The organism is Nocardiopsis alba DSM 43377 (assembly GCF_000341225.1).
Taxonomy (GTDB): Bacteria; Actinomycetota; Actinomycetes; order Streptosporangiales; family Streptosporangiaceae; genus Nocardiopsis; species Nocardiopsis alba.
Window position 1 is genome coordinate 1 of record NZ_ANAC01000027.1, and the last position, 57671, is coordinate 57671.

Here is a 57671-nt window from a genome sequence, read left to right on the forward strand (position 1 = left end):
GAAGCGACTCTGCGAGTTTACATGCTCCGAGCACTGCTCGAACCAGGCTTGATCGAAGAGGTGAGACCGGCCCGCCCGCGGAAGATTCCGCGTTCGTCTCGCTCGGTCTTCACCAACTGTACCCCCGGGTGGGAGTGCTCGTGACGGGTTCGGAGAAACTCTCCGGTGTCGTGGCTTACACGTCCACCGAGCGCCCCGTGACCCGCCCCGAACGTCCCCTCGTCAGAGCTTCTCGATCGGGGCGTACTTGACCAGGAAGTCCTTCTCCCCGATGTCGGCGCCGAAGTCGATGCGCGCCTTGGTCTTGTCCCCGGCCCCGTCGACCAGCTGGACCCGCCCCATACCGAAGGAGTCGTGGTTCACCAGATCGCCGACGCTGAGCGTGGGGGCCTCCTTGGCCGCCTTCTTACGGCCTCCCCCGAAGGTCCCGCCGAAACCGCCACCTCCTCGACCGCCACCGATCCCGCGCGAGGGCGGGGCCGCCAGGGACGATTCGGCGCGCCGCCAGTCGACGAGTTCCGAGGGGATCTCGTCCAGGAAGCGGGAGGCCGGGTTGTAGGAGGGGGTCCCCCAGGCGCTGCGCACGGCGGCCCGACTGACGTAGAGCCTCTCCTGCGCACGGGTGATCCCCACGTAGGCCAGGCGCCGCTCCTCCTCCAACTGGGTCTTGTCCCCCAGGGTCCGGGTGTGCGGGAAGACGCCGTCCTCCATACCGGTGAGGAAGACGACCGGGAACTCCAGACCCTTGGCGGCGTGCAGGGTCATCAACGTGACCACGCCGCCCTCGTCGTCCTCGTCGGGGATCTGGTCGGTGTCGGCGACGAGGGAGACCCGCTCCAGGAAGTCGACGAGTGTGGGCTCGCCCGGGTCGATCCCCTGGTTCTCGGCACCTTCGAGGGCGGCCTCGTCCTCGATGAGCGCGGCGAAGGTGTTCTCGAACTCCCGGGCCACGTCGACGAACTCCTCCAGGTTCTCCACCCGGCTCTCGTCCTGGAGGTCCTTGGACTCGGTGAGCTCGGACAGGTACCCGGTCTTGCCGAGCACCGCCTCGACGATCTCGGCCGGTGTGCTCCCCGGAACGCCCTCGGAGAGCTCGTCGAGCAGCGCGGTGAAGTTGCGGACGGCGTTGGCCGAACGGGTCGCGATCCCCGGGGCCTCGTCCACCCGGCGCAGCGCCTGGGCGAACGTGATCCGTTCCCGGGCGGCGAACAGCTCGATGGACTCCTCGGCCCTGGCCCCGATCCCCCGCTTGGGGACGTTGAGGATGCGGCGCAGACTGACCGTGTCCTCGGGGTTGGCGAGCACCCTCAGGTAGGCGAGGATGTCGCGGATCTCCTTGCGCTCGTAGAAGCGCACTCCGCCGACGATCTTGTACGGCAGTCCCGTCCGGACGAAGACGTCCTCGAACACACGCGACTGGGCGTTGGTCCGGTAGAACACCGCGACCTGCCCGGGGCGAACGACGCCCTCGTCGTTGAGCCTGTCGATCTCCCCGACCACGAACGCCGCCTCGTCGTGTTCGTTGTCGGCGACGTAACCGGTGATCCTGGGGCCTTCGCCCTGTTCCGACCACAGGTTCTTGGCGGGTCGGCCCTCGTTGCGATCGATGACCGTGTTCGCGGCCGAGAGGATGTTCTGGGTGGAGCGGTAGTTCTGCTCCAACAGGATGGTGCGCGCGTCGGGGAAGTCGCGCTCGAACTCCAGGATGTTGCGAATGGTGGCGCCGCGGAAGGCGTAGATCGACTGGTCCGCGTCACCCACCACGCACAGTTCGGCGGGCGGGACCACGCCGGTATCGGAGCCCTCGGCGGCACCGACCAGTTCGCGGACGAACACGTACTGGGCGTGGTTGGTGTCCTGGTACTCGTCGACCATGACGTGCCGGAAACGGCGCCGATAATACTCGGCGACGTCCGGGTACATCTGGAAGAGGTTGACCGCGACCATGATGAGGTCGTCGAAGTCCATGGCGCCGGACTCGTGGAGACGGCGCTGGTAGAGCCGGTAGGCCTCGGCGAGCTTCTTCTCCTGTTCGGTCTGCGCCTGTTCGGCGAAGGTGTCGTAGTCGATGAGCTCGTTCTTGAGGTTGGACACCTGGAAGCCGAAGGACTTGGGCGGGAACCTCTTGGGGTCCAGGTCCATCTCCTTGCACACCAACTGCATGAGCCGCGCGGAGTCGGCGGAGTCGTAGATGGTGAACCCGCTCGGGTATCCGAGTCGGTGCGCCTCCCTGCGCAGGATGCGCACGCACGCCGAGTGGAAGGTCATCGTCCACATGGTGTTGGCGGCGCGGGTGCCGAGGAGCGCCTGGATGCGTTCCTTCATCTCGGCGGCGGCCTTGTTGGTGAAGGTGATCGCGAGGATCTCCCCTGGACGCACCCCGCGTTCGGCCATGAGATAGGCGACGCGATGGGTGAGGACACGGGTCTTTCCAGAACCGGCGCCCGCCACGATCAGGAGGGGGGAACCCGCGTGCGTCACGGCTTCGCGCTGGGGACCGTTCAGACCTTCGAGAAGTTGCTCTTGGGAGGACACGTCTACCAGGTTACGACCGACCGACGACGTCGCCGGCCACGCCCGGTGTCCGGGGCGGCTTAGTCTGGTTTTCCACCAGGTGAGCCTTTCGCCCACCTGACGCATGTCCTGATCGGGGGAGATTGGTCTTGGCAGACCGGGAGACCATACGCGTGTTCGTCGACTGCGACCCGGGGATCGACGACGCCGTCGCGCTCGCGTACCTGGCCGCACGTCCCGAGGTGGAGATCCTCGGAGTCGGCGCGGTGTTCGGCAACAACACCGTGGAGGTGACCGCGAGCAACGCGCTGCGGCTGTTGGACCTGTACGGTCGCCCGGGCGTCCCGGTCGCGGTCGGCGCGGAGCGTCCGCTGGTGCAGCCCCCTCGTCTGGCCGAACACGTCCATGGCGGTAACGGCCTGGGCGATGTGGAGCTGCCCGAACCGGCGCGTGAGCCGGTGGCGGAGTCCGCGGCGGAGTTGCTCGTGCGTCTGGCCCGGGAGAACCCGGGCGAGCTGGACGTGCTGGCGGTCGGTCCGCTCACCAACCTGGCGATCGCGCTGTCCTTGGAGCCGCGCCTGCCGCGTCTGGTCCGTCGCCTGGTGGTGATGGGCGGCGCCGTCGAGACGGCGGGGAACGTGACCTCGCACGCCGAGGCCAACATCGTCAACGACCCCGAGGCGGCCGAGGCCGTGTTCGCCGCCGGGTTCGACCTCGATCTGGTGGCGCTGGACATCACGATGCGCACGGTGGCCACCGGCGAGTGGCTGGACCGGCTCAAGGAGGTGCCCGGCGATCGCGCCCGGCACACCTCGGCCTTCCTGGACTTCTACGCCGACTTCTACAAGGGGATCTTCGGTGTGCGTCAGTGCGCCATGCACGACCCCTTGGCCGCGGCGGTGCTGGTCGACCCCCACCTGGTCACCGAGGCCTTCGACGCCCCGATCCGGGTGGAGCTGGCCGGGTCGCTGACCCGGGGCATGACCGTGGCGGACCGTCGTCCTCGCCCGAGCGCCGACGAGCGCCGCGCGACGCGGGTGGTCGTCTCGGTGTCCGAGGAGGAGTTCCTGAAGCGGATGCTCGACGCGCTGCGCTGAGCCCCGCCTCTCACGGCCGTCCGCCGCCGGGTTCAGACCAGGCGGCGGGCGGTGGCCCAGCGGCTCAGCTCATGCCGGTTGGAGAGCTGGAGTTTGCGCAGTACCGAGGAGACGTGCGTCTCGACCGTCTTGACCGAGATGAACAGCTCCTTGGCGACCTCCTTGTAGGCGTACCCGCGGGCGATGTGCCGCAGGACCTCGCGCTCGCGCTGGGTGAGGCGGTCCAGCTCGGGGTCGACCGGGGGCGCGTCGGTCGCCGAGAAGGCGTCGAGCACGAAGCCCGCCAGCCGCGGTGAGAACACCGCGTCCCCGTCGGCGACACGGACGATGGCGTCGGCCAGTTCCCTACCGGAGATGGTCTTGGTGACGTAGCCGCGGGCACCGCCGCGCACCACGCCGATGACGTCCTCGGCCGCGTCGGAGACCGACAGGGCCAGGAAGCGGATCCCGGGGTTCTTGGCGAGGACGCGCCGGAGCACCTCCACCCCTCCGCCACCGGGCAGGTGGACGTCGAGGAGAACGAGGTCGGGGCGGGTCTCGTTGATCACGTGCACGGCGCTGTCGACGTCGCCGGCCTCACCGATGACCTCGACGGCGTCACCGAGCTCGCCGCGTACACCGCTGCGGAACAGACGGTGGTCGTCCACGATCACGACGCGGGGAATCGCGTCTCCGTCACTGAAGGTCGTGCTCTCTTCTCCCACACGAACGACCTTACCCCCGTGCCGGTCCCATCACAGTTCCGGGATGCGGGGCATGGTGAGCTGAACCTCGGTGCCCTCCCCCGGAGCGGTGCGGATGCGCGCGGAGCCTCCGTGGCGTTCCATTCGACCGATGATGGAGCCGCGCACCCCCATGCGGTCCTCCGGGATGGCCTCGAGATCGAACCCTTCCCCCCGGTCGCGGACGAAGACGAGGACCTCGCGTTCCTCCACCTCTCCGAAGACGGAGATACCGGAGCCTCCCGCGTACTTGGACGCGTTGACCATCGCCTCTCGGGCGGCCCTGAGCAGGGCGCCGAGACCGTCGTCCATGGGGCAGTCGCCCACGCAGACCACCTCGATGGGGACGCCGTGCTCCTCCTCGACCTCGGCGGCGACGCGTTCGAGGGCGGGAGAGACGGTGGTCTCCGCGTCGGCGGGACGTTGGTAGAGCCAGCTGCGCAGGGCGCGTTCCTGGACGCGGGCCAGGCGTTGGACCTCTCGGGGGTCCTCCGCCCGCCGTTGGATGAGGGTGAGGGTGTGCAGCACGGAGTCGTGGATGTGCGCGGCGAGTTCGGCGCGTTCGGCGTTGCGGATGCGCTCTCGGCGCTCGGCGTCGCGTTCGCGGACGAGGCCGATGATCCAGGGCGCGGCGACCAGGGAGATGCCCGCGAGCAGGGTGAGCGCGAAGCTGAGACCGGCACGGGCGTCCTGGAGCTGCTGTTGGAAGACCATGAAGCCGATGACGCCGATGACGATGAGCAGGACGCCCGTGCCGGTGCGCATGAGGCCTTTGGGGCCGGCGCGGCTGACGGTGCTGGCCATCCATTCGTCGCGTTCGGCCGGGTTGGCCTGCTGCCACAGGATCGTGGCGCCCAGGGCGCCGAAGATGATGAACCAGAGCAGTGGGTCGAAGACCCCGCCGAAGATCATGAAGAGCACGCCGAAGGCGGCGGCGAGACCGACGTAGGCGATGATCTGGGAGATGTCCCGGCCCTTGCGCCGGTGTTCCTCGGAGCCTTCGGGCCGGTCCTCGACCTCTTCTCGGGGCAGGGCGAAGTACAGGGCCGCGTACACGGCCAGCCCTATGCCTCCGACGGTCAACGCCATGAGGGCGAGCCGCACCACGACCGGGTCGATGCCCAGGTGGCGGGCCACGCCGGCGGCGACCCCTCCGAGGAGGCGGCCCTCGACCGCCCGGGTCAGCCGCGGGGTCTCCGCGGCCGTCGTCTCCACCGCCCGCTCACCGCCTTCGTCCGATCGCTCCGTAAGGACGCGCCCGCGTGACGCGGCGCCTCCGGTTACCTGCCCTCTCCAAGCATGCCCTGTGGTCGACGCGCCGACATCGGGGACGCACCCCTGGTCCGCGGCGCACGCCGGTCAGGGTGTGCTCAGGGTCGTCCCGGATTCCCTCTGGGACGTATCAGGGGCGACGATGGTTCCATGAGGAAGGTGCGGTGAGCGACGATGACCGACGGTGAGGCCCAGAGTCCTCCGGCCGAGGCCGGGGACGCCGTCGATCCTCCGGAGACCGGCCCCGGTCTGCGGCGCGACGACGACCGGCGGGTGATCGCCGGTGTGTGCGCCGGTCTGGGCGCCTACACGGGGGTCGACCCGGTCCTGTGGCGGACGGGTTTCGCCTTGACCGCCTTCGCCGGTGGCACGGGCCTGTTGTTGTACGTCGCGGCGTGGATGTTGATGCGCGACCCCCAGGGCGGACCGGCCACGTTCGAGCAGATGTTGGACCGGGCCATCCCGTCCAGGGCCGTCCCCCGCCTGTTGGCCGTGGGGTTGATGGGCGCGACCGCGCTGAGTCTGGTGGGCGGTTTCGGCTGGGCGACGTTGGTGTTGGCGATTCCACTGGTGTTGGGCCTGCTGACCGCGCGTGCGCGGGGCATGGAGCTGCGTTCGGTCCTGTCGGGGCTCCGCGCGGACCTGGCCAGACGGGATCCGCCGCCGACCGGACCGGTACCGCAGCCGAGCGCGGCCTACTACAACCCGGCTCAGCCGTGGGCCTCCGCTCCGCACGGACCGGTGGATCTGGCCGTGGTCTCGGAGCGCACCTCACGGGACGCCGAATCCGACGACGACCTCGACGACCCCGCGGATGACGAGGAGGGCGCTCCCGAAGGGCGTGATGACGGGAAGGGCGGCGAGGGCTGCTTCGAGAGACGGAGCCGTCCTTCCCCCCTGGCCTCGCACGCGCTGTGGACCGTGGTGACCATGGCGGTCGCGCTGGTCGTGGCCGCCCCCCATCTGGGGTCGGTGTTCCACGGGGCGGGGAGTACGGACCTGCTGTTCGGTCCGGTGTACGGCCTCTACTTCATGGCGGCGGCGGTCGCGGTGGTCGGCGTGTTCTCGCTGATCGGCACGTGGGCGGGCAACACGCGCGGACTGTTGTTCCTGGGGACGCTCGCCGTCCTGGGCGCGGTCCTGGTGGGAACGTTCGATCTTCCTCGGGCGAAGGTGGGCGAGGCGGTCTGGGAGCCGGAGACGGTCGCCCACGTCGAGGAGGAACCGATGCGTCTGAACCTGGGCCGGGGGGTCCTGGACCTGAGCCGACTCGGTTCCTCACTGGAGGCGGGACAGAGCGTGGACGTGGCGGCCCGGGTGGACCACGGCGTGCTGGTCGTGGTGCTCCCCGAGGACGCGCGGGTCGACCTGACCGCGGGCGCCGGCTGGGGCATGATCGACCCGACCGGCGCGGGGGCGGACGAGATGTACGGGGCCGACCTGACCTACGAGGAGGTCTTCGACCCGCCGGAAGGCGGCGCGAAGGACGAACCGAACGGGCCCGAGACGGGAACCGAGGAGGAACCCGAGACGAGCGGGACTGACGAGACGCCCGTGATCAATGTGAACGCGGAGACCGCGGGTGGAGTAGTGGAGGTTCGATATGGCCAAGCGCGGGATTGACGTCGGCTCGCTGATCGCCGGGGTGATGTTCCTCGGTCTGGCGGTCGTGCTCGTCGTCCGGGGCGGCGGCTCCTGGGACTTCGACCTCCTGTGGCTGATCCCGGTGCTCTTCACCGGTCTCATCCTGGTGGGGGTCGCGAGGGCCCTCCTGAGGTCGAGGGCGCGATCCTCCGAGGGGACCCGGGCTCCGGATCGGAGCGAGCGGGCCGCCCCCGAGGACTGATCCGCTACTCGGGACGCTGTTCGGCGATGGCGGCGAACCCCTCGATGCCCAGGGACTCCCCGCGCGCCTTCGGGTCCACGCCGGCGGCGCGCAGGGCCTCCTCCGCGGCCGGGGCCGAGCCGGCCCAACCCGCGAGGGCCGCGCGCAGGGTCTTGCGGCGCTGCGCGAAGGCGGCGTCGATGACCTGGAACACCTCCCGCCGGGAGGCCTTGGTGGTCGGAGCGGGTCGGCGGATCAGCTCCACCAGGCCGGAGTCGACGTTGGGGGCGGGCCAGAACACGTTGCGTCCCACGGCTCCGGCCCGGCGCGCGGAGGCGTACCAGGCGACCTTGGCGGAGGGCACCCCGTAGATCCGGCCGCCGGGGGTGGCGGTGATCCGGTCGGCGACCTCGGCCTGCACCATCACCAGGACCCGTTCGAGCCCGGGCAGGAGTTCGAGCAGGTGCAGCAGGACGGGGACCGACACGTTGTAGGGCAGGTTGGCCACCAGTGCGGTCGGCTCGGGGCCGGGGAGTTCGGTGACGCGCATGGCGTCGCCGGGGACGACGGTGAGCCGGTCGGCGAGTTCGGGCGCGTGCGCGGCGACGGTCCCCGGCAGGGCCTCGGCCAGAGCGGGGTCGATCTCGATCGCGGTGACCCTGCGCACGTGCGGGAGCAGGGCGAGGGTGAGCGAGCCGAGTCCCGGACCCACCTCGACGACCACGTCGTCCTCGCCGACGTTCGCGACGCGAACGATGCGGCGGACGGTCCCGTGGTCGATGACGAAGTTCTGGCCCAGGGTCTTGGTGGGCCGGATGCCGAACCGTTCGGCCAGCGCCCGCACGTCGGCGGGGGTGAGCAGGCGGGAACGGTCGTCGGGGTCGGGTGCGGATGTCTGTGTCACCCACACATCTTGCCGGCAGCCGCCCACCCGCTCGTCCCTGTGTCAGTCGAAGAGGTGGATCCCGCAGTGGGGCCACTGGCTCCGCCAGTCTCCGCCCACGCTGTCGTAGAGCAGTTGGGCGCGCATGGTCTGTTCCTCCGGGCTCGCGTCGGAGGGCAGCCCGCTACCGCCGACCGAGGCCCAGGTCCGCGGACTGAACTGGTAGAGGCCGTAGTAGCCGCCCGCCGAGTTGACGGCGGCGGGGTCCCCTCCGGATTCGCAGGCGGCGAGCCCGGCCCAGTCGAGCCCGGCCGCCTCTCCACCGACCTCGGGGAGGTCCGCGGTCGCCTCCTCGACCTTGGTGCCGATCTCCACCAGCCCCGCCACCGGTTCGGTGAGGATCTCCTCGGAGAGTGCGTGTTCGACCTCCTCCCCCTCACGCAGGACGGTCGCCGTGGTGACCTCCTTGAGGCCGTCCTCGGGTTCGGTGACGACCTCGCGTTCCCCTTCGGGCAGGTCGGGGTTCTCCCGTTCCACGATCTCGGCCTCGATGACCACCTCCTCCGTCTCGGGTTCGCCGATCACGGGCAGGACGTGGACGACCATGTCGGGCTCGGCGGGTTCGTCGAGGTCGGGGGTGACGACGTCGTGCTCGCCCGGTTCCACCCCGGCGGCCTCCAGGACGTCGGCGACGGTCTCTCCGGTGGTGCGCGTCTCGGAGCGGATCGTGTCGTACACGACGACCATGCGGGGCGCTCGGCCGGCGGTGACGGTCAATCCATCGGAGGGGATGGCGGTGTCGTGGGCCTGGGAGAGTTCGACGCCCTCGGGGTCCAGACCGATCTGGCGGAGCCCCTCTCCGAGGGTCGCGGCGTTGACCCGATGTTCCAGGCGGCGACCGTCGAGTTCGACGGTGAGGTCGCGCGGCGAGCGGACGATGACGTGGTCTCCGCCACCGATCGGGGTGTCCGGGGAGGGGGCGACGATGTCATGGTCGTCGAGGGTGATCCCCGCGGAGTCGAGGACGTCCTGGACCGTGCCGCCGAAGGTGTGGACGGTGCTCCGCTCCCCGTTGGCGTCGAGGGTGACGCTCTTGTCCATGGCCAGGGCGGTGCCGCCGCAGGCCAGGGCGAGGGCCCCGGCGACGGAGGCGGCGATCAGGAGGAGGGGCGGGGAGGAGCGTGTACGCCTGCGTCCCTTGGCGCGACGTCCACCTCGTCCCTTTTTCCTTCCGGGGTTTTCGGACATGACCTTCTCACTCTTCTCCGGCACGGGAAAGGCAGGGGTTCTGTCACCGTTCCGGGGGCCGTCCGGGCGAATGCCGGCTTTGTCCCCCGCGATCGGGATCGCCGTTCGACCGTCCCTCGAGAGCAGGGTGCGACGTCCTCTTACGTGGGGTTTCCGCGCAGGAGGACGAGGGGCGCGAAGGCGAGTAGGACGACATTAACATCGGGGCGAGTTCTCCTTTTGCTATTAGCCGAAAATCGAACCACGCGGCGCTCTGTTAAGCCATATCGCCCCTTTTCTTCTTTTCGGCTCCACCCGTCGTGTCCAGGACGCGCTCCGCGACGGATCTGGCGTCCGCGCCGCTCGGGCTGCACAATGAACCGAACCCCGTTCTAGTCAGCTCGCGTTCGAAAGGCACCCATGGGACCCCTCAACGGAATCCGCGTCGTCGAGTTCACGGGCCTCGGCCCCGCACCCATGACGGGCATGCTCCTCGCCGACCTGGGGGCCGACGTCGTCCGGATCGACCGCCCTCAGGCCGCCGAGGCCATGCGCTCCGGCGCCCCCGGCCCGCACATGTGCGAGGGCCGGGCCGTGGTCGGGATCGACCTCAAGTCGGAGGAGGGACGGGAGACCGCCCGCGACCTGATCGGCCGGGCCGACGTCCTCCTGGAGGGCTTCCGTCCCGGTGTCATGGAACGGCTCGGACTGGGCCCCGACGACTGCCACGAGATCAACCCCCGCCTCGTGTACGCGCGGGTCACCGGCTGGGGGCAGGACGGCCCCCTGGCCCACACCGCGGGCCACGACATGAACTACGTGTCCGTGAACGGGGCCCTGCACTCCATCGGACGCGCCGACGGCCCCCCGATCCCCCCGATCAACCTCCTCGGCGACTTCGGCGGAGGCACCATGTTCACGATCACCGGGATCCTCGCCGCCCTCGTGGAACGGCAGACCTCCGGACGCGGCCAAGTGGTCGACGCGGCCATGGTGGACGGGGTCTCCCTGTTGATGTCGATGGTGCACGAGGACCGTTCGCGCGGCGCGTGGAGCGACGAGCGAGGCACCAACTACCTCGACACCGGTGCCCCCTGGTACGACGTCTACGAATGCGCGGACGGACGGCACCTCTCCGTCGGGTGCATCGAACCGAAGTTCTACCGGGCCTTCCTGGAAGGGGTCGGGCTGGCCGAGGAGGATCTCCCCGAGCAGTGGGACACCGAGAACTGGCCCGCGCTCCGGGAACGCTTCGCGAAGGTCCTGCGCACACGCACCCGGGACGAGTGGGGGCGGATCTTCGAGGGGACCGACGCCTGCGTGATGCCGATCCTGTCCATGGAGGAGGCCCCCGACCATCCGCACGTGCGCGCCCGCGGCTCACTCGTGCGCGAGAAGGGGCGGATCATGGCCGGACCCGCGCCCCGGTTCGATCGGACCCCCGGAGGGGTCACCCGGGGCGGACCGCTCCCCGACATCGACGAGGTTCTGCGCGATTGGGGCGTCACGGACTGAGCGGACGCCCGGAATCGCCGTTGTCATCGTTTTCCCACGACGAGCCGCGCAGGTCACTAGGGTGAGCGCGACCAGAGGGTGATTCGTGCGATCGGGGGGCCGCCATGTCACCGAGTCCTGTGCTCGGCACGCGTTGGGGAGGACGACTGTGCGCGCTCCTTCTGGCCGCGGCGGTCCTCGCGGGCGCGGCGCCCGCCGCGGCCGCCGAGGGTCCGACGCCGAGAGCGCCGAAGGGACGGGAGGCCCCGGTCGTCCTGGTGGGGATCCCGGGGCTGCTCTGGGAGGACGTCACCCCCGAGCACACGCCCACCCTGTGGGAAATGGCCGGGGACGGGGCGATCGGCAACGTATCGATCCGCACCGCCACCTCCCGGACCTGTCCCACCGACGGCTGGCTCTCGGTGTCGGCCGGCCAGCGCGCCCTGTCCGAGCGGGAACGATTCACCGTGTGCGAACCGGCCCCCGCGCCCGTGAGCGACGGCTCGGGCGCCTCCGTTCCGGGATACGACTCCTACATCGAGCAGAACCTGGCCTCCCCCTTCTCCGCGCCCGTGGGCATGCTCGGCCAGACCGTGCGCGACGAGGGCGGGCTCACCTTGGCGGCCGGCCCCGGGGCGGCCCTGGGCGCGGCCGACACCTCGGGACGTGTCGACCACTACCTGCCCTCGGCACGGGAGCTCACCCGTGAACGTCTGGAAGGGGTGTCCCTGGCCGTCGTGGAGCTGCCCGAGCTCACCCGCCTGTACCCCGACCCCGCGACCACCACCGACGGGGAGGGCGACCCCGACCCCGAGGACGTCCCCGAGTGGGTACGCGAAGAGGCGTTGGAGACCCTCGACTCCCGAATGTCGTCCCTGATCGGAGCGCTTCCCACCGGTTCCTCCCTGATGGTGGTCGGGGTGTCCATGGACACCGGGCCCTCACGTCTGACCGTCGCCATGAACGGGGAGATGACCGCCCAGGGCCTGGTCGGTCCGCACTCCTATCTGGCCTCGGAGTCCACCCGCCGCCCCGGGCTGGTGGTCCTGACCGACACCACCGCGACCGTGCTCGACGCGCTGGGCATGCGGGCCCCCGCGCCCACGGGAGGACGGGTCTGGCAACTCGACCAGCGCCCGGCGACCACGGAGGCCGCCATCGGTCGACTGGTCGACTTCAACACCGCGGCGGTGGTCGTGGGCGCCTCGATCCCGGGCTTCTTCAGCGGCCTGGTCGCCCTTCAGCTGCTGATCTACGCCGCGGCCGCCTACGCCCTGCACCGGTACTCGGACGGGGAACGGAGCAAACGGGCCCTGGTCCTGTCGATCACCCGCGTCGTCGCCCTGGCCGGGGCGGCCTTCCCCGTGGCGAGCTACCTGGCCAACCTCATCCCGTGGTGGGCGGCGACCACTCCCCCTCTGGCCCTGCTGACCTCGGTACTGGCCGTGGACGCCCTGGTCGTGGCGCTGGCGATGGCGGGACCCTGGCGCCGCACCATCCTCGGGCCGATGACGGTGGTGGCGGGCGCCACCACCCTGGTGCTGTTCCTGGACCTGTGCTTCGGCGCGAACCTCCAGATGAACTCCCCCACCGGATACTCACCGATCGTGGCGGGACGTTTCTACGGGATCGGCAACATCGCGTTCGCGACCTTCGCCACCGGCATGCTCATGGCGGTGGCCGGGATCGCGCACATGCTGATCGGACGTGGCCGACGGCGGACCGCGGTGGTCACGACGCTGATCATCGGGGTGTCCTCGGTCCTGATCGTCGGCTGGCCGGGGTTGGGCACCGACTTCGGCGGCGTGATCGCCCTCATCCCGGGGCTGGCTGTGACCACGATGATGATCGCGGGGATACGGATCACCCTGCCGCGCCTGGCCGTGATCGGCGTGACCTCTCTCACGGTGATCGCCCTTCTGTCCTGGATGGACTACCTGCGGCCGATCGAGGAACGCAGCCACTTCGGCGCGTTCGCGGCCCAGGTCGTGAACGGGGAGGCCGGTACCGTCCTGGCCCGCAAGCTCGGAGCGATGTTGGGGACCCTCGGCAACTGGCAGCTCACCCTGCTCTCGGCCGGCGCCCTGCTGTTCCTCTTCGCGGCCCTCAACCGGCCGACGAACTGGCGGATCGGGGCGCTCCAGCGGGCCTACGAGTACGCTCCCACGCTGCGTGCGGGCCTCACCGGCTCCCTGGTGACCGCGCTCGTCGGGTTCGCCGCCAACGACTCCGGTGTGGCCATCCCGGCCCTGGCGTTGACCGTGGCGGTCCCGCTCACCCTGTCGGCGTGCGTGTGGGCGCTCCAGCAACAGGAGCGGCCGCCCGAACCGGACACCGATATCGATGGAACGGAATGCCTACGAAAGGCGTGATCGTGTACACCATCGCGTACGGAAAGCGACAGGTCCACGGGCACGACCCGGCGTCTCTCACGTCACGAATAGGCTACGGCCCTGTGGTAAAGTCCGAGGCTGAACGACCCCGGTGACACGGCACCGCACCGAGCTTTCGGGGAGACGGCCCGGCGGGAGGATCCGGACCGTCCGCCTTCGGTGTCGTCCCGCGCGAGGGAATGTCCGTCGGCACCGGTGGGTTCTCCTGTGCAAGGGACCGAACGCCGTCGAAGACGGTGGCGACGAGCGGTCCCGTCCCATCGCACACCGAGTCTCCCTGCCCTTGAGCACCCGGTCATCGCCGATGACCCACGGCACCGGGAACTCGGGCCCCGGCCCGAACGTTCCCAGAACGCTGTGCTTTTCCGAGTAATCCAGGCGAGAAAGGCGTTTCCTCCCCGGCTTTCGATCCGGGGCACCACGCAAGGAACTTGATGAACCATCAGCTTGGCTCACGCGTCAACGCAACCAACGCACCGGTCACCACGCGCCCCTGGTGGGGCGACGTATGGTCTGCCTCGCCGACCTATCGGGCAAGGCCCGAGTTCGCCGGAGTCGCAATGCCCGACCTGAACATCTCCTCCACCCTCCACGAGTCCGGACGTGTCCTGACCCTGGACGGGGAGATCGACATGGCCACCGAGGCCCGCTTCCAGGACGCGGTCACCGAGGCGCTGACGACACAGCCCTTCGGCCGTGTGGTGCTGGACTGCACCGACCTGAGGTTCATCGACTCCAGCGGCCTGCGCGTGCTGATCCGCGCCCACAAGGCCGCCAAGGAGCAGCAGGCCCTTCTGGTGATCGCCGCCGCCCAGCCGCGCATCGTCCAGACGTTGCGCGTGACCTCCCTGGACACCCGTATCCCGGTGTTCGACTCGGTGGCCCAGGCCCTGGCCGCCCCGCAGAGCGCCTGACCCCCACGACGACGAAGGCCCCGCGTCCGCACGCGGGGCCCCTTTTCCGTGTCCGAAGGCCCTCCGGGCCCCTCGGATCAGAAGAACAGCATCCACACTCCCAAGAGGGTGACGGCGGCGTTCACCAAGAGGAACACCATCACCCAGAAGGTCCCGGGCAGCCCCGTCAACCGGGCGAGCTGGTCGGCGTCGGAGTGCGGGGAGGGCTGACGCATCCGCTGGCTCTGGAGCTCGATGACGGGACGCACCCCGGCGAAGAGCAGGAACCAGATGAACAGGTAGGCGAAGGCCGCCTGGACCTCGTGCGGGGTGAACCAGCTCACGCCGAAGACGACGGCGCCGGTGGCCACGATCGAGATCACGCCGTAGAGGTTGCGGATCATCAGGAGCATGGCGGCGAGCACCACGATGCTCAGCCACAGGAGAGCGGTGATCCTCCCCGCCATCAGCATGAGGATGCCGAGGAGGCCGATGACGCTCGGCGCGACGTAGCCGGCGAAGACCGTGAGGATCATGCCGATACCGGTGGGTCTACCCCGGGAGACCGTCACCCCCGAGGTGTCGGAGTGCAGCCGGATCCCGGTGAGCTGACGGCCGCTGAGCAGAGCGACGAGGGCGTGACCGCCCTCGTGGGCGATGGTGACGACGTTGCGCGCCACCCGCCAGGGCTGACCGAGCAGGACGACGGCCAAGGCCACCGCGGCCGCCCCGATGATGATCCACTGATCCGGATGGGGTTGGACGGACAGCACGTCCTGCCACACGTCACCCAAGCTGGTTCCACCCACTGGTCTCCCGACTCCCTGCGTCGACCGATTCCTCGTCAGCGGGCCCGCTCAGCCGACGCCGCGGTGGCCGGGAGGCGCACGGGCGCGCGGGCCCTTGCCGAACTTTAGGGCATCGCGCGAGTGCTACGACGGCCCGGTCCCGACCCGGGCGAACGGACCGGGGCGCCGGCCCGGAGCACGCTCCGGCTCAGTCCCGCTCGGCCTCGCGCTTGAGCAGTCGCAGGCTGCCCTCGATCGAGCGCGCGTTCCGGGCCGGGGCGCCGGACATCATGTAGAAGAACGTGTGGCCCCAGGTGTAGTCGAAGGTCTGGGTGACCCGCGTCCCTTCGCCGTCGAGTTCCTCCAGCTCGTACCGCCAGCGGTGCGAACCCACGTGTTTCCACGCGATGACCCGGTTCTCCTCGAACTCCACCACCCGGTTGGTCATCCGGTAGGGCAGCCCCATCATCCGCATGTCCATGCCGAACTCCGAGCCGAGTTCCAGCCGTTCCGGGCCGGAGACCGCCTTCAGGACGGTGCCGGAGCCGTCCAGGAGAGGGTGCTTCCCCGGCGAGGCGATCAGGTCGAAGATCCTCTTGGCCGAAGCGTCGATCACGATGCTCCGGGCCACCATGTGTTCAGCCATGCACGCATCATGTCACCGGCTCGGGAGCGCTCCGACCCGGGTCGGTGGGGACGGTCCTCATTCCCGCACGTCGTGGCGTTCCACACCGGCGAGCCCGCCGTCGACGGACATGTGCAGTACCCAGAACGACCCCTTGCGCAGCCCCAACTGTTGGGACAAGGGGGCGCCGGCGCGGGTGAGCGCCTCGGCCATCAGCGCGGGGACCAGTTCGCCGTGGGTGCACACGACGGTGGGCCTTCTCTCCGTGATGATCTCCGCGAACACCCGTCGGGCCTCGTCGACGTCGTACCCTCGGCCGCCCCGACCCACGGTGAGGGCCCGTTCGGTGACCATGGGCGCGTCGAACCCGACCGTGTACGGCAGCAGCGACTCCGCGCAACGGGCCGCCGCCGAGGAGACCACGCGCGGCCGCCCATAGGCGGCCAGGACGTCCGGCAGGGCCGCCGCGTCGGCCCTGCCGGTCTCGTCGAGCGGACGCAGCAGGTCGTCACCGGTCCAGGCGCGTTTCTCCCCCGCGGACAGATGCCGCAGAAGGACGATCGGGAAGGTCTCCGCGGGGCCCGCGCGGAAGTTGTCGACGACCTGGACGTCGTGGTCGTAGGTGAGCCGTTCCCGAGCCTCCTGGACCGGGACCCACTCGACGGCCTCGATCTCCTCGTTGGGCTCGTAGTCGATCGCCCCGCCGCCCCCTTCGGGAACGGCCGCCCACCACTCCACCTGCTTGGGCCAACCGTTCTTGAGGTAGCGCTGGGGAGGCAGCCGACGGCCGAGCAACGGCCTCAGCCCCGTCTCCTCCTCCACTTCGCGTACCGCGCCCGTGATGGGGTGTTCACCGTTCTTGAGCTTGCCCTTGGGCAGGGACCAGTCGCCGCGGCCGGGACGGCGGATGAGGACGATCTCGCGCCCCCGGTCCCCGTCACGCCACAGCACCGCCCCACCGGCGCGGATGGGTTCCAGGTATCCGCCCACCGCGGTGTCCCGGGGAGGGAAGGCGCTGGTCACCCTGATGTCGGTCGTACCGTTCCCGGAGCCGGTCCCGTGACCGCTCATCCTCCGTCCACCACCCGCAGGTGACGGTCGCCGCGCAGGGCCTCCTGGAGGTCGATCAAGGGCTGTCCGTTCTCGTCGTGGGTGACCCGGGTCCACGAACCGTCGGGTTCGAGACGCCAGGAGGAGGTTCCGTCGGCCATCGCCAGGTCCATCAGGCCCACCAGCCTCCGGCACTGCTCGGGGTCGGCGATCCTGACCAGCGCCTCGACACGTCGGTCCAGGTTGCGGGGCATCAGGTCGGCGCTGCCGATCCACACCTTGGGGCGGCCTCCGTTCTCGAAGACGAACACGCGGGAGTGCTCCAGGAAACGGCCGAGGATACTGCGGACGTGGATGTTCTCGGAGAGCCCGGGGACCCCCGCGCGCAGGACACAGCTCCCCCGGACCCACAGGTCGACCCGGACCCCGGCGAGGGAGGCCCGATAGAGGGCGTCGATGATCTCCTCGTCCACCAGGGAGTTCACCTTGATCCGCACACGCGCCGCCCCGCCCTCGCGGGCGGCCGCGATCTCCTCGTCGATCTGTCGCAGCAGCCCTTGTCGCAGGGCGGCGGGCGCCACCAGGAGTCGTCGGTAGTGCTTCTTGCGGGAGAACCCGGTGAGGCTGTTGAACAGGTCGCTGACATCCTCGCCCACCTCGTCTGCGGCGCTGAACAGACCGAGGTCCTCGTAGACGCGCGCGGTGCTCGGGTTGTAGTTACCGGTGCCGACGTGGCAGTAGCGGCGGAGCAGACCGTCGTCGTCCTGACGGATCACCATGGACAACTTGCAGTGCGTCTTGAGTCCGACCACGCCGTAGACCACGTGGCAGCCCGCGCGTTCGAGTTTGCGGGCCCACTGGATGTTGTTCTGTTCGTCGAAGCGGGCCTTGACCTCGACCAGGACCACGACCTCCTTGCCGGCCCGGGCCGCCTCGATGAGCGATTCGACGATGGGGGAATCGCCGCTGGTCCGGTACAGGGTCTGTTTGATCGCCACGACCTTGGGATCGGTGGCGGCCAGGGAGAGGAACCGTTCCGTGGTGGTGGCGAACGACTCGTAGGGGTGGTGGACCAGGACCTCGCGTTCCCTGATGGTGGCGAACAGGTCTCCCGAGGTGAGCGAGCGGGGTTCGCCCGGGACCATCGGCGGATAGCGCAGGTCGGGGCGGTCCGCGTCGGCGATCTGAGCGAGCCCGGCCAGGTTGAGCGGCCCGGGGACCCGATAGATCTCCTCCTCCTCGGCGCCGAGCTCCTCGGTGAGGATGGCCAGGACCTCGTCGCTGATGGTCCGCTCCACCTCCAATCGCACGAGGGGACCGAACCTACGGCGCAGGAGTTCGTTCTCCAGCGACTGCACGAGGTCGTCGGTCTCGTCCTCGTCGACCTCCAGGTCCGCGTTGCGGGTGACCCGGAAGGCGTGGTGCTCGACCACGTGCATGCCCTCGAAGAGCTGGGGCAGGTGGGCGGCGATGATGTCCTCGACCGGGACGTATCGGCCACCGCCGCTCGTGGCCGGTTCGATGAACCTCGGAAGGGAGGCGGGCACCTTGACCCTGGCGAACATCTGACGGTCGTCGTCCGGATCCCGAACGGTGACGGCGAGGTTGAGGGAGCGGCCCGAGATGTAGGGGAAGGGGTGGGCCGAGTCGACGGTGAACGGTGTCACCAGGGGGTAGACGGAGCGGCGGAAGTACCCGTGGAGGTACTCGCGCTCGGCGGTGTCGAGCTCGTTCCAGCGGACGATGCCGATGCCCTCCTCCGCCAGGGCGGGGGCGACGCTCTCCTCGAAGCAGGCGATCTGACGGACCACGAGTTCGTGGGTGACCTTGGAGACGCGTTCCAGCAGATCCCGGGGGTGGTGGCCGCTCGAGGAGGCGACGAAGAGGCCGGTGGCCAGGCGCCGTTTGAGGCCGGCGACCCGGACCATGAAGAACTCGTCGAGGTTGCTGGAGAAGATCGCGAGGAATCGCGTCCGTTCGAGCAGCGGTATGTCCTCGTCCTCGGCCAGTTCGAGGACCCGCTGGTTGAAACGGAGCCACCCCTCCTCCCGGTCCATGAACCTGTCGGACGGTAGTTCCGCGGTGCCGAGTTCCGCCTCTGTCGGCGCTGATTCCGTGCTCACAGTGGGCAGACTCCCCCTTTTCCATGACCACACGGTGACACTCCCGCAAGGGGAAGATGACCGCGGTGCGACCCCTGTGGGTCTTCTCTACCCATATGCCCGATGACCCTCGGGTCGTACCGGGTGAAATCTCCGCCATGGCGCGAAGACTTCGCAGGTGGCGCCGGTTCAGATACCGATCTGGAGATCCGGCGGCAGGATCAGCACGAAGACCGCCAGACGCATGAGGACGTTGATCCAGGTGTTGCGGAAGCAGGCCCACAGGTATCCGTAGAGCACGCTCGCCGCACCGTAGGTGAGCATGGCCATGCCGATGTCGTGCGTCAGGTCGTGCTCCGGCGGCAACTGGGCCACCGCGTCATAGGGCTGGATGAGCGCGTAGGTCAGCGCGAAGACCGCCGAGGTGATCACGATGCCGCCCCAACGGCCCAGGAGGATCTCCAACCGGGTCTGCATCATGCATCGGAAGAAGATCTCCTCGCAGACCGCGATCAGGGCGAAGGCGAACAGCATCGCGTACAGGGTCAAGGACGGCGGGGGCAGCCCGATGTGCGGCAGGATCAGGTAGCCCATCATCCCGACCGCCAGGGCGACGGGGGCCAGGCCCAGCCAGCGCCAGGGTTCGCTCACCCCGAGCGCGATCGCGGGCATGGCGGTGCCCTTGCCCTCGACGGTGATGCCGGAACGGTCCAGGATCAGCAGCGGGATCGCGAAGAGGAACAGGAGTCGGGACACCAGCGAGGCCGACATGGCCAGGTCCGGGGTGGTCCCGGTCTCCTCGCCGTAGACCCGCAGGACCCCCGAGATCAGCATCATCGACAGGATGAAGCCGATGAGCATGAGCCCCTGCCAGAGCAGCTCCCGGTTGAGGGGGTGGCCGTCCATGGCCCCCACCACGCGTCGGTCCAGCTCGTCCCGTCGCCCCAGCCCCCGCGACAACCCCCAGGCCACGACGCACGCCACCAGCATCGGTATCCAGGAGATCAGCAGCAGGACGGCCGAGTTCCCGAAGACCTCGGAGCGAAGGACGGGGCTGAGGATCAGTGGCCCGATGATGAGGACCGCCGCGACACCGAGCGTCCACGCGAGCCCCCATCTTCGCACTATGGTCACAAGAGTCCCCCCTGTCTCAGAACACACATTCTGCACCAGGGAAAACTAAAAGCGACTTAATGACTACGGTATGTCGTTGCCGGGTCCCGACGAGGGCGCCACACCGGTGATGCCCCACATGACGAGGGCGCCCGCCCGATCGTCGACACGACCGGGCGGGCGCCCCACGGGAACGGGCTCAGTACCCGTTGTCCAGGACCGACTTGAGGAACGACTTGGTCCGCTCCTCCCGGGGATCCCCGAAGATCTGCTCCGGCGGCCCCTCTTCGGCGATCCGCCCCTGATCGAACATCAGGACGCGGTGGGAGACATCGCGGGCGAAGCCCATCTCGTGGGTCACGCACAGCATCGTGATGTCGGTGGTCTCGGCCACCTCCCGCAGCACGTCCAGCACACCGGCCACCAACTCCGGGTCCAGCGCCGAGGTCACCTCGTCCAAGAGGAGGATCTCCGGTCGCATGGCCAGCGCCCTCGCGATCGCCACCCGCTGCTGCTGTCCACCGGACAACTGCGTGGGGTGCGCGTCGATCTTGTCGCCCAGTCCCACCAGCTCCAGGAGTTCCTCGGCCCGCTGGGCGGCCTCGTCCTTGCCCACGCCCAACACGTGGACCGGGGCCTCCATGATGTTCTTGCGAACGGTCATGTTCGGGAACAGGTTGAACTGCTGGAAGACCATGCCGATGCGCTTGCGCCGCCGACGCAGGTGGCCCTCGTTGGCGGGCACCAGCGCGGAGCCCCTCCTCATGTGGCTGAAGGGCTCGCCCTGGATCCAGATGTGGCCCTCGGTGACCTTCTCCAGGGTCATGAGCAGACGCAGGATGGTGGTCTTGCCCGAACCGCTCGGTCCGATGAGCGTGACCCGCTCACCGGGGGCGACCGAGAAGTCCAGATGGTCCAGGACCGTGAGATCGCCGAAACGCTTGACGACCTGATCGAAGACGATCAACGGGCCGTCGGCGTCGCCCTCGACACCCGGTGTCGTCGTGTTCTCGGGGGTATCAGACGGCGGCATATCGCTTCTCCAGTCGTCGAATCACGATCGCGGACGGGATGCTCACCAGGAGGAAGAGGAACCCGACCACGGTGAAGGCCTCCACGATGCGGAAGTCGGCACTGCCCACACGCTGGGCCTCGGTGAGCAGCTCGGCCACACCGATCGCGAAGAGCAGCGGGGTGTCCTTGAACATCGCGATCAGGTAGTTGCCCAGCGCGGGGATGACCTTGCGGATCGCCTGGGGCAGCACGATCGCCCCCCAGGTACGGGTGGTGGGGAGGCTCAGGGCGCGTGCCGCCTCCCACTGGCCCTTGGACACGCCCTCGATACCCGAGCGGTACACCTCGGCGGTGTACGAGGAGTAGTGCACTCCCAGGACCAGGATGCCCACGGTCATGCCCGAGACCGTCGACGGCGCCAGGAGGAAGACGAACACCAACTGGATGATCAGCGGTGTCGTCCGGATGAACTCCATGACGAAGTGCAGGAGGGAGCCGATGATCGGCACTCGCCGGACGATCGCGATGGCCAGGCCCAGGGCCAGGGCCATCAGATAGGCGATCACCGTGATCTGGACGGTCGCCCAGAGGCCGGAGAGCAGGTCCGGCATGATCTGGAACGTCCACTCGAAATCCCAGAACATCACTTGGCCACCCCCACTCGTGTTCCGACCGAGGGCGGTCTCAGCAGGGACAGCGGACCGCCGCCCCCGGGCGTCACCCGGCCCAGCTTCCGGTTGGCGCGGCGTTCGAGCAGTCGCATACCGAGGATGAGCACCTGCGCGATCAGGTAGTAGAGGACGAGGGCACCGGAGTAGGCGACCACCGTCTCGCCCGTGGCCTCACGCAACTGCTGCGCGACGGCGGCCAGATCGGCGACACCGATCAGGTAGGCCACGGCCGTGGCCTTCATCAACTCGATGACCAGGTTGCCGAAGGTCGGCAGCATCTGTGCCCAGGCCTGAGGGACCACGACCAGGCGCATCCGCTGGAACCAGGAGAGGTTCAGAGCGACGGTCGCCTCGACCTGGGCCCTCGGCACCGCGTTGATCGCCGAGCGCACGACCTCGGCGCCGTACGCTCCCACGTTGAGCCCCAACGCCAGGATCGCCGCGAACATGTCGTCCAGCTGGAAACCGGTGGCGACGGGCAGTGCGTAGGCCATCCAGAACATCAGGACCAGGGCGGCGATGCCCCGGAAGACCTCCACGTAGACCGTGGAGACGGCTCTGGGCAACCAGTGGCCGGCCGTCCCCATGATCCCGAAGACCATGGCGAGGACGAAGGCCAGCGCGCTCCCCCCGAGGGTGAGCTGAACGGTCACCCAGGCGCCGTCGAGGAACCTGGGCAACCGTTCTATGAGGAATTCGATCTGTTCCACGGGGCTCAGCCCTCGCAGAGCTCAGCGGTGCTCGTGCCGTCGGGGAGGTCGTCCTCGGTGAAGCCCCACTCCTCGCCCAGCTCGAGCAGACGACCGCTCTCGGTGAACTCCGCGATGACCCGGTTCATCTCCTCCAGGAGTTCGGTGTCGTCCTGACGGACGCACAGACCGCCCCAGCCCTTCTCCTCCTTGCCGTCCATGACAGGGAAGAAGGGCTCGGAGACCTCGAAGTCGCCGCCGCGCTCCTGGATCAGGTAGTGGTGGGACACGCTCAGCATGGAGACCGCGTCCACACGGCCGGACTCCAGCAGCTCGTAACCGGCGGTCTGATTGCCGATGAGCTCCATCTGGCCGTCGGGGACCCCGAAGTACTCGGCGTACGTCTGCTCCACAGAACCGTTGAGGACGGCGAGCTTGAGGTCGGGGTTGTCCGCGAAGTCCTCGAAGTGCTGGATGTTGTGCGGGTTGCCCGAGGCCACCATGAACGCCTCGGGAGAGGTGGCGGTCGGCTCGGTGAAGGCGACCTGGCCACAGCGATCGGGGGTGATGAACACACCGGCGGCGAGGACGTCGAAACGGTTGGCGTCCAGGCCGGGGATCAGACCGTCCCAATTGACGGGCGAGGCCTGGATCTCGGGGACCCCCAGTTCCTCGAAGACGGCCTGGGCGACGGCGGGCGACTGCCCCGCGGGGTCACCGGCGTCGTCGACGAAACCGAACGGGATCTCGTTGGCCAGACCGACCGCGACGAAGCCCTGCTCACGCAGTCGCTCCAGGGTCGACTTCCCGTCCTCGTTCGCTCCGCCGTTGCCGTCGACCCTGGTGCACGCCGAGAGACCGGCCACGGCGAGCCCGACACCACCCAGGCGGAAAGCGTCTCTGCGGCCCCAGGTTCCCCGCCGACGCGCTGGTCCCTGTTTCTTCACGACTGCTCCTCGGATACTCGCGAGAGCGGCGCCTTCGCCCGAAGAAGAGGGGGCGAGGGCTCCGCGACGTTCGAATGATGTGGATCGCCTCGTGTGGGCTGCTGCCGTGGTGTGGTCCACGGCCCCGTCCGTCACCCGGGAACAGGGGACGACGGCACTGGTACGGGGTCTCCCTCCCCGAGCCCGCCCCTCAGTAACGGGACACCTTTGGTCCGTTATGCACTGGTTATGAGCTTCAGGCCATCAGGTGTCCTTTGTAAGAACCCTCTTCACCCCGGTCACCTGTGCGGGGTGACCCAGGGTCCGTACATCCGTCACCCAGGGGTGTCCACCCTCGCGACGACGAAGGGCGGGGTCCGCGTACGCGGACCCCGCCCTTCGGTCGTACGACCCTCGCCCTGGATCAGGCGGGGGCCTCCTCCTCGACGACCAGCGGGTAGACGCCGTTCTCGTCGTGGACCTCGCGCCCGGTCACGGGCGGGTTGAAGACGCACAGGACACGGAAGTCGGTCTTGGGGCGGACCGTGTGCTTCTCGTGGCCGTTGAGCAGGTAGAGGGTGCCCGGGGTGATGATGTGCTTCTCCCCGGTCTCCTCGTTGGTCAGCTCGGCCTCACCCTCGATGCAGTGCACGAGCTCGACGTGATTGGCGTACCAGAACGTGGACTCGGTGCCCGCGTACAGCACGGTCTCGTGGAAGGAGAAGCCCACCTTCTCCTTGGCCAGGACGATCCGACGGCTGCGCCAGTTCTCGGTCTTGATGTCGGCGTCGGTGTCGTTGATCTCGTCCAGACTGCGAACGATCACTTGGGTCTCCTAACGTGCCGGTGCGCGGAGAGTGCGCTGGTTACACGGTACGGGGCCGACCGATGTCCCGCACGGAGACACCGACCGGCCCCGAAGATTTCGGTGGTCGGTCCTTCGGATGCCCGGTCTCCACCCCGCCCCGACGCACGGACGCGCGTCGGGGTGGAGGGACGGATCCCGGGCACTTCGTCACGCCGGCTGGGCGACCTTGACGGCGGCCCGGGCGGCGTCGGCCATGATGTCCAGACCGGCGTTGAGCTCCTCCTCGGTCGAGGTGAGCGGCGGCAGGAGCTTGGCGACCTCGTCCTGGGGACCGGAGGTCTCCAGGAGCAGGCCCCGCTGGAAGGACTCGGCGGCGACCTTCTTGGCGATGCCCTCGGTCTCGAACGCCAGACCGCGGGCCAGGCCACGGCCGCGCACGTGGGCGCCGAAGTCGCCGTACTCGGAGGCGATCTCCGAGAGACGGGCCTCGACCATGGCGCCCTTGGCCAGGGTGGCCTCGGCGAAGGAGTCGTCGGTCCAGTAGCGACGCAGCGTCTCCGTGCCGGTGACCATGGCCGGGTTGAAGCCGCGGAAGGTGCCGTTGTGCTCACCCGGCTCCCACACGTCCAGCTCCCGCTTGAACAGCGTGAGCGCCATCGGCAGACCGTAGCCGCTGATGGACTTGGACAGGGTGACGATGTCGGGGGTGATCCCGGCCTCTTCGAAGCTGAAGAACCGGCCGGTACGACCGCAGCCCATCTGGATGTCGTCCAGGATGAGCAGGATGCCGTACTCCTTGCAGAGCTCGGAGAGCCCGCGGAGCCACTCGGCGCTGGCGACGTTGATGCCGCCCTCGCCCTGGACGGACTCCACGATCACGGCGGCCGGGGCGTCCAGTCCGCTGCCGCTGTCCTCCAGCAGGCTGCGCAGCCACAGGAAGTCCGGGGTCTTGCCGTCGAGGTAGTTGTCGAACGGCATGGTCGCCACGTGGTCGAGCGGCACACCGGCGCCACCGCGCTTCATGGAGTTACCGGTGACGGCCAGGGCGCCCAGGGTCATCCCGTGGAAGCCGTTGGTGAAGTTGATGATGGTCTGGCGTCCGGTGTACTTCCGGGCCAGCTTGAGCGCCGCCTCGACGGCGTTGTTCCCGGCCGGGCCGGGGAACTGGATCTTGTAGTCGAGTCCGCGCGGTTCGAGGATGATCTCCTCGAAGGTTTTCAGGAACTCGCGTTTGGCCACGCTGTAGGCGTCGAGGCTGTGGACGATGCGATCGTCCGTCAGGTAATCGATGAGCGACTTCTTCAGCTCCGGGTTGTTGTGCCCGTAGTTGAGCGAACCGGCCCCGGCGAAGAAGTCCAGGTAGGGCTTGCCGTTCTCGTCATAGACGTGCGAACCGACCGCCTTGTCGAAGACGACCGGCCAGCTACGGCAGTATCCGCGGACTTCGGACTCGAGGCGCTGGAAGGTCTCCATCGTGATGTTCCTTGATTCCTTTCCCCAACTTCGTGGGCTCAGGGCTTAGACGAGGGGTGGGTCAGGATCGCGTTCGATCCGGTACGGACGGTCAGTCGTCGGAGGCGGTGGGCTCGGGGCCGATGGGGCCGATGCGCACGAGGTCCTCGGGGTCGTGGTTCTCGCCCCCGCCGGCCGGGAAGTGCTCCTCGGTGAAGAGCGGGCTCCACTCGGCCTCGGTCCCCAGGTCCCTCGCGAACGAGGCGAAGAGGGCACGAGAGGCCTTGTTGTCCGGGGTGACGGTCGCTTCGAGGTACCGAAGTCCCTGCTCGGCGAAGGTCTCGCCGATGAAGTCGAGCATCCGGCGGGCCAGTCGCCGACCACGGTGAGCGGAGTCGACGGCCACCTGCCAGAGGAAGTACGTGTCCGGGCTGTCGGGACGGACGTAACCGGTGACGTAGGCCGCCACCCGCCCGTCGGCGTCCCTCGCCACGACGCTGGTCGCGGCGAAGTCCCGGCACCAGAGCGTGTAGGCGTACGGAGAGTTCACGTCCATCCCCGTCTCGCCGGCCAACCGCCACATGTGCGGCCCGTCCTCCGGGGAGGGGTGGGTCAAGCGCACGTCCCCACGGCCCACGGCCTCGGCGGTTTCGGAGCCCGGGGCTCCGTCGTCGTTTCGGTCGTGTGCTTCGAGGTTCGTTCGTAGATGTGGCACGTCGACCGAACTTAGCGAACGAAGACCAAAAGAGTTTCAGCGAGATTCCGCGCAGATGTTTGAACAGATAGGGCGCGGGTATGGCTCGTCTATTTAGCAGTGTTCGGCGACCTCGGCCGACACTCGCAGATGACGCGCGGTAGCGGTGGAGCGGCCCGCACACCCCCTGTCCATCAGGGGGTTCGCGATCCTTTCCGGACCCGGTTCACCCGGGGGAGGCGCCCACCGTCCGGCCGATCGCCTCTAGGCGTCAGGGTCAAACATAGAGCCTCGGAGCGCGATATTAAGCGTGCGTTAAGTCACATGAATTCGGTGGGAACCTAGCGACATAACGCCCTCGAAGGACTGCGGCCCACGTCACACGGTACGCGCTCCGAGCTCCGAAAGCGGCTGTACGCAGGAAAATCCCTCGGCCTCGGAACGGGTCGAGAGACCGCCCCCTTCGCCCCTTTCGCCCCTCGCCCACCTCTCGAACGGGGCCCGAAGCCCCCTCCTCCCCGACGGACGTCCTTGATGATTCTCGGATTTTGGAGCAGACTTCCTGTAGTACGACCTCATGTAGTACTACAATTAGTCGCACCGCTTCGCCGCAGCCCAGAAGGGTCGCAAACCTGGGACGGCAGCGTGGACACCAACTTCGCTGACCCACCGTGGGATCCACGGTGCGGACCACTGACCAGGGATCGGAGGCACTCGTGAACCGCCTGTACCACGAGAGCGAGGACTGGGTCGAGCAGGGGAACTGCCGCTCATACGACCCTGAGATCTTCTTCCCGGTGAGCAGCACCGGGATCGGTCGCATCGACACGGAGAAAGCACTCGACGTCTGCCGCAGCTGTACTGTTCGCCCGGAATGTCTGCGGTGGGCCCTTCGCGCCGGTGAGGCTCATGGAGTCTGGGGTGGCACCACCCCCGAGCAGCGTCGCTACATGCGCCGCGAGCTGGTACCGGCGGGATAGCCCCGGGTGAGGCCGTCGGGTGCGCCACGCGCCCGGCGGTCTTCCCATGTCCCCGGTCACCGTCTTGCGGCACCGGAGGGCACGGCCTAGGTTCTCTAACGTGCGACCCGCTCACGGCACGCTCCGTCTCACGCGCACGGCCTTCCTCGCCGGCGCGTGCACCGGGCTTGCCTGGGGAGGTCACAACCTCTGGGCCGCCACCCCGGCCGGGGTCGAGGGCTTCGCCCTGGCCACGCTCCTCCTCTTCTGCCTTCTGTGGCGCTTCACCCGCGTCATGCGGGGGTTCGGCGACATCTTCGCCGTGCTGGCCCTCGCGCAGATCGCCCTCCACCTGACCCTCCAGGGTTCGGCGGGCCCGCTTCCGATCGCCCTCGACACGGGGATCGACCACAGCGGACACGGGCTGCTCACCCACACACTCGGCTTCGCCCCGGGCATGCTGTTCGCACACCTGTGGGCCGCCCTGCTCGCCGCCGCGCTCCTGGCCCACGGTGAATCGGCGCTATGGTCCCTGACCTCCGCCGTCTCCAGGGCCCTGCCGCGGCTGCTCCGCGTTCCCGATCTCGCGTTCGACCCTTCCGGACGAACGCCCGCGTCCCCTTCGAAGGGCCTGTCCTCCCTCGCCGTCCGCGCGTCGCACGGCCCCCGTGGGCCCCCCGGTTCGCCCATGTCCCCGCCCATCCCGTCGTGAACGCTCCTCGCGTTCCCTCGGTGTGCTCCGGGGACCGGCGAAAAGAGCCGGGCGAGCACGGTCGCACCCGTGCCGGCCGGACGTGAACCCTCACCCCGACGGCCTGAGAGAAGAACATGAGAAGAATCCGCACCGCAGCCGCCCTCGTCGTCCCCGTGGCGGCCGCCCTGCTGCTGGCCCCCTCCCCCGCCCTCGCGCACGACGTCCTCACCGGCTCCAACCCCGAGGACGAGGCGACCCTGGAGACCCTCCCCGAGGAGGTCGTGCTCACCTTCAACAACGCCCCGATGGAAGGGGGAAGCGGCAGCGCCATCGTCGTGACCGGCCCCGACGAGGAGACCCAGTACGAGGACGGAGAGCTGGTCTTCGACGGCACCGACGTCTCCGTGGGCCTGGCCCCGCTGGACCAGGCCGGCGACTACACCATCGCCTTCCGCGTCGTCTCCTCCGACGGCCACCCCATCCAGGAGACGCTCACCTTCACCGTGACCGACGAGGCCATCGCCGAGGCCGCTCCCGAGGAGCCCGCCGAGGAAGAGGCCCCTGCCGAGAACGAGGCCGCGGACGAGCAGGCCGAGGAGGCCCCTGCGGAGGAGGCCCCCGCCGAGGAGGCGGGCGGCTCCTCCTCGACCATGCTGATCATCGGTGGTGTCGTCGTCCTCGCGATCATCGGTCTGATCGCGATGCTCGTGACGCGCATGCGCAACCGCCCCGGTTCCGACTCCTGATCCGTAAGGATCCGGCCCACGGACACCGGACACACGAAGGGGCCCGTACGCCGAAGCGTGCGGGCCCCTTCCCGTCGTGGTGCCCCGAGACCGTGAGCGGTCCCGGGCACGACCGTCAGCGTCGCCGCGCCAACAGGATGCTGATGTTGTCCTTGCCCCCGGCCCCCATCGCGGCCTGCCAGAGGGCGTGGACGGCGGCCTCGTCGCTACCGGCCTCGGCGATGATCCGCTCCATTTCCTCCGGCAGCACCAGGTCGGACAGGCCGTCGCTGCACATGAGCCAGGCGCTGGGGTCGGCGGCCTCGTCCCGGCCCACATGCGGGACCATCGATCCGCCCGAGCTTCCGCCCAGGGACTGGGTGATGAAGTTGGTCGTGACGGGACGTCCGTCCTCGGAGGGCGGTAGGGCCGGAGAGTCGTCCTCCGAGAGCTGACGCAGGTGGCGCCCCTCCAGACGGTAGGTACGCGAGTCTCCGACGTTGAACCAGAAGTTGCCGTCGCTGTTGAGCAGGACGCCCGCGACCGTGGTCCCCATCCCCGAGAACTCCGGGTGCTGGGAGGCGTGGTCCTTGATCTCCTCGTCGATGTGGGTGAGGAGCTGGGCGACCTCCTCGGTGTTGTTGAGCCGCGGCCCCATCTCGGCCATGCGGTGCACCGCGTGCTCGGAGGCGATCTCCCCGGCGGCCTGGCCGCCGATACCGTCCGCGACCGCGAGGATCACCGGTTCGCTCACCGGCAGCACGCAGCGGACCGGGGAGGTCATGTTCGCGCTGGCGACGGTGAGCGCACCCATGACCACGGAGTCCTCGTTGGCAGGGCGGATAGCGCCCCGGTGCGTGAGGGCCGTGACTATGACTTCCCCACCAGCGACACCCATACGCCCTTCCTCCCGTTTCGTCGGCCGTGGCCGGTTGCCCGGCGCCCAGCGCCGGGCCTTGGTCGAGTCCCGTTCAACGTCTGGATTCTGTAACCGTACCGAGCCACCGCCGGAGTCGGTCAAAATCCGCGTACATCATGGCGGAAAACACCCGGATATGCAGTTCCCGCACCGCTTTTCGCCGCCAAAAGTGTTGCGCGGGTGACCTGAGGGACTTCCAGCGCCGTCCCCCTCGGTTCCGGTCCGACAGTAGCGTTGCCGGAACCCGACCAACAGGGCCTATCGGAATGTTCGACGAAACCGCAGACCAGGGCTTCGCGGCGACGAAGGGCCCGGGTACTCCGGGAGGGTTTCGGACAGCCTGTGGGATAGAACGCACGTTGTCGGCCGGTCCGGGGTCTGGCAGAATGGTCGGAGTTGGGTGTCTAAGACGCAGACACACACGACCCCGCCCCGCGCGCGGACCTGGCCACAGGTACGCCCGGTGGCGCTCAGTCTCCTACGACGGTCGTTTGGTGTGGTCTGTCATGCGTCTCTCCCCTCCTCTCTCTCCTCTTCCGCCGCGCCGTGCCCTTCGTACGCGCGTCTTCCTCGACGCCGCACGGCGTTCCCCACCGGCCGCGATCGCGCCGTCCCCGTATCCCCCGTCATCCTCCGCGGGCGCCTCGTAACGAGACGACGCCCCTCGGTCGGCCCCGCTCCCCGCTCCGGCCACCGACCACAGTCATCCCGGGTGGACTCCGACTCCCCGCTCCGGAGTCCCGCCGGGACCAACCACTAAGGACACCACGGCGGTGTCCAAGGAGTTCAGCCCAGTGAAGATCGCCATGGTCGCCGAACACGCCAATCCCCTTCCCGCTCACCGGGGCGAGCCGGCCTGCCCCGCGAGCCTGCACGCCTGTGCCCTCTCCCGTCAGCTCGCCAAACGCGGTCACCGGGTGACCGTCTACGTCCGCCGCAGCGACCCCGAGCAGCCCGAGGGCCGCACCCGTATGGCCCGCGGCGTCTCCGTCGCCTACCTCGACGCCGGCCCCGCCCGCCCCCTCACCGAGGACGAGCACGCCGAGCACACCGGGGCCTTCGGCACCGCGCTCGCCGCCGTCCTCGACGAGGACACCCCCGACGTGCTGCACGCCATCGGCTGGACCAGCGGCCTGGCCGCCCTCCACGCTCAGGCGCACAGCGAGAAGGACCAGAGCGGGACCCCCATCGTCCAGACCTTCCACTCCCTCAACGCCAGCGAACAGCGGTCCGGCATGGCCCACCGTCCCGACCGCGCCCGCATGGAGACGATCCTGGCCTCCCGGGCCGACCACGTCCTGGTCAACTCCACCGACCAGCAGGGCGAGCTGGCCCGACTCGGTGTGCCCCGACACCACGTGAGCGTCGTCCCCTTCGGCGTGGACACCGACCACTTCAGCGTGGAGGGCAGCGCCTCCACCGAACCCTGGCACTCCCGCCGCGAGGAGCGTCCCCGTCTCATCTCGGTGACCTCCCTGACCGCGCCCGGTGGCGCCGAACGTCTGGTCGAGGCGATGACCCGCCTGCCCGAGGCCGAACTGCTGCTGGTCTCCACCGCCGACGACCGCACGGTCGCCCTCGACGAGAACGCCCGCCGCGTCGAACTGCTGGCCAAGGAGGCCGGGGTGAACGACCGCGTGCACCTGACCGGACCGGTGGAGCGCAAGGAGCTCCCGCGTCTGCTGCGCTCCGCCGACGTGTACGTCTCCGCCGCCTCCCACGACCCCTACGGCGGCGCCGTCCTGGAGGCCATGGCCTGTGGTCTCCCGGTCGTCGCCACGGCCACCGGGGCCGTCCCCGGCGCGGTCCTGCACCGCACCAGCGGCGTGCTCATGCGGTTCGGCCGTCCCGACGAGGTCGCGCGCTCGGTACGCGCCGTCCTCAACACCCCGACCATGAGCAGCGCCTACGGCATCGCCGCGGTCGACCGCGCCCGCTCCCGCTTCACCTGGCAGCGCATCGCCGTGGAGACCGAGCTCGCCTACGAGCGTTCCCGGCCACAGCAGACCGACCACCGGGACCGTTCCGACGAGGACGAGGCGGAGCTGCTCCTGTCCGGGTCCGCCCACTGAGCGGTCCCCCACCCTCGATGACGTTCGAACACCAGGGACTGCTCCTGCGCCGTGGAAGACGCTCTTCCACGGCGGTCGGGGAGCGGCTCCGCTCCACCGTCCGGGCCGGCGTCCGGACCGTGCTCGCCGTGACCGATCCGGCCGCCCTCCTCGACGGGCTCACACCCGCCGAACGCGACCGGATCGAGGTCATCGAGCGGGACACCCTCTACGACGCCCCGGGGCGCGCCCTGGCCGCCCTCCACCGGATGGCCCTGCTCCACGGCTCCGTCAGCGTCGTGGCCGAGCCTCCCCTCCTGCCCTCCGACGGGTTGGAGGGACGCGAGTGGCACCGGATGGAATCGGTGCTGAGCACGGCCCTGGCCCCCATGGACATGAGCCTGTTGTGCGTCCACGACGAACAGTGGCTCCGTCCGGGGAACAGGTCCGCGGTCCTGGCCACCCATCCGATGCTCCTGGGCGCGCGCACCGCCCGACCCAACCCCGACTACCGGGGCACCGAGGCCTTCGGGCGGCGGGTCCGCGCGCCCGAGCCGATGGCCGTGACCGGCCCCTCCCACCGGCTGGAGATCTGTCCGTCGCTCCCCCGGTTACGGGAGGACCTCGGCGACCTGGGACGGCTCCTGGGTCTGGCCGACGGCCTCGTGGACGGCCTGGTCGTCGCGGTGAACGAACTCGCCGCGAACGTCCTGGAACACGGGGCGGGCAAGGGCACGGTCCAGGTATGGCGTGGACCGGACCGATGGGTGTGCGACGTCTTCGACGAGCGAGGCGGCCTCACCGACCCGTTGGCCGGCTACCGACCGGCCGACAGTCTCCGACCACGCGGATACGGGCTGTGGATCACCCGCCAGATCTGCGACTACATGGAGATCTGCGGGAGCAGGGACGGATCCCTGGTGCGATTGCACTTCATCGACCGCGTCTGACCGGCCGTTCTCCGAGCTCACCCCCTGTATTCTGCGGCACGCGCCCGTCCCCCGAGGCGGGCGCCCCCTTCGAGAGGAACCATCATGACCACCGAGTCGAACGCCGACGCCCCGGCCGAACTCCTCGACCGGGCCCGGCGGGACTACAAGGAACTGACCGCGCGAGGCCTGAAGCTCGACCTCACCCGCGGCAAGCCCGCCCCGGAGCAGCTCGATCTCTCCGAGGGGCTGCTCTCCCTCCCCGGCGACCGGCACCACGCCCCGGACGGCACCGACGTGCGCAACTACGGCGGCCTGCGCGGCCTGCCGGAACTCCGGGAGATCTTCTCCGACGTGCTCCAGGTCCCCGCGGACCGCCTCCTCGCGGCCGGGAACTCCAGCCTGGAACTGATGCACGACTGCCTGGTCCACGCCTTCCTGAGCGTCCTTCCCGGCGCCGAGACGCGCTGGGCCGACCAGGAGCGGATCGCCTTCCTGTGCCCCGTGCCCGGCTACGACCGGCACTTCGCCCTCACCGAGCGGTTCGGCATCGAGATGATCCCCGTACCGATGGACGACTCCGGTCCGGACATGGACGTCGTGGAGCGGCTCGTCGCCGAGGACCCGGCCGTCAAGGGCATCTGGTGCGTGCCCAAGTACAGCAACCCGAACGGGGTCGTCTACGGCGACGAGACCATCGCGCGTCTGGCCCGGATGACCACCGCCGCCCCGGACTTCCGGATCTTCTGGGACAACGCCTACGCCGCCCACCACCTCACCGACGAGCCCGTAGAGATCGCCGACCTCTCCGCCGCCTGCGCGGAGAGCGGGAACCCCGATCGGCCGTTCGTCTTCGGCTCCACCTCGAAGATCACCTTCGCCGGGGCCGGCGTCGGCTTCTTCGGTTCCTCGACCGCCAACGTGGACTGGCTGACCGCCAACAGCTCCAAGCGTTCGATCGGCCCGGACAAGGTGAACCAGCTCCGGCACCTCCTCTTCCTGAGGGACGCGGAAGGGCTGCGGATCCACATGGAGCGCCAGCGGAGCCTGCTCCAGCCCAAGTTCGACACCGTCCAGCGGATCCTGGAAGCCGAGCTCGGCGGTACCGGGCTGGCCGAGTGGACCACCCCCACCGGTGGCTACTTCGTCACCCTGGAGGTCGGCGAGGGCTGCGCCAAGGAGGTCGTGCGCCGCGCCGCCGAGGCGGGTATCGTCCTGACCCCGGCCGGGGCGACCCACCCCTACGGCGACGACCCGCGTGACGCGACGATCCGTATCGCGCCCAGCTTCCCCTCTCTGGAGGAGCTGGAGAAGGCGATGCTCGGCCTGACCACGTGCGTGCGCCTGGTCGGCTACGAGAAGCGCCACGGGAACTGACCCGTGCTTCGGGGCGCGGGCCGCGACATCGGCGCGCGCCCCGCGTCAGCCGGCCTCGGCGAAGGAGGCGACCGCCTTCCCCACGCTCTCCATGATCGGGATCACCTGGTCGATGCCCGCGATCACGAACAATCGGTTGACCTGCTGCTGAGGCTCGGCGATCACCAGACCCACACCGAGGTCGCGGGCCTGCCGGAAGGCGGCCACCAGCACCCCGATGCATCGGGAGTCGCAGAACCCCACCTTGTCGAAGGCCACCACCACGCCCTCGGGCCCTTCGGACAGCACCTCGTCCAAAGCCTCGGCCAGGGCCGGAGAGGTGACCGCGTCCATCTCGCCGACGGGCGTCACCACGGCGACACCGTTCTCTCGGCGGATCGAGATGTCTGACGTCACGGTCGCTTCTCCTTGTCGTTCGCGTGCACCGGGTGGGACTCGTGCCCGCCCTGGGGCGGACCGGCCGCCACCGCGTTCCGCGACGGCCCCGACCTCTCATCATGACGCCTCCCGATCACACTCGGGACTCGTATCGATGTGTTCACCGGGACGTTCACGCCGGGAGGCTCACCCTCGACGCCCGCGCCCTCGCATCCGCGGCTGGGGGCCGGTGTTCTCCGCCACCAGGTCCCGGGCCACCTCCACGACCCGCTTCCGATTGCGCTGGGCCACCTCGCGCAGGGCCGCGAAGGCGGTGTCGGCGTCACAGCCCCGGGCGTGCATGATGATCCCCTTGGCCTGGTCGATCACCGTACGCGCCGACATCGCCCTTCGCATGTGGGCGGACTCGCGCGCCGCGTCGGCCTGACGCCCCGCCGTGTGCAGGGCCATCGCCGCGTGTTCGGCCAACAGCGCGGTGAGATGGGTGACGACCTCTTCGTCGAAGGCGTCCGACCGTCCCGAGTGCACGCCGAAGGTGAGGACACGGTCCTCCCCCTCGCCGGGAAGCTTGCTGGGCTGGGTGATAGAGGAACGGTCACCGCACTGGACGGCCATGCTCGTGTATCCGGGCCAGCGCTGGTCGCGGAGCACGTCGGAGACGCGGACCCTGCGCATCTCGCGGACCGCCTCGACCGTGGGGCCCTGGTCGGTCGTGTACTGGTATTCGAAGGCCTCGGAGAGGTCGGAATGGGAGGCGCCGTAGTCGCTGACCACGTGACAGCCGGTCCCGTCCGGGGCGACCACCTCGCGCCAGAGCACAACCAGGGAGGCCGAACATCCGGGAACGCCCCACGCGGCGGCGCGGCTCATCTGGTCCAGAGCCCGCTCGGGGGTGGTGCTCTCCTCTTGTCCCAGAGCGCCGATGTCACGGGCGAGGCGTTCGATCCACATCGTGCGAACCTCCTCCGCTCGTCCCGTTCTCCCCCACCAACGGTAACCTTCGGAAAGGCCTCGACCGGACACGGGCCGTCCTCAGCACGGGGACAAAGCACCTTCTCGGCACCCGCCCCGGGCCCGCCGAGCACCGCCGCACCGCCCTCGAAGACGACCGGGAGACCGTGAGCGTGTCGGACAACCTCGCCGATCTGCAACGCGAGATCAACGCGTTGAGCGAACGTGTCGCCGCCCTGGGCAACACCCACGCCACCTACCCGGACGATGCCCAGGGCACCGCCGAGGCCGCCCTCGCGGAGTTGGAGTACGCAGAGCGTCTGCTCGGCGACGCCGGAGCGGAGCTGGCCCGTGCCCACAGCAACCCCGCCGCGCCCCGCCGCTCCGGCGATGACAACGACCGGGTCCTGCTGCGGGCCGTGTTCAACGAGCTCAGCGTGCCCGTGGTGCTGTTGGACCACGACGGCTACATCCGGAGGATCAACAACTCCGGGGCCGAACAGTTGGGCGGAGCGCCCGGTTATCTCACCGGCAAGCCCTTCGCCCACTTCGTCGACCTGCGCAAGCGCGCGGCCATGCAGTCGTGGCTGGCGGCGGTGCTGCGCGGTGACGGGCCCGCCTCGTTGGAGTCCCGGCTGGCCCAGCGGGGGTGGGCCGAGGACGTGCATCTGACCCTGACCCGGTTGGAGCTGCCCACGGAGGCCCAGCCGCTGGTCCTGGTGGCGATGTCGCCGCCGATGCACGGCGACGAGGAGGAGGGGCCGGCTCCCTTGGAGTCGGAGGTCGAGGACCAGGTGGTGGTCCTGGCCGCCCGACGGTTGGACGTGCTCACCCGGATGACCCGGCTGCTGCTGCGCGGCACCACTCCGACCAGGGGGCTCGCGCTGACCGAGGCCGCCGACCTGCTCGCCGACTCCTACGCCGACTGGGTGATCATCGACGTCTGTGATCTGCCGAAGGACCCTCAGGCCGCGCGCCGCGCCACCGTGGTCGGCCCGGCCGACGTGCCCGACGGCCAGACCGAGGAGGTGGCGGCGCTGCCCCCGGGCGACTCCGACATCCCCGGCGAGGTGCTGGGGCGCGGCCAGTCGCTGTTGTTCCCCTTGATCGAGGACGAGTCGGTGCTCGGCCATCTGGCCTCGGGCGCCCCGGTCCTGGCCGCCCTCGGCGCCGGTTCACTGCTGTCGGTGCCTCTGCGCGGCAGCCGCGGCGTCCGAGGCGCGCTCACCCTGATCCGCCGCAGCAACCGGGGCAGCTTCCGCCTCGCCGACCTCGGCCTGATCGAGGAGATCGGCGAGCACATCGGCCTCGCCCTCCCGCCCCGCCCCTGACCGGTTCGGGCACCTCCGCCCTCTCACATCTCCCAGGGGGCGACCGCCACGCGGTCTCCTACAGCACCCCCCTGGGGGTCGGTGCACACGGTCTCCCACACCAACCCCCTGGGGTCGGTGCACACGATCTCCTACCTCGCCACGGGGGGTTGCCCGTTCGGGCGCCGGCGGGGTTCTGGAGGTGCCGCAGGTGGGGTCGCGAGGAACGAGTGGCCACACCGTAGGTGCCGAAGGTTCCCGCCTCCCTTGGCGCCCGAACACGGCCCGAAGCGCCAGCGGAGGGCCAAAGCAAACACTTTCGGACCCCAACCCCGGCAGGGTGTAACCCACACCCGACCTCCTACCTCAACCCCCTGTAGTGACCGGCACTCGGTCTCCTACCTTCACCCCCGGAGACCCCGAAGCGCCGGCGGAGGGCCAAAGCAAACACTTTCGGGCCCCGACCCCAGCAGGGTGTAACCGGTACATGGTCCCCTACCTCAACCCCCAGGGGTGCCCGAAGCGCCAGCGGAGGGCCAAAGCAAACACTTTCGGGCCCCGACCCCAGCAGGGTGTAACCGGTACGCGACCTCCTACCTCGACCCCCTGTAGTAACCGACACCCGACCTCCCACACCAACCCCCGGAGGCCCCGAAGCGAAGCGGAGCACCGAAACTAGTCGTCGGGCCCGTGCAGGGTGTCCACGAGGGTGGACAGGCGTGAGGCCGAGCGGTCGACCCTGCGCACGGCGTCCACCAAGGGCTGGTCGACCTCCTGGTAGTTGGTGACGATGTGCTCGCGCAGGTCCGCGAGGTCGGCCTGGACCTGGCGGGAGCGTTGGGCGAGCTGTTCGGCGAGGACCTTGCCCGGTTCCCCGGTCTCCTGGTTGAGGACCCGTTGGAGGGAGCGGGCCTGTTCACGCATCTGGGCCTTGAGCTGGTGCAACTCCACGAAGACCTCGACCTTGGAGCGCAGGACCCATGGGTCGAACGGCTTGATCAGGAAGTCCACGGCCCGCGAGGAGTAACCGCGGAACACCTGGTGCCGATCGACCTCCTGCGCGGTGAGGAAGATGATCGGCACATCCTTGGTCTTCTCCCGCTGCTTGATGTGCGCGGCGGTCTCGTACCCGTCCATTCCGGGCATGATCACGTCGAGCAGGATGACGGCGAAATCGGTGCCCAGAAGGTGTTTCAGCGCCTCCTCGCCGGAGTTGGCCCGCACCAGGTTCTGGTCCAGGGAGGTGAGGGCCGCTTCCAGAGCGATGAGGTTCTCGTCGCGGTCGTCGACGAGAAGGATGTTGGCCTTCTGAGTCACTGCTGGTTACTCCGAGTCGTGCGGCGGGGTGTCTCCGGCGTCACCGGGGTCCCCGTTCGAGTCGTTGTCGTCCCTGGTCTCACCGTGACCACTGTGGTCCGTTCCGCCATTGTGCCCGTCCTCGGACCCTTCCGTGTCACCGCTCCGCTCGTCGGCGGCGGCTCCGGCCCGGGTCTCCTCCGGTCCGGCGGTCAGCCAACGGCGCATCACGTCCAACAGATGGTCCAGGTCGACCGGCTTGGTGACGTAGTCGGTGGCTCCCGCCGCCAGGCTGCGTTCCCGGTCTCCCTGCATGGCCTTGGCCGTGAGCGAGATGATCGGCAGATCCTCGAACTGGGGCATCTCCCGGATCCGCTGGGTGGTCTGGTTACCGTCCAACTCGGGCATCATGACGTCCATCAGGACCAGGGAGATGTCCTCGTTGGCCTCCAGCTTCTCGATCCCGGTGTGCCCGTTGTCCGCGTAGAGGACCTCCAGGCCTTGGGCCTCCAGAGCGCTGGTCAGGGCGAACACGTTGCGCACGTCGTCGTCGACGATGAGCACCCGTTGTCCGGCCAGGACCGCCCTCCGTTCGGGGTCGGGCCGTGCCTCGCTGTGCTCCTCGGCGCCGGGCTCCTCGGGCTCGGGCGCCTTGAGCACCTGCACCATCGGCAGCGGCTCGTCCGGCTGTCCGGAGTCCGTCAGAGCGGCCACGACCGCGTCGAAGTCCTCGTCGGGCAGGTCGAGGTCGCTGTCGCCGACGGCGGCTCCGAGGGCGTCGTGCTCTCCGCCGCCCTGTTCCAGGACGGCGAGGGGCTCCAGGGTGCCGCCGGTCTCGTCGACGGCCTCTCCGGCGTCCTCGGGCAGCCGGACCGGGAGCAGCAGGGTGAACGTCGACCCTTGGCCGGCCACGCTCTGCACCCGGATCTCACCGCCGAGCAGACGGGCGAAGTTACGGCTGATGGAGAGCCCGAGCCCGGTTCCTCCGAAGCGGCGCGAGGTGCCGCCGTCGCCTTGGTGGAAGGCCTCGAAGATCACCTGAAGCTTGTCCTCGGCTATGCCGATCCCGGTGTCCGCGACGGTGAAGGCGATGACCTCCTCGTTCTCCACGAACATGTCGAGATCGGTGTCCTCCAGAGCCCAGGCCGGCTCGATGAGCAGTCGTACCTCGCCCTGCGAGGTGAACTTGACCGCGTTGGAGAGCAGGTTGCGCAGGATCTGCTGGAGCCGCTGTTCGTCGGTCCACAGGGTCTCGGGGATGTCCGGTGAGACGTCCACCGCGAACGCCAGCCCCTGTTCCCCGGTGACCGGTCGGAACGTGGCCTCCACGTAGTCGACGAGCTGGGCGATGGACACCTCGCTGGGCTGCACCTCGGCGCGGCCCGCCTCCACCTTGGACAGGTCGAGGATCTCGTCGATGAGCAGGAGCAGGTCGCTTCCCGCCTTGTGGATGGTCTGGGCGAACTCGACCTGCTTGGGCGTGAGGTTCTGTTCGGCGTTGTCGGCGAGCAGACGCGCCAGGATCAGCAGGCTGTTGAGCGGCGTGCGCAGCTCGTGCGACATGTTCGCCAGGAACTCGGACTTGTACTTGGACGAGACCTGGAGCTGGTGGGCGCGCTCCTCCAGAGCGTTGCGGGAACGCTGGATCTGCTGGTTCTGGAGTTCGATCGCCCGGTTCTGGTTGGCGAGCTGGGTCGCCTTCTGCCGCAGCTCCGCGTTCATGCCGCGCAGCTCCTCCTGTTGGCGTTGGAGCTCGTTGGAGCGTTCGCGCAACTGGCTGGTGAGCTGCTGGGACTGTTCGAGCAGGTACTCGGTGCGGTTGTTGGCCAGGATGGTGTTGATCGTGGTCCCGAGCAGGGAGACCAACTGGCGGAGGAAGTTCTTGTGGATCTCCCGGAACTCCTCATAGGAGGCGAACTCCACCACACCCAGAGAACGTCCCTCGGTGACGATCGGGAGGATGTACAGGTGGTTCGGTGCGGCCTCGCCCAGGCCGGAGCCGACCGTGACGTAGCCGGCCGGCAGGTTGCCCACCTGCTGTTCCACCTGCTGGGACAGGGCCTCGCCGGCCAGCCCGACACCCTTGTGGATGCGCAGTCGGCCTTCATCGGGTTCGAATCCGAACCCGGCGTAGAGCCGGAAGATGTCCTCGTGGTCCTGGTCCTCGGGCAGGTAGCAGGCCCCGTGCTGGGCACCGATCAGCGGCGTGACCTCGGTCATGATGAGGCGGGCCAGCTCGTTGAGGTCGCGGTGCCCCTGGATGCGCCCGGAGATGCGGGCCAGGTTGGACTTGAGCCAGTCGGCGTCGCGCTGGTCGGCGGTGGTCTCGCGCAGATTGGACACCATCAGGTTGATGTTGTCCTTGAGCTGCTGCATCTCCCCGAGGGTGTCGACCTGGATGTTGCGGGTCAGGTCGCCCTTGGCGACGGCGTTGGCGACCTCGGCGATGGCCCGCACCTGTGTGGTGAGGTTGCCCGCCAGCCCGTTCACGCTGTCGGTGAGCTGCTTCCAGGTTCCGGTGACACCCTCGACCTTGGCCTGGCCGCCCAGCTGTCCCTGGCTGCCCACCTCGTAGGCCACTCGTGTGACCTCGGTGGCGAAGGCCGACAGCTGGTCGACCATGGTGTTCACCGTCGTCTTCACCTCGAGGATCTCTCCCTGGGCGTTGACGTCGATCTTCTTGGTGAGGTCACCGGCGGCGACCGCGGTCGTCACCTCGGAGATGTTGCGCACCTGCGTGGTGAGGTTGTGCGACATCGAGTTGACGTTCTCGGTGAGGTCGTTCCAGATACCGGAGACGCCCTTGACGCTGGCGCGACCGCCCAGCTTGCCCTCGGTGCCCACCTCACGGGCCACACGGGTCACCTCGTCCGCGAAGGCGGAGAGCTGGTCCACCATCACGTTGATGGTGTCCTTGAGCTCCAACATCTCGCCCTTGGCGTTGACCGTGACCTTCTTGGTCAGGTCGCCGGCGGCCACCGCCCGCGTCACCATGGAGATCTGCCGCACCTGGTAGGTCAGGTTGTTGGCCATCGAGTTGACGTTGTCCGTCAGGTCCTTCCAGACCCCGGAGACGTCCCGTACGTGGGCCTGTCCGGCCAGTTTGCCCTCGGTGCCGACCTCGCGCGCGACGCGGGTGACCTCGTCGGCGAAGGTCGACAGCTGGTCCACCATCGTGTTGATGGTGTCCTTCATCTCGAGCATCTCGCCCTGGGCGTCGACGGTGATCTTCTTGCCCAGGTCGCCCTTGGCGACCGCCGTCGTGACCTGCGAGATGTTGCGGACCTGGTAGGTGAGGCTGTTGGCCATCGAGTTGACGTTGTCGGTCAGGTCCTTCCAGATACCCGACACGCCCTTGACGCTGGCGCGACCGCCCAGCTTGCCCTCGGTACCCACCTCACGGGCGACCCGGGTGACCTCGTCCGCCAACGAGTCGAGCTGGTCGACCATGGTGTTCACGGTGTTCTTCAGGGCGAGCATCTCGCCCTGGACGTCGACCTCGACCTTGCGGGTCAGGTCGCCTCGGGCGACCGCCGTGGTCACCTTGGAGATGTCGCGGACCTGATTGGTCAGGTTGTCCGCCATGGAGTTGACGTTGTCGGTGAGGTCCTTCCAGATGCCCTGGACCCCGCGCACGTTGGCGCGACCACCGAGCTTGCCCTCGGTACCCACCTCACGGGCCACTCGAGTGACCTCGTCCGCGAACGTGGAGAGCTGGTCCACCATCGTGTTGAAGGTGTCCTTGAGCTCCAACATCTCGCCCTGGACGTCGATGGTGATCTTCTTGCCGAGATCACCGCGGGCGACGGCGGTGGTGACGGTGGAGATGTCCCGCACCTGGAGGGTGAGGCGGGAGGCCATCTGGTTCACCGACTCGGTGACCTCGCGCCAGGCGCCGGAGACGTCCTCGACGCGGGCGCTGCCGCCCAGCTTGCCCTCGGTTCCCACCTCGCGGGCGACCCGGGTGACCTCCTCGGTGAAGCCGCTCATCTGCTCGGCCATCCGGTTGACCGTGTTGGCCAACCGCAACAGGTCGCCCTTGAGCTCCCCGCTGCGTCCCTCGGTGGAGGCTCGACGGTTGAGCTCGCCCTCGGCGACCGAGTCCAGCACCTGGGCGACGTCGGTGACCGGCCGGGCCACCTCGTCCATGAGGAGGTTGAGCGCGCGGGCGCTGTTGCCCCAGGCGCCTCGGGCCGGGTGGACGGTGACCCGTTCGTTGAGTCGACCCTCCTCACGGACCACGTCGCCGACGCGCTGCAACTCGCTGCTGAGCTGTTCGCTGTGGTCGACCACCTCGTTGAAGACCGAGGCGATCTCGCGGAGCCTTCCGCTACCACGCGATCGGAGCCGGACACTGAAGTCGCCGTCACGCATCCGGTACAGAGCGTTCAGTATCTCGTCGAGTTGATCGTCGGCCAGTTCCATGACCGCCTCGGGCATGAACCCCTCCTCAATCCGCACACCACGTCGGCCACCGATCACCATGCCGGGGTCGTCCCGACTCGACCCTCAGCGCAGTGGGCCGGTCCCGTGCCGGGTGCGGGCACGGGACACGGAGGACACGCGTGCGATCACATGTCCACCGGTGACACCCCGTCACGCTACCGTCGCGAAGTACCACCCGAAAGAAGCGGATGTGTCGTCTTACACTAACCGGCCGTGCCATCGCGCACAGGCGGGTTGAGGATCTCGTCTTCTCGGCGTTCCGCGAACAGAGGTCCGCACGCGTGGGAACCGATCCCGCGTATCGTGGCAGGAACCACCCCTCCACCACCCGCGCCCAGTGACGAAGGACACCGACGGCTTGGCAGCACAAGACGCGTTGAAGGTCGCTCGACGAGAGTTCCCCCCTGCTCCAGAGACCGCGGCGGCCGCCCGAGAGTTCGTGCACGACACCCTGCTGAACTGGGGTGTCCCCGACCCGTTCGACGACATCATCCTGTTGGTCAGCGAACTGGTCACCAACGCCGTCATCCACGCGGACTCCGCGCTGGAGGTCACCGTCCGGCGCACCGACGGTTCGACCGAGGTGATGGTCACCGACTCCGCGCCCGAACGCGCCGTCCCCCAGGCCGGGCCGCTCGCGGTGGACACCTCCCCCTCGACCGGCGACGAACGCAGCGGGGGCCTGGGGCTGGCCCTGGCCTCGGCGATCGCCTCCAGCTGGGGTGTCAGCTATGGGCGTAACGACAAGGCGGTGTGGTTCCGGATCGAGGACAAGGGCACCGAGCACTCCTCTCTGGAGTCGCCGCCGGTGCGCAGGGGTCCCTCCCGTCCCGCGCGTCCGCCCGCGTGGTCGGCGCTGGACGCGGCGTTGGGCTCCCGACTCAGCCTTCCCCAATTGCTGGAACGCACCGTGGAGTACGCGACCACGGCCCTGGGCGGTGACGCCGCCTACATAGCGCTGGCGACCTCGGACGAGACCATGTGGGAGATCCGGGCGGCGATCGGGCTGACCGGCGGCGCCCCTTGGCGTTCGGTGCGGGTGCGCACCGAGGAGACCTTCCCGTCGGCCGCTCCCGAGACCGGGCCGGTGATCAACGACGATCTGATGATCGCCCGCGCCAACCGAGGCGTACTGTCCCGCGCGGGGATGCGGTCCCTGGTGACGGCCCCGCTGATCGTGGACGGCCGGGTGACCGGACTGCTGGCGGTGGCCTCCACCCGGGCCCGCCACTTCGGACCGGCCGCGGCCAAACGGCTCCAGGAGGGCGCCGACCTGATCGCTCTCCCGGTGGAGCGGTCCCGTCTCGCCGAGGTGGAACTGAGCCGCCGCGCCTCGCTGAGCTTCCTGGCCGAGGCCAGCGACCTGCTCGCCGGCACGTTGGACGAACGGATGACCGGGGCCCTGGCCGCCCAGCTCATCACGTCGCGACTGGGCCGCTGGTGCGCCATCCACACCATCAACGAGCTGGGCATCTCCAGGCTCACCCACGTGGTGCACAGCGACGAGAACCTCAACGACATCCTGCGTTCCCTGCTCACGGCGCTGCCTCCGCGCGAACAACGCGAGCCGCAGCCCCTGTGGACCCAGAAGGAGCTGGCCGCCGAGGGGCTGGACGAGCAGATGACGGGCGTCCTGGCGCGCGGCCCCGCGATCAGCATCCCGCTGATCGCGCACGGCCGGGCCCTGGGCCGGATGACCATCGGCAAGAACGAGACCGACGACTTCACCCGCGAAGAGGCCGACGTCGCCGACGACCTGAGCCGTCGGGTCGCCTCGGCGATGGAGAACGCCCGTCTGCACGAACGGCACACCGCGATGAGCACGGCGCTCCAGCGCAGTCTGCTGCCTCCCAAGGACAAGGAGCCGGTGATCCCCGGTGTGGACCACGCGGTCTACTACCGTCCCTCGGACGAGCGCAGCGAGGTCGGCGGGGACTTCTACGACGTCTTCTCCGCCAGCGGACGATGGTGCTTCGCCATCGGCGACGTGTGCGGTACCGGACCGGAGGCGGCCGCCGTCACCGGTCTGGCGCGACACACCCTGCGCGCGCTGGCCCGAGAGGGGTTCACCCCGGCGCACATCATGCAGCGGTTGAACATGGCCATCCTGGACGAGAACACCTCGACCCGATTCCTGACGATGCTGTACGGGGAGATGACCCCCGCCACCGACGCCGCCGGAGGCATGCGCGTACGCATGGTCTCGGCCGGGCATCCGCTCCCGCTCCGGCTGAACCAGAAGGGTCGGGTGGAGCCCTTCGGCACCTCCCAGCCCCTGCTGGGCGCCTTCGAGGACGTGGGCTTCAGCACCGAGAGCGTGGACATCCGCCCGGGCGAGGTGGTCCTGGCGGTGACCGACGGCGTCACCGAGCGCCGCAGCGGAAGCGACATGCTCGGCGACGAGGGACTGACCGAGATCTTCTCCCACGCCGCCGGGCTGACCGCCCAGGCGGTGATCAGCCGGATCGAGCGCGAGCTGGAGGAGTACGCTCCGGGCGGCAACTCCGACGACACCGCGATGCTCGTCCTGCGCTTCCTCTGACCCCGCGGCCTCAGAGCCAGCCCATGTCCTGGGCGGTGCGGATCGCGGCCATGCGGTTCTCCGCGCCGGTCTTGCCGATGGCGTTGGACAGGTAGTTGCGCACGGTGCCCTCGGTCAGATGCAGGGCCTTGGCGATCCCGGCCACGGTCGCCCCGTCGGAGGCGGCGCGCAGCACCTCGGTCTCGCGATCGGTGAGAGGGCTCTCACCTCCGACCATCGCGGCGGCGGCCAGGTCGGTGTCGATGTACCGACCGCCGCCGTGGACCTTGCGGACGGCACCGGCGAGCTGCTCGACCGGCGCGTCCTTGGCCAGGAACCCCCGGGCCCCCGCCTCCAGGGCCCGACGCAGGTAGCCGGGTCGACCGAAGCTCGTCAGGATGACGACCCCGCAGCCGGGGGCGCGCCGCCCCAGCTCGGCCGCGGCCTCCAGGCCGGTGGCGCCCGGCATCTCGATGTCGAGCACGGCGACGTCGGCGGCATGTTCGAGAACGGTGTCGACCACCTGGTCGCCCCGCCCCACCTCGGCGACGACCTCGATGTCGTCCTCCAGGCCGAGCAGAGCGGCTATGGCGCCCCTGACGAGATGTTCGTCGTCCGCGAGCACGAGCTTGATCACAGGTGGGGCCTTCCCTGTCGTATCGGCCTGGTGTTGGGGAGAAACGGTATCGTTCCGGACATCGTCCGGCATCACGGCGGGAATCCCTTCCCGGTCCCACGCGTTCTCCCGGCCGTGAGCCGAACTCGAAACCGCTCTGTATCGGGCTCTCACCCTGTTCTAACCCACGGGCCACATGATGAAGCATGTCCGTACATCGTCCCATCAGCCGGAGGATGAGTTGCAGCCGAACGAACCGAGTAACGGCCGGGAGACCGACGCGGAGGCCCAGAGCCCCGCGGGCCCCGAGGAGCACCCTGCCCAGGACTCCGCTCTCACCGGTGGTCAGGGACAGGACGTCCCCGTGAACGACGTCGCCCCGGAGGAGCCCGCGAACCCGGAGCCCGCTCTGAACGGCGACCCCCGCCCCTTCCAGAACACCGCCCAGGCCCCTCCGAGCGGCCCCCAGGGCACCCCCCGCTTCTCCCCTCCCGAGGGAACCGGCCCCGGCTGGGCCACCGGCCCCGAGAGCACCGGCCACCCCTCCTACGTCTTCCCCGGGGCGGGCCACCAGGCCGCCCCCGGGCCGAACGCCCCCGGCACGGGCGTTCCCGGACAGAACACCTCCGGTCCGGGCGTCCCCCCGGGGAGCACCCCGGGTCAGGGCCCCGCGACCGGCCCCTTCGGTCCCGGCCCCTCCGGCCCTCAGCACACCGCGGCCTTCGCCGTCGGGCGGCCCGGCGGTCCCGGCCCCTACGGCGGCCCGTTCGGGCAGCCGCCCTTCGGCCCTCCTCAGGAGGCTCCCAAGAAGCGCGGCGGTGGCCGGATCGTCGGGATCGCCGCGGCGACCGCCCTGGTCACCAGTCTCATCGTGGGGCCCGCCGCCGCCCTCGGCACCGCCTACCTGCTGCCGGGCGCCGAGCCGATCAGCTCGCTCACCGGTGAGCAGGGCAGCACCGCCACCGAGGGGGCCGTCGGCGAGGTCGCCGACCAGGTCCTGCCCAGCGTGGTCTCCATCCAGACCAGTCAGGGCGGCGGCAGCGGCGTGATCCTGTCCTCGGACGGTCAGATCCTCACCAACGCGCACGTGGTCGACTCGGCCACCGACGGCCGTCTCCAGGTTCGCTTCAACGACGGCAGCGCGGCCGACGCCGAGATCCTCGGTTCGGACCCGGTATCCGACATCGCGGTGATCCAGGCCCAAGGGCGCGACGATCTCACCCCGGCCACGCTGGGCGACTCCGACCAGGTCGGGGTCGGCGGCGACGTGGTGGCGATCGGTTCGCCGCTGGGCCTGTCCGGCACGGTGACCACCGGTGTGGTCAGCGCGCTCAACCGCCCGGTGAACACCGGTGCCACCGAGAGCGGGGGCGCGCGGACCTCCACCGTGATCAACGCGATCCAGACCGACGCCGCGATCAACCCGGGCAACTCGGGCGGTCCTCTGGTGAACATGGCCGGTGAGGTGATCGGGATCAACACCGCGATCGCCGGTCTGTCCCAGGAGAGCGGCTCCGTGGGGCTGGGCTTCGCCATCCCGATCAACCAGGTCCGGCCGATCGCCGAGCAGTTGGTCGCCGAGGGCAGCGCGAGCTACCCGGCCATCCAGGCGACCATCGCCCCGGCCCGGAGCGGGGGCGCGCAGATCATGGAGGTCACCGACGGCGGTGCCGCCGCCGAGGCCGGCCTGAAGGAGGGCGACGTCGTGGTCTCCCTCGAAGGCGAGGCGGTGAACTCCCCCGACCAGCTGATCGCCCAGATCCGTGCCCACCAGCCCGGTGACGAGGTGACCCTCGGTGTGGTCTCCGAGGACGGAGGCTCTCCGAAGGACGTCCAGGTGACCCTGGGCGAGCAGAGCGCCGGGGCCGCCGCTCAGGAGGAGCCCGAGGAGGACTGACCTCCCCCGGCAGGGGGGTGTGTGACCGGTCCGCGGTCTCCTGCATCAACCACGGGGGGGTGCCCGTTCGGGCGCCGGGAGTGTTCTGCAAGACGAGTCGAGCCGCCCGCGAGGTACGAGCGTAGGCGTGGACGAGGATGAAGAACGCTCCCTCCCTTGGCGCCCGAACACGCGCCGAAGCGAAGCGGAGGCGCAAAGCGAACACTCTCGGGCCCCAGCCCCGGCAGGGTGTAACGGCCACCCGCCCCCTACCTCAACCCCAGGGGCGAAGCGAAGCGGAGGCGCAAAGCGAACACAGACCCGGACTCCGGGGGCGGGTGACGGGGGCGTCGCTCCGCCGGGGTCCGGCGAGGGGGCGGTCCGCCGTACGGCGGGCCGCCCCTTCGCGTATGCGTGTGGGGAGACACGACGCCACAGGGAAGACATAAGACGATACGGAGAGTATTGTTCCCTGCGCCGTGTGCTACCTCTCCGGTCGCCCAGGTGTCACCGGAAGGTCGGCGACGGTCCATACGGGTGTCCCACACTGGGGGCTCATCCTCATCGGACCGGAGCACGGGCCAGCCGCTCGACGCCCCAGGAGAAACCGGTATGTCGACGTCCTTCGCGCAGCAGTCCCCCACCGGCCCGGCACGGATCCGGGCGGAGCGGGGAAGGCACGGCACGAAAGTCCTCATCGGGACCGACACCTATCCGCCTGATGTGAACGGCGCCGCGTATTTCACCGCCAGGCTCGCCCGGGGGCTGGTCGAGCGCGGGGCCGAGGTGCACCTGTTGTGCCCGTCGCCGTCCGGTGTTCCACACGTGGTGGTGCGGGACGGCGTGATCGAGCACCGTCTCAGGTCCATGCCCTCCCTGGCCCATGAGAGTGTGCGGCTGGCGTTGCCGCCGGGGGTGAGGGGCCATCTGGATCGGCTGTTGGAGCGGTTGCGTCCGGACGCGGTGCACATCCAGAACCACTTCCTGATCGGTCGGATGCTCGCGCGGGCCGCGCACGACCACGACGTTCCGGTGATCGCCACCAACCACTTCATGCCGGAGAACCTCTTCGACCATCTGCGGGTCCCTCGTCCGTTGCGCCCGTATACGGCGCGGCTGGCCTGGTGGGATCTGGGTCGGGTGCTGTCGAGGGTCGAGCACGTGACCACGCCGACCCCGGCCGCGGCCCGTCTCCTGTTGGATCAGGGGTTCGCGCGGCCGGTCGAACCGGTCTCCTGCGGGATCGATCTGGACCGTTTCCATCCGCTTCCCGCACGATCGACGGTCTCCGAGCGCCGTCGGCTGCGGGGCCGCTTCGGGCTGGCCGACCGTACGACGATGCTGTTCGTGGGCCGGCTCGACGAGGAGAAGAACGCCGACGAGCTGATCCGTTCCCTGGCCCACGCGCCCCACGTCCAGTTGGCGTTGGCCGGGCAGGGGTCTCATCGGGGCAGGTTGGAGGAGCTCGCCGAGGCCGAACGCGTGGCGGACCGGGTCGTGTTCCTCGGGTTCGTGGCGCACGAGGATCTGCCGGACGTGTATCGCTGCGCCGACGTGTTCACCATCGCGGGCACCGCCGAGCTACAGAGCATCGCCACTTTGGAGGCCATGGCCAGTGGCCTTCCGATCGTGGCCGTGGACGCCATGGCCCTGCCCCATCTGGTGGAGGAGGGCCGGAACGGGTACCTGTACCCGCCGGGTTCGCCGATCGAGCTCGCCGCACGGGTGGACGCGGTGGTCTCGGACGAGGCCGTGCGCGCCCGGTTGGGGGAGCACAGCCGATCGATGGCCGAGCGGCACCGCCTGGAGGACTCCCTGGAGCGTTTCGAGGCCATCTATCGGCGGGCGGGCGCCATCGTCCCCGCGCAGAGGGGTACGACGTAGCCGCCCGCCGCCCGGTGGCCTCCTAGCCCTGTTCGGTCGGCCCCTCGTCCTGGGGCGGCCGGTACAGGGGCAGTTGGAAGCCGATCACGGTACCGCCGCCCTCGCGGTTGCGCGCGAAGACCCGCCCTCCGTGATCGTGGGCGATCTCCCGGACCATGGAGAGCCCCAGACCCGAACCGGGCAGGCCTCGGGCGACGGTCGCCCGGAAGAAGCGTTCGAAGAGGTGGTCGATCTCGGCGGGGTCCACTCCGGGCCCCCTGTCGAGCACCTCGACCACGCCCTGACGTACCCGGATCTCGATCGGCGCGGCCCCGGCCTCGTCGAACTTGGCCGAGTTCTCCAGCGGGTTGGCGATGGCCCGTTCCAACGCCCCGGGGCGTCCCCACACGACGCTGTCGTCGGCGTCGACCAGGATCTCGCGGCCGGTGCGTCGTCGAGTACGGGTGGCGACCCGAGTGGCGACGTCGGCGAGCGCGACGGGGCTGCGCGCCTCGTCCTCATGGTTGCCGGTGGCCAGCCCGACCAGTTCGTTGACCAGGTCGGTGAGTTCCCGGGTCTCTCCCTGGAGGTCGTCGATGAGTCTCTGGCGACCGTCGGGCGAGAGTCGGTCCACCCGGCCCAGGACCTGGACGTTGGTCCGCAGGCTGGTGAGCGGTGTGCGCAGTTCGTGGGCCGCGTCCTGGACGAGGCGACGCTGTTCGTCCTTGGACCGGGCCAGTCGGGCGAGCATGGCGTTGAAGGCGCTGGTGAGCCTGCCGACCTCGTCGTGGCCGGGTTCCTCGGGGGTGCCGTTCCCTCCGTTCCCCCCGTTCCGTTCGGTGGTGACCGGGTCCAGACGGCCGGTGGAGCTCACGTACTCGGCGGCGTCGGTGAGACGCACCAGGCGGCCGGTGATGCGGTGGCCGACCAGCCAACCGACGGAGGCGGCGCACAGGGCGACGAACAGCCCCACCCACAGGATCTGGGTGGCCAGTCTGCCGATCATCTGCTCGACCGGCGAGAGGCGTTGCAGGAGTTGGATGGCGCCCCGGCCGTCCCCCAGGGAGACGGTGCCCACCCGGTACTCCTGGTCGTGGACCTGCTGTTCCCGGGTCCGCACCACCCCGGGCTCGTCGGTGCGGGCGACCTCCAGGTCCTCCGTGGTGGGGTGGAAGGAGGACAGTTCGTGCCGGTTGGCGAGCAGGCGCGCCCAGCTGCCGTCCGGGCCGAGCACCTGGGCGTCCAGGCTGCCGGGGGCCAGGAAGGCGAACCGGTTCTCCTGCACGTCCTGGCTGTCCTGGGCCGAGATGACGAGCTGGCGCGACAGGTTCCGCACGGCGGAGTCGAACTCGTTCTCGGCGTCGGCCCGGATGAGCGCGGCGGCCGTGCTGTAGGCGAGCGTCCCGACCAGGGCGATGGTGACGACCGCGACCGCCGCGAACAGGACGGCGAAGCGGGTGCCCAGCCGCCAGTCGCCCGGGGCGAACAGGACACGTCGGCCGTGGTCTCCGGAGGTCTCGCGCGGGGCGGCCACCCGGCTCACCCCTGGCGGAGCGTGTACCCGACGCCCCGCACCGTCTGGATCAGGGGGGGACCACCGTCCTCCAGCTTGCGCCTCAGGTAGCTGATGTAGACCGCCAGGTTCTTGGACTCGGGGCCGAAGTCGTAGCCCCAGATCCGGTCGTAGATGGTGGCGTGGTCCAGGACGATCCCGGCGTTGCGCATGAGCAGTTCGAGCAGGTCGAACTCGGTCTTGGACAGCTCCACCTCGCGTTCGCCACGCCAGACGCGGCGCGCCCGAGCGTCCAGCCGCAGTTCGCCCACCCGCAGCGGCGCCTCTCCGTCGAGGTCCTCGGTGATGGGGGCGGCCCGACGCAGCAGGGCCCTCAGGCGGGCGAGGAGCTCGTCGAGTTCGAAGGGTTTGGCCAGGTAGTCGTCGGCACCGGCGTCCAGCCCCGCCACCCGGTCGGGGGTCTCCACCCGGGCCGTCAACATCAGGATGGGGGTGCGATCGTGCTCGGCGCGCAGGACCCTGGCCACGCCGAGGCCGTCGACCCCGGGCATCATGACGTCCAGGACGAGGAGGTCCACGGGTTCGGCGTGGACGGCGGCCAGGGCCTGGACACCGTCCGCGACCGTGCGCACCGTGTACCCCTCCAGTTGGAGAGCGCGTTCCAGGGACTCCCTGATGGCCCGATCGTCGTCGGCGATCAGAACGGTGGCGGTGCTTTCCATGGCCCCCATGCTCTCCCACCTTGGTGAGAGAGCGGTAAGAGCGGCTTGGGAACGGCGTGTGCCCCGTGAGGTCAGACTCACGTACCGGGGTCGAAGGTACGGGTGCGGCGGAGCCCGGCGGCCCGCCCCTTCCCGGCGATCACCAGAGCCATCTTCCGAGAGGCCTCGTCGAGCATCTCCTCCCCCAGCATGACGGCGCCCCGACGGTCCACGGTGGTGGCGTGCGCGTAGGCGTCGAGGATGAGTTCGGCGTGGTCGTAGTCCTCCTGGGAGGGCGCGAAGATCTCACCGGCCGCCTCGACCTGGAGCGGGTGCAGGACCCACTTGCCGTCGAAGCCGAGCGCGGCGGTGCGACCGGCGGCCCTCCGGAAGGCGTCGACGTCGCGGATCTGGAGGTAGGGGCCGTCGATGGCCTGGAGTCCGTGGGCTCGGGCGGCCACGAGGATGCGCATGAGGACGTGGTGGTAGGCGTCGCCGGTGTCGTAGCCGGGCGGCTGTTCGCCCACGACCAGGCTCTTCATGTTGATCGAGGCCATGAAGTCGGCGGGCCCGTAGACGAGGGTCTCCATACGCGGGGAGGCGGCGGCGATCTCCTCGACCGCGGTGAGGCCTCGGGCGTCCTCGATCTGCGCCTCGATGCCGATCCGGCCGACGGGCAGGTCGACGGCGCGCTCGATCTGGGTGAGCAGGGTATCGAGCCAGTGCACGTCGCGGGCGGCGGTCACCTTGGGCAGGATCAGGGTGTCCAGGTGGGCTCCGGCGTTCTCGACCACGGTGATGACATCGCGGTAGGCCCACTCGGTGGTGATGTCGTTGACCCGCACGGAACGGACCTTGCCGTCCCATCCCCCGTCCTCGAGCGCTCTGACGACGCCGGCGCGGGCGGCCTCCTTCTCCGATGGGGCGACCGCGTCCTCCAGGTCCAGGAAGAAGGCGTCGACGTCCAATCCCCGGGCCTTCTCGACGAACCGGGGGTTGGATCCCGGTACGGCGAGCACCGACCGCCTCGACCTCGGTTCCGTCATGGTGTGTCCCCGCTCCGTCCACTGTGCGCGATCTCCGGTCCCGGATCGGGCCCGCGCCGATCATCATCGCACCGTGCGGTGCGTAGAGTGTGCCCCGGGCCCGGGGCACGCGGGACCGAGGACCATACGGGGAGTGCACATGTCCGCGACGTTCCACCCGACCAGCACCCATTGGGGCGCCTTCCAGGTGGAGGTCGAGGGCGACCGTGTGGTGGGGGTCCGTCCGAACCCGGAGGACACGGCGCCGTCCCCCGTGATGGCCAACACCCCCGCGGCCCAGCACCACCGCACCCGTGTGGCCCGGCCGGCCGTGCGTCGTCGCTGGTTGGAGCACGGTCCCGGGCCGGATCCGCGTCGCGGCGACCCCGACGACGTGTACGTGGAGGTGGAGTGGTCCACCGCCCTGGACCTGCTCGCCGCCGAGCTGGACCGTGTGCGCACCTCCCACGGCAACGAGGCGATCTACGGCGGCTCCTACGGCTGGGGCAGCGCAGGTCGGATCCATCACGCCCAGAGCCAGCTCCACCGGTTCCTCAACAGCATCGGCGGGTACACGCGTTCGCGCACCACCTACAGCCATGGCGCGCTGGAGGTGCTGTTCCCGAGACTGATCGGAACCCGGGGCGCCAATCACCTGCTGCACCGGGCCCCTTCCTGGGAACGGATCGGGGAGCACACCGAACTGCTGGTGAGCTTCGGCGGTCTGCGCCTGTCCAACACGTGGATCGCCTCCGGGGGGCGGGCCGTCCAGACGGCGGGCCCGGCCATGCGCGCCGCCGCCGAGGCCGGTGTGGAGTTCGTGTCCGTCTCTCCGCTGAGCGACGACACCCCCGAGGACCTGAAGTGCTCCTGGATCCGGACACGTCCCGGGACCGACACCGCCGTGCTGTTGGCGCTGATCCACGTGTTGTTCGACGAGGGGCTGGCCGACATCGGGTTCCTCGACCGGTACACGGTGGGCGCCGACCGGTTGCGCGCCTACGTGATGGGGGAACGGGACGAGCGAGGCGCCCCTGGCGGGGTGGAACGTTCTCCCGAATGGGCGGAGTCGGTGAGCGGGGCCCCCGCGGCCGAGCTGCGCTCCCTGGCCCGGCGGATGGCGGAGCGGCGCACCCTCGTGAACGTGGGCTGGTCGCTTCAGCGGGCCCGCTACGGCGAGCAGCCTCTGTGGGCGGGGTTGGCCCTGGCCTGCTGTCTGGGACAGGTGGGCCTGCCCGGAGGCGGTTTCGCCTCCGGCTACGGTTCCATGGGCAACTACGGCGGTGGCGCCACCCCGGTGGGGCTGCCGCGCATGCCTCAGGGGGACAACCCGGTCGACTCGTTCATTCCGGTCGCCAAGATCTCCGACATGTTGCTGGGCCCGGGCCTGTCCTACGACTACGACGGGGAGCGCCGCCGTTTCCCCGACATCCGCCTGGTGTACTGGGCGGGCGGAAACCCCTTCCATCACCACCAGGACCTGGCCCGGTTGACCAGGGCGTTCGGCCGTCCGGAGACGGTGGTGGTGCACGAGACGCATTGGACCGCCACGGCCAGGCACGCCGACATCGTGATCCCCGCGACCACGGCGCTGGAACGCGATGACATGGCCGCGAGCCAGGGAGACCTGACCCTGCGGGCGATGCCCCGCGCGGTATCGCCGCACGGGCGGGCCCGTGACGAGTACGACACCTACGCCGACCTGGCCGAGCGGCTCGGGGTCCGGGGCCGGTTCACCGAGGGGCGGACCTCCGGCGAGTGGCTGCGTCTGGCCTATGAACGGTGGCGTTCGATGTTGGCCCGCCGTGACCTCCACGTCCCCGACTTCGATGGGTTCTGGGCGCGCGGGCGGATCGAGATCCCCGGCCGGGTCGAGGACGAGGCCCTTCTGGGCGACTTCCGCGCCGACCCGGAAGGGCGACCGCTGCGCACTCCCAGCGGCCGGATCGAGCTCTATTCGGAGACGATCGCCTCGTTCGGCTACGAGGACTGCCCGGGACACCCGGTGTGGCTCCCCGGGCCCGCGGTGACCGGCCACGATGAGGGTGACGAGGCCGCGGCGGAGGAACTCCCCCTGGTACTGATCGCCAACCAACCGAAGGAACGCTTCCACGGCCAGCAGGACATGGGCGCCCACAGCGTCGCCCACAAGGTCGCGGGACGCGCGCCGTTGCGCATGTGCCCCGAGGACGCCGAGGAGGCGGGTGTGTCCGACGGGGATGTCGCGCGGGTGTGCGGGCCGAGCGGTTCCTGTCTGGCCGGTGTGGTGGTCGACGACGCCCTGCGACCGGGGATCGTCCAGCTCTCCACGGGTTCCTGGTACGACCCGTCCGGGACCGACGTGACCTGTGCGCACGGCAACCCCAACGTCTTGACCGTGGACGAGGGCACCTCCTCGCTCGGTCAGGGGTGCACGGGCCAGCTGGTGCGGGTGCGGGTGGAGCCGTACGAGGGCACCCCTCCCGAGGTGCGGGTCTTCCGTCCCCCGCTGGGGATCGCCGAGGCTCCCGCCCCGGAGCGGGAGGGGCTCAACGGGTGAGCAGTCGATCCACCCCGCGGGGCAGCAGCACCCCGACCAGACCCAGCAACGCGTAACCGACCTGGCCGGGGGCGAGCATGCCGAGGATCGCCCCGGTGTTGGCCGTGGGCGCGCGGAGGAACTCGCCCATCCGGGGGTGGGCGTGCGGCACGCCGTTGCCCATGGTGAGCAGGCCGAGCAGCGCGACCCCGACCAGGACCGTCCAGACCGTTCCGGCGGTACCGGCGCGGGCCAGCCAGTTCTGGAAGTGGTCCGCCGCCACCACCGCGTAGGCGGGACCGGCGGGTTCGACCGTCGTCCCCGACCAGAACAGGACGGCGCCGGGCAGGGCGAGCAGGAGCGTCGCCGCCACGATGACCGCCCCGGTGGCGGTGCCGGCCAACCCCAGCCTCAGGGAGAGGTCGCGGGCCCGGGTATCGAGCTCCTCCCCCGTGGGGTGACGGCGTCGGCTCCGCCCCTGTGAACGCGCCTCGCCCATGGCGTCGGCACGACGCTGTCGCAGGAAACGCAGCGTGTCGCAGAGCGCGGTGGGGCCTCGTCGGGCGGCCCGGAGCACGGTGGCGCCCTCGTGCGCGATGGCGGTCAGCGTGGTGGCCAGGGTGACCGGCAGGTCCCCCCAGAACAACGCCAGACGCCGGAACAGCGGGGCGATGTCGGCGGGCACCCGCACCCGTGTGGACACCGAACGCCCGTGCGCGCGACGCCGCATCCGGGCGAGCGGGGCCCTGCCCGGCAGCGGCGGTGTGCTCTCCGCGGCCGAGGCGATCAGACGATGGTCCATGACGACCGCGCAGATCAGGGCCAGCAGCAACAGCCACGGTGTGAGGGCCCCGCCGCCCATCATCCGGTGCAGGAAGGTGGAGACCGGGTCCAGGGCGCCGGCGGCCAGCAGCGCGTTGAAGTGGAGATGTTCCAGGTAGACCAGGGCCGAGGCCACCACCGGCAGGGCCCACAGCCCTCCGCCGTACCTGCGTCCGACGATGGCCAGTCCGAGGGCGGCACCGATCAACCCGGTGACCACGGCGTGCCCGGAGAAGACGGCGAGGACGGCGCCCTCGGTGTCGTGGATCGTGCTGCCTCCGGGCAGGAACAGGCTCTCGGAGCCCAGGGTGGGTGCCTGGATCTCGGTGAACAGCCGTTCGGCGAGCTGGAAGCCGGCACCGGACGCCGCGGCCAGCAGGAGGAAGTCCACGGCGGCCAGCCGACGCACCCGGTGGCGGGCCACCAGGAGGAGGATCGACAGCGGCGCCAGTTTGGCCAGTTCCTCCAGGGTGACGGCCACGTAGGTGTAGCCGAGCACGTGGTAGCGGTCCAGCCCCATGAGGGCGGTGATCGAGGCCTCGGCCAGGGCGACCGGCCAGACCAGGAGCGCGCCCAGCGCGACCACTCTGAGCAGGGTCGCGAAGGAGACGGTCCGGGACCGCGCCAGGAAGGCCAGCTGGAACAGCAGCACGAAGGTGAGGGCCAGCGCGGGCAGGGCGGGCCCCAGTTCGGGGACGGTCAGCGGCGCCACCAACAGCACCACGACCATGAGCCAGCCCCAGGTGCCGCGCAGTGCCCTCAGGGAGCGGACGGCCCCCGGGGAGCGCTCCCTGGCCCGTTGGGCCCGGCGGGTCAGACGTTCGTGCAGGTCCGGCCCCGGACCCCGGTTGCGCGAGTGCCGTGCCCCGGGTTCGACGCAGTGGTACTGCTGGGCGGCGGCGAGGAGTTCGGGGCGCTTGGTCCGTCGGGCCTTGGCCGCGAACTCGACGCGTACCCCGGGGATGTCCGAACCGACGATCTCACGGACGAAGTCGGCCGGACCTGCGGCCACGGTGAGTTCGTTAGCGGCGATCAGGACGGCGGCGGAGAAGTCCTCGACGCAGACCAGGAAATCGGTGGGGCCGGTCCCCCAGCCCCGGATGAGGTCGATGAGGGTGTCGGTGTCGAGGGGGACCTCGGTGACGGGGTCGTAGGAGAACTCCGCCCGGGTCCGACAGACCAGGAGCCGTTCGACGCCCATCGCCCGGCCGGCGTCGACGATCCCCTGGACCAGCCCCCGGTCCCGGGGCACCGAGAAGGGGGTCGTGACCTTGCCCCCGGCCCGCACCCAGGAGGGGGCGAACTCGGTGGGGCCGGCACAGACGCGCAGCACGAGGTCGCGCGCGAGCATCGCCTGTTCTTCCATGGACTTCCTCGTGCCGGGGGGCGGGATCACGTCGGGGCCGTCCCCGTCCGGCGATCCCGCCGGGCCGGTGCGGCCCCGAACGAGCATAACGGCGAAGGCCTCCGCCGGAACATGCGCCTCAGGGGCTTTTTCACCGTTCGTGGATGAATGTCAGGTATCGACATCCTCCCGTTCCCGCTCCGCTTCGGCCAGGGTCGGCGACTCCCGTCTCGAAGGACGTGGACCCGCCCCGAAGGCGTCCGCGCACAGTTGGAGCGTCCAGCGCACCCCCGGAAGCGAGATGGTCCATCCGACCATCGCCCACCCCAGGTGCAGATGCTCCATCGCCCTGGCCAAGGCCGCCAGACCGCTCCAACGGTCGCCGGCGGCGTTCTCGTACGTGAGCCGGTACAGCACCTCGGGATGTTCGGCGGCCGGGCGCAACCGCAACGCCGTGGGACGGCGCGAGGCCACCATGCTCCCCACTCCCCGGCACATACCGCAGTCCATCGCGACGTACAGAACGCCCTCGGCCCGCCCCTCCCACGGCCGTAGGCGCGGGATCCAGGAACGCACCCCGGACC

45 protein-coding genes (1 of these 45 running past the window's edge) are annotated in these 57671 nt (G+C 69.7%); 17 read left to right on the forward strand and 28 right to left on the reverse strand.

Annotated features, from left to right (window positions below; all coding sequences use genetic code 11):
• Window positions 1–222 precede the first annotated feature (222 nt).
• A complete protein-coding gene (gene pcrA, locus D451_RS0123360; RefSeq protein WP_017536193.1) occupies window positions 223–2535 on the reverse strand; it encodes a DNA helicase PcrA in 2313 nt (770 codons plus the stop codon).
• 146 nt (window positions 2536–2681) lie between these two features.
• Here pcrA and D451_RS0123365 point away from each other — a divergent pair, with 146 nt between their 5' ends.
• The gene (locus tag D451_RS0123365) at window positions 2682–3611 is read left to right on the forward strand and encodes a nucleoside hydrolase (protein ID WP_026125306.1); all 930 of its coding nucleotides are present in this window, start codon (window positions 2682–2684) and stop codon (window positions 3609–3611) included.
• Window positions 3612–3643: 32 nt separating this feature from the next.
• On the opposite strand, the gene D451_RS0123370 is transcribed toward D451_RS0123365, so the two are convergent.
• Both D451_RS0123370 and D451_RS0123375 read right to left on the reverse strand, forming a co-directional pair.
• Entirely contained in the window at window positions 3644–4315 is a 672-nt protein-coding gene (locus tag D451_RS0123370; RefSeq protein WP_014912170.1) for a response regulator, read from the reverse strand.
• Window positions 4316–4345: 30 nt separating this feature from the next.
• Complete coding sequence (locus tag D451_RS0123375) at window positions 4346–5548, reverse strand: ATP-binding protein (protein WP_014912079.1); 1203 nt, start codon at window positions 5546–5548, stop codon at window positions 4346–4348.
• 231 nt (window positions 5549–5779) lie between these two features.
• Between D451_RS0123375 and D451_RS0123380 the strand changes: the two genes are divergently transcribed.
• Together D451_RS0123380 and D451_RS0123385 are read left to right on the forward strand one after the other, a co-directional pair.
• Window positions 5780–7228 (forward strand): PspC domain-containing protein, encoded by a 1449-nt coding sequence (locus tag D451_RS0123380; RefSeq protein WP_017536195.1) that lies wholly within the window; start codon window positions 5780–5782, stop codon window positions 7226–7228.
• Window positions 7209–7451: a hypothetical protein gene (locus D451_RS0123385; protein ID WP_014909007.1), complete on the forward strand. Its 243-nt coding sequence runs from the start codon at window positions 7209–7211 to the stop codon at window positions 7449–7451. The genes D451_RS0123380 and D451_RS0123385 overlap by 20 nt, the downstream gene beginning before the upstream one ends.
• A 4-nt stretch (window positions 7452–7455) precedes the next feature.
• Here the strand turns inward: D451_RS0123385 and rsmA are convergent, their stop codons facing one another.
• Together rsmA and D451_RS0123395 are read right to left on the reverse strand one after the other, a co-directional pair.
• Window positions 7456–8340 carry a 16S rRNA (adenine(1518)-N(6)/adenine(1519)-N(6))-dimethyltransferase RsmA gene (gene rsmA / locus D451_RS0123390; protein WP_017536196.1) on the reverse strand — a complete coding sequence of 295 codons (885 nt, stop codon included), beginning with the start codon at window positions 8338–8340 and terminating at the stop codon, window positions 7456–7458.
• Window positions 8341–8376: 36 nt separating this feature from the next.
• Window positions 8377–9561, reverse strand: coding sequence for a resuscitation-promoting factor (locus tag D451_RS0123395; protein WP_017536197.1), 1185 nt, complete (start codon window positions 9559–9561; stop codon window positions 8377–8379).
• Window positions 9562–9960: 399 nt separating this feature from the next.
• On the opposite strand from D451_RS0123395, the gene D451_RS0123400 reads away from it, so the two are divergent.
• The 3 genes from D451_RS0123400 to D451_RS0123410 all read left to right on the forward strand — a co-directional run bounded on the left by D451_RS0123400 (window position 9961) and on the right by D451_RS0123410 (window position 14341).
• Window positions 9961–11055: a CaiB/BaiF CoA transferase family protein gene (locus D451_RS0123400; RefSeq protein WP_017536198.1), complete on the forward strand. Its 1095-nt coding sequence runs from the start codon at window positions 9961–9963 to the stop codon at window positions 11053–11055.
• A gap of 104 nt (window positions 11056–11159) precedes the next feature.
• Window positions 11160–13406: a threonine/serine exporter family protein gene (locus tag D451_RS0123405; RefSeq protein ID WP_241463373.1), complete on the forward strand. Its 2247-nt coding sequence runs from the start codon at window positions 11160–11162 to the stop codon at window positions 13404–13406.
• A gap of 581 nt (window positions 13407–13987) precedes the next feature.
• Entirely contained in the window at window positions 13988–14341 is a 354-nt protein-coding gene (locus D451_RS0123410; protein ID WP_014909058.1) for an STAS domain-containing protein, read from the forward strand.
• Between the two features lie 77 nt (window positions 14342–14418).
• Here D451_RS0123410 and D451_RS0123415 read toward each other — a convergent pair whose 3' ends face one another.
• From D451_RS0123415 to ectA, 12 genes are all read right to left on the reverse strand, one after another.
• Window positions 14419–15114, reverse strand: a complete 696-nt coding sequence (locus D451_RS0123415) for a M50 family metallopeptidase (protein WP_014912420.1) — start codon at window positions 15112–15114, stop codon at window positions 14419–14421.
• Between the two features lie 202 nt (window positions 15115–15316).
• The gene (locus D451_RS0123420) at window positions 15317–15754 is read right to left on the reverse strand and encodes an SRPBCC family protein (protein WP_017536200.1); all 438 of its coding nucleotides are present in this window, start codon (window positions 15752–15754) and stop codon (window positions 15317–15319) included.
• Between the two features lie 57 nt (window positions 15755–15811).
• Window positions 15812–16804 (reverse strand): NUDIX hydrolase, encoded by a 993-nt coding sequence (locus D451_RS0123425; RefSeq protein ID WP_017536201.1) that lies wholly within the window; start codon window positions 16802–16804, stop codon window positions 15812–15814.
• Window positions 16801–18906 (reverse strand): RNA degradosome polyphosphate kinase, encoded by a 2106-nt coding sequence (locus D451_RS0123430; protein WP_081536507.1) that lies wholly within the window; start codon window positions 18904–18906, stop codon window positions 16801–16803. The genes D451_RS0123425 and D451_RS0123430 overlap by 4 nt, the downstream gene beginning before the upstream one ends.
• A 168-nt stretch (window positions 18907–19074) precedes the next feature.
• Window positions 19075–20010 carry a CPBP family intramembrane glutamic endopeptidase gene (locus D451_RS0123435; protein ID WP_017536202.1) on the reverse strand — a complete coding sequence of 312 codons (936 nt, stop codon included), beginning with the start codon at window positions 20008–20010 and terminating at the stop codon, window positions 19075–19077.
• Between the two features lie 187 nt (window positions 20011–20197).
• Complete coding sequence (gene ehuA / locus D451_RS0123440) at window positions 20198–21031, reverse strand: ectoine/hydroxyectoine ABC transporter ATP-binding protein EhuA (RefSeq protein ID WP_017536203.1); 834 nt, start codon at window positions 21029–21031, stop codon at window positions 20198–20200.
• Complete coding sequence (gene ehuD, locus D451_RS0123445) at window positions 21018–21656, reverse strand: ectoine/hydroxyectoine ABC transporter permease subunit EhuD (protein WP_017536204.1); 639 nt, start codon at window positions 21654–21656, stop codon at window positions 21018–21020. Before ehuD ends, ehuA begins: the two co-directional genes overlap by 14 nt.
• Window positions 21656–22384 carry an ectoine/hydroxyectoine ABC transporter permease subunit EhuC gene (gene ehuC / locus D451_RS0123450; RefSeq protein ID WP_026125308.1) on the reverse strand — a complete coding sequence of 243 codons (729 nt, stop codon included), beginning with the start codon at window positions 22382–22384 and terminating at the stop codon, window positions 21656–21658. The genes ehuD and ehuC overlap by 1 nt, the downstream gene beginning before the upstream one ends.
• Window positions 22385–22398: 14 nt before the next feature.
• Window positions 22399–23238, reverse strand: a complete 840-nt coding sequence (gene ehuB / locus D451_RS0123455) for an ectoine/hydroxyectoine ABC transporter substrate-binding protein EhuB (protein WP_014908683.1) — start codon at window positions 23236–23238, stop codon at window positions 22399–22401.
• Window positions 23239–23722: 484 nt separating this feature from the next.
• Complete coding sequence (locus D451_RS0123460; RefSeq protein ID WP_014910344.1) at window positions 23723–24124, reverse strand: ectoine synthase; 402 nt, start codon at window positions 24122–24124, stop codon at window positions 23723–23725.
• 189 nt (window positions 24125–24313) lie between these two features.
• Window positions 24314–25579: a diaminobutyrate--2-oxoglutarate transaminase gene (gene ectB, locus D451_RS0123465; protein ID WP_014909366.1), complete on the reverse strand. Its 1266-nt coding sequence runs from the start codon at window positions 25577–25579 to the stop codon at window positions 24314–24316.
• 91 nt (window positions 25580–25670) lie between these two features.
• Window positions 25671–26180: a diaminobutyrate acetyltransferase gene (ectA, locus tag D451_RS0123470; RefSeq protein ID WP_081536567.1), complete on the reverse strand. Its 510-nt coding sequence runs from the start codon at window positions 26178–26180 to the stop codon at window positions 25671–25673.
• Between the two features lie 788 nt (window positions 26181–26968).
• Here ectA and D451_RS0123475 point away from each other — a divergent pair.
• From D451_RS0123475 to D451_RS0123485, 3 genes are all read left to right on the forward strand, one after another.
• A complete protein-coding gene (locus D451_RS0123475) occupies window positions 26969–27232 on the forward strand; it encodes a WhiB family transcriptional regulator (protein ID WP_014911313.1) in 264 nt (87 codons plus the stop codon).
• A 100-nt stretch (window positions 27233–27332) separates the two neighbouring features.
• Complete coding sequence (locus D451_RS0123480; protein WP_017536206.1) at window positions 27333–27923, forward strand: hypothetical protein; 591 nt, start codon at window positions 27333–27335, stop codon at window positions 27921–27923.
• A gap of 116 nt (window positions 27924–28039) precedes the next feature.
• The gene (locus tag D451_RS0123485) at window positions 28040–28651 is read left to right on the forward strand and encodes a copper resistance CopC family protein (RefSeq protein WP_014911875.1); all 612 of its coding nucleotides are present in this window, start codon (window positions 28040–28042) and stop codon (window positions 28649–28651) included.
• A 115-nt stretch (window positions 28652–28766) separates the two neighbouring features.
• Here the strand turns inward: D451_RS0123485 and D451_RS0123490 are convergent, their stop codons facing one another.
• Window positions 28767–29528: a PP2C family protein-serine/threonine phosphatase gene (locus tag D451_RS0123490; RefSeq protein ID WP_026125309.1), complete on the reverse strand. Its 762-nt coding sequence runs from the start codon at window positions 29526–29528 to the stop codon at window positions 28767–28769.
• 815 nt (window positions 29529–30343) lie between these two features.
• Here D451_RS0123490 and D451_RS0123495 point away from each other — a divergent pair.
• The 3 genes from D451_RS0123495 to D451_RS0123505 all read left to right on the forward strand — a co-directional run bounded on the left by D451_RS0123495 (window position 30344) and on the right by D451_RS0123505 (window position 33906).
• The gene (locus D451_RS0123495) at window positions 30344–31621 is read left to right on the forward strand and encodes a glycosyltransferase (protein ID WP_017536208.1); all 1278 of its coding nucleotides are present in this window, start codon (window positions 30344–30346) and stop codon (window positions 31619–31621) included.
• Between the two features lie 17 nt (window positions 31622–31638).
• Window positions 31639–32550: an anti-sigma factor RsbA family regulatory protein gene (locus D451_RS0123500; RefSeq protein WP_017536209.1), complete on the forward strand. Its 912-nt coding sequence runs from the start codon at window positions 31639–31641 to the stop codon at window positions 32548–32550.
• Between the two features lie 84 nt (window positions 32551–32634).
• Window positions 32635–33906 carry a PLP-dependent aminotransferase family protein gene (locus D451_RS0123505; protein ID WP_014909473.1) on the forward strand — a complete coding sequence of 424 codons (1272 nt, stop codon included), beginning with the start codon at window positions 32635–32637 and terminating at the stop codon, window positions 33904–33906.
• Between the two features lie 45 nt (window positions 33907–33951).
• Here the strand turns inward: D451_RS0123505 and D451_RS0123510 are convergent, their stop codons facing one another.
• Together D451_RS0123510 and D451_RS0123515 are read right to left on the reverse strand one after the other, a co-directional pair.
• The gene (locus D451_RS0123510) at window positions 33952–34302 is read right to left on the reverse strand and encodes an STAS domain-containing protein (protein WP_017536210.1); all 351 of its coding nucleotides are present in this window, start codon (window positions 34300–34302) and stop codon (window positions 33952–33954) included.
• Window positions 34303–34470: 168 nt separating this feature from the next.
• A complete protein-coding gene (locus D451_RS0123515; RefSeq protein WP_017536211.1) occupies window positions 34471–35235 on the reverse strand; it encodes a GAF and ANTAR domain-containing protein in 765 nt (254 codons plus the stop codon).
• Between the two features lie 173 nt (window positions 35236–35408).
• Between D451_RS0123515 and D451_RS0123520 the strand changes: the two genes are divergently transcribed.
• Window positions 35409–36566: a PAS domain-containing protein gene (locus D451_RS0123520; protein ID WP_026125310.1), complete on the forward strand. Its 1158-nt coding sequence runs from the start codon at window positions 35409–35411 to the stop codon at window positions 36564–36566.
• A 654-nt stretch (window positions 36567–37220) separates the two neighbouring features.
• Here the strand turns inward: D451_RS0123520 and D451_RS0123525 are convergent.
• Together D451_RS0123525 and D451_RS0123530 are read right to left on the reverse strand one after the other, a co-directional pair.
• Window positions 37221–37862: a response regulator gene (locus D451_RS0123525; protein WP_014910200.1), complete on the reverse strand. Its 642-nt coding sequence runs from the start codon at window positions 37860–37862 to the stop codon at window positions 37221–37223.
• Window positions 37863–37868: 6 nt separating this feature from the next.
• Window positions 37869–42281 (reverse strand): HAMP domain-containing protein, encoded by a 4413-nt coding sequence (locus D451_RS0123530; RefSeq protein WP_014909782.1) that lies wholly within the window; start codon window positions 42279–42281, stop codon window positions 37869–37871.
• Between the two features lie 382 nt (window positions 42282–42663).
• Here D451_RS0123530 and D451_RS0123535 point away from each other — a divergent pair, with 382 nt between their 5' ends.
• Complete coding sequence (locus tag D451_RS0123535; RefSeq protein WP_026125311.1) at window positions 42664–44829, forward strand: SpoIIE family protein phosphatase; 2166 nt, start codon at window positions 42664–42666, stop codon at window positions 44827–44829.
• A 10-nt stretch (window positions 44830–44839) separates the two neighbouring features.
• On the opposite strand, the gene D451_RS0123540 is transcribed toward D451_RS0123535, so the two are convergent.
• Complete coding sequence (locus D451_RS0123540) at window positions 44840–45445, reverse strand: response regulator transcription factor (RefSeq protein ID WP_014911598.1); 606 nt, start codon at window positions 45443–45445, stop codon at window positions 44840–44842.
• A gap of 220 nt (window positions 45446–45665) precedes the next feature.
• Between D451_RS0123540 and D451_RS0123545 the strand changes: the two genes are divergently transcribed.
• Together D451_RS0123545 and D451_RS0123550 are read left to right on the forward strand one after the other, a co-directional pair.
• On the forward strand, window positions 45666–47321 hold the full coding sequence (locus D451_RS0123545) for a S1C family serine protease (protein WP_017536215.1): 1656 nt from the start codon (window positions 45666–45668) through the stop codon (window positions 47319–47321).
• Window positions 47322–47912: 591 nt separating this feature from the next.
• Complete coding sequence (locus D451_RS0123550; RefSeq protein ID WP_017536216.1) at window positions 47913–49184, forward strand: glycosyltransferase; 1272 nt, start codon at window positions 47913–47915, stop codon at window positions 49182–49184.
• Window positions 49185–49206: 22 nt separating this feature from the next.
• On the opposite strand, the gene D451_RS0123555 is transcribed toward D451_RS0123550, so the two are convergent.
• From D451_RS0123555 to D451_RS0123565, 3 genes are all read right to left on the reverse strand, one after another.
• Window positions 49207–50697 carry a sensor histidine kinase gene (locus D451_RS0123555; RefSeq protein WP_017536217.1) on the reverse strand — a complete coding sequence of 497 codons (1491 nt, stop codon included), beginning with the start codon at window positions 50695–50697 and terminating at the stop codon, window positions 49207–49209.
• 5 nt (window positions 50698–50702) lie between these two features.
• Complete coding sequence (locus D451_RS0123560; RefSeq protein WP_017536218.1) at window positions 50703–51398, reverse strand: response regulator transcription factor; 696 nt, start codon at window positions 51396–51398, stop codon at window positions 50703–50705.
• Window positions 51399–51475: 77 nt separating this feature from the next.
• On the reverse strand, window positions 51476–52423 hold the full coding sequence (locus D451_RS0123565) for an HpcH/HpaI aldolase/citrate lyase family protein (RefSeq protein WP_026125312.1): 948 nt from the start codon (window positions 52421–52423) through the stop codon (window positions 51476–51478).
• A gap of 139 nt (window positions 52424–52562) precedes the next feature.
• Here D451_RS0123565 and D451_RS0123570 point away from each other — a divergent pair, with 139 nt between their 5' ends.
• Window positions 52563–54941, forward strand: coding sequence for a molybdopterin-dependent oxidoreductase (locus D451_RS0123570; RefSeq protein WP_193789631.1), 2379 nt, complete (start codon window positions 52563–52565; stop codon window positions 54939–54941).
• Here the strand turns inward: D451_RS0123570 and D451_RS0123575 are convergent.
• Together D451_RS0123575 and D451_RS0123580 are read right to left on the reverse strand one after the other, a co-directional pair.
• Window positions 54931–57108, reverse strand: coding sequence for a PrsW family glutamic-type intramembrane protease (locus D451_RS0123575; protein WP_026125313.1), 2178 nt, complete (start codon window positions 57106–57108; stop codon window positions 54931–54933). The genes D451_RS0123570 and D451_RS0123575 overlap by 11 nt on opposite strands.
• Window positions 57109–57258: 150 nt before the next feature.
• Window positions 57259–57671, reverse strand: the final stretch of a protein-coding gene (locus D451_RS0123580) for an isoprenylcysteine carboxylmethyltransferase family protein (RefSeq protein ID WP_017536222.1). Its footprint extends 940 nt past the window's final position; only the last 413 of its 1353 coding nucleotides appear in the window; the start codon falls outside the window, past its right edge — the gene reads right to left on this strand; the stop codon is at window positions 57259–57261.

What these genes read in the sequence shown, in the direction of transcription:
- D451_RS0123420 (WP_017536200.1), bottom strand. Translation starts at nt 15,754, where the DNA reads ATGGCTGAACACATGGTGGCCCGGAGCATCGTGATCGACGCTTCGGCC.
- D451_RS0123560 (WP_017536218.1), bottom strand. Translation starts at nt 51,398, where the DNA reads ATGGAAAGCACCGCCACCGTTCTGATCGCCGACGACGATCGGGCCATC.
- ectB (WP_014909366.1), bottom strand. Translation starts at nt 25,579, where the DNA reads ATGGAGACCTTCCAGCGCCTCGAGTCCGAAGTCCGCGGATACTGCCGT.
- D451_RS0123400 (WP_017536198.1), top strand. Translation starts at nt 9,961, where the DNA reads ATGGGACCCCTCAACGGAATCCGCGTCGTCGAGTTCACGGGCCTCGGC.
- D451_RS0123490 (WP_026125309.1), bottom strand. Translation starts at nt 29,528, where the DNA reads ATGGGTGTCGCTGGTGGGGAAGTCATAGTCACGGCCCTCACGCACCGG.
- D451_RS0123515 (WP_017536211.1), bottom strand. Translation starts at nt 35,235, where the DNA reads ATGTGGATCGAACGCCTCGCCCGTGACATCGGCGCTCTGGGACAAGAG.
- D451_RS0123570 (WP_193789631.1), top strand. Translation starts at nt 52,563, where the DNA reads ATGTCCGCGACGTTCCACCCGACCAGCACCCATTGGGGCGCCTTCCAG.
- D451_RS0123380 (WP_017536195.1), top strand. Translation starts at nt 5,780, where the DNA reads ATGACCGACGGTGAGGCCCAGAGTCCTCCGGCCGAGGCCGGGGACGCC.
- D451_RS0123395 (WP_017536197.1), bottom strand. Translation starts at nt 9,561, where the DNA reads ATGTCCGAAAACCCCGGAAGGAAAAAGGGACGAGGTGGACGTCGCGCC.
- D451_RS0123425 (WP_017536201.1), bottom strand. Translation starts at nt 16,804, where the DNA reads ATGAGCGGTCACGGGACCGGCTCCGGGAACGGTACGACCGACATCAGG.
- D451_RS0123505 (WP_014909473.1), top strand. Translation starts at nt 32,635, where the DNA reads ATGACCACCGAGTCGAACGCCGACGCCCCGGCCGAACTCCTCGACCGG.
- D451_RS0123530 (WP_014909782.1), bottom strand. Translation starts at nt 42,281, where the DNA reads ATGCCCGAGGCGGTCATGGAACTGGCCGACGATCAACTCGACGAGATA.
- ehuA (WP_017536203.1), bottom strand. Translation starts at nt 21,031, where the DNA reads ATGCCGCCGTCTGATACCCCCGAGAACACGACGACACCGGGTGTCGAG.
- D451_RS0123500 (WP_017536209.1), top strand. Translation starts at nt 31,639, where the DNA reads ATGACGTTCGAACACCAGGGACTGCTCCTGCGCCGTGGAAGACGCTCT.
- D451_RS0123575 (WP_026125313.1), bottom strand. Translation starts at nt 57,108, where the DNA reads ATGGAAGAACAGGCGATGCTCGCGCGCGACCTCGTGCTGCGCGTCTGT.
- D451_RS0123485 (WP_014911875.1), top strand. Translation starts at nt 28,040, where the DNA reads ATGAGAAGAATCCGCACCGCAGCCGCCCTCGTCGTCCCCGTGGCGGCC.
- D451_RS0123550 (WP_017536216.1), top strand. Translation starts at nt 47,913, where the DNA reads ATGTCGACGTCCTTCGCGCAGCAGTCCCCCACCGGCCCGGCACGGATC.
- D451_RS0123385 (WP_014909007.1), top strand. Translation starts at nt 7,209, where the DNA reads ATGGCCAAGCGCGGGATTGACGTCGGCTCGCTGATCGCCGGGGTGATG.
- D451_RS0123565 (WP_026125312.1), bottom strand. Translation starts at nt 52,423, where the DNA reads ATGACGGAACCGAGGTCGAGGCGGTCGGTGCTCGCCGTACCGGGATCC.
- ehuD (WP_017536204.1), bottom strand. Translation starts at nt 21,656, where the DNA reads ATGTTCTGGGATTTCGAGTGGACGTTCCAGATCATGCCGGACCTGCTC.
- D451_RS0123405 (WP_241463373.1), top strand. Translation starts at nt 11,160, where the DNA reads ATGTCACCGAGTCCTGTGCTCGGCACGCGTTGGGGAGGACGACTGTGC.
- D451_RS0123410 (WP_014909058.1), top strand. Translation starts at nt 13,988, where the DNA reads ATGCCCGACCTGAACATCTCCTCCACCCTCCACGAGTCCGGACGTGTC.